Source organism: Rhodococcus sp. DT1 (assembly GCF_049844875.1).
Taxonomy (GTDB): domain Bacteria; phylum Actinomycetota; class Actinomycetes; order Mycobacteriales; family Mycobacteriaceae; genus Rhodococcus.
This window is the reverse complement of sequence record NZ_JBNCLW010000001.1, coordinates 388,242-434,404: the sequence shown is the minus strand read 5'-3', so window position 1 is coordinate 434,404 and position 46,163 is coordinate 388,242. Positions and strand designations below refer to the sequence as shown.

Sequence of the window (46,163 nt, the reverse complement as noted above, 5' to 3'; positions counted from 1 at the left end):
GCGCGATTAGCTCAGCGGGAGAGCGCTTCCCTGACACGGAAGAGGTCACTGGTTCAATCCCAGTATCGCGCACCAGGTTCGACCAGCACGTGGGTCGAATCGATGTAGAGTCAACGTGCATGCGGATGTAGCGCAGCTGGTAGCGCATCACCTTGCCAAGGTGAGGGTCGCGGGTTCGAATCCCGTCATCCGCTCCAAATCTGGACCCCACAATCCCGCGCGATTAGCTCAGCGGGAGAGCGCTTCCCTGACACGGAAGAGGTCACTGGTTCAATCCCAGTATCGCGCACCAGGAACGACGAAGGCCCCCTTCCTCAGGAAGGGGGCCTTCGTCGTATCCGTCCGGTGGACGCGGCCCTCGATCAGGAACGCGACCGGCGTCGCACCCGAGTCGAGGGCCCGCGGACTACCGGCCCGCCGCCGCCGTGTGGGTCCGGTTGATTCCGGCGATCATCGCGCGAAGAGTCGATTCCACGCCGCTCTCCCCCATGCCCATCACCCACGTGCGACGTGCGCCGGACCCGCAGAGCAGGAACGTCACGTGCAGGTCGCCGAGATCGTGCCGGTGGAACGAGTGGATCTCGATGCCGAAACCGAGGTCGTAGAGCATCGCCGTCATCCCCGCGACGGGACCACACGCGAGCGCGGACGCGGAGTGGATCGTATCGCCCACCGCGATCGTCGCTTCGAACGCCGATCGGCCCGCCGGCAACGTGGTGGCCGACCAGTCACCCAATCGAAGGGGACCGCGCTCGGAGGTGTACACCGCGAGGAACTCCGGCCACGACATTCCGGCGGCTTCGGCACGCAGCGGGAGCGGAAGCGGGCGGCCGTACCGCGCAGCGAAAGGATCGAGGGGCGTAGCACTGCCGGGCGCGCACGCCGGTGCGGCACGCAGAGCGGTTCGACGAGAATCCGACGGACGCGCAAAGGCAGCATCGAAATCGGAGGAGATGAAAGAAGTGAAGGCGTTCATTTCGGGAGGTCTTCCGCGAGAAGGAAGGACCGACGCACAGCTCAACGACCCGCAGCGAGGGGTCGGTCCGAATCAGACCCCGCTACGGCGGTGAACTACGAGTACGCGCTTCATAGGTGCCGACCTTAAAGGGTTTGTGAACGTTCCGCAACAATGAGTTGTGCACGATGTGACGGAAACGTGACCGCAGCAGGTGGAACTCCCCGAAAACACTCGGGTAGCGTGGAACGTGCCATCCCCCCCGATGGTATTGGACCCCAGCCATGACCCCCCATCCAAGGCTGGGGTTCAGCCATTTCCGGGCCCGGAACTTCCCGCCCCGACCACTCGGTGCTTCACTGGATCCATGCCCACGTCGTCGTCACTCGAAGAGTCCGTCTCCGTCGGTCCGGCAGGCATCTGGGATGCCGAGACCATCGCCGGAGTCGCCGCCACCACGTTTCCGCTCGCGTGCCCTCCAGGGGCCGGGTCCGAGGACATCGCGGCGTTCGTCGAGGAAACCCTCAGCGCAGAGAACTTCAGCGAGTACCTGACCGACCCTCGCCGCATCGTGCTGAAAGCCTGCGTCGACGACGAGATCGTCGGCTATCTGATGGCCGTAGATCCGGCGAGTGAGACCACGGTGGACCCCGCGAGTGAGAACTCGGTGGACCCCGCGAGTCAGAACTCGGTGGACCCCGCGAGTGAGAACTCGGCCGCGTACGCCGTACCCGACGTGGTCACCGCACGACCCGCCATCGAGATCAGCAAGCTGTACGTACTTCCGGGACATCACGGCGCCGGAGTATCCGCCGCGCTGATGGACGCGATCGTCGAGCGCGCCGCCGAGCGCAGGCGTGCCGGGCTGTGGCTGGGTGTGAACCAGGAGAACACGCGTGCCCGTCGCTTCTACCAGAAGCACGGCTTCGAGGTCGTCGGTACGCGAACCTTCGTTGTCGGTTCACAGACACACGACGATTTCCTCATGCAACGCGTGCTGTGACCGCCCCGCCGGTCAGCCGGCGGCAACCTCGAAACGGGACAAGGCGAGCAGACGCGACGTGGCACGCAGGTACTTCTTGCGGTACCCGCCCGACAGCATCTCGGGCGTGAAGATCTCGTCGAGCCGTGCGCCGGCGACCGTCACCGGAATGCTCGCGTCGTAGAGGCGATCCGCAAAGACCACGAGACGCAAAGCGACCGACTGATCGCGCGCGGGGTGCACCCCGTTGATGAAGACCGCGGGCACTCCTTCGACGAGCTTGCCGTACCGGGACGGGTGCAGGGTGCTCAGGTGATCGCACAATTCGTCGAAGTCGTCGAGCGTCGCGCCGGAAACCTGGTCCGCACGCTCGATGAGCTCCTCCGACTCGATGGGATCGGGGGCCGGCGGCAGGTCGCGGTGGCGATAGTCGGGTCCGTCCACGCGGATCGTCTCGAAGATCGAGGCGAGCTTCTTGATCTCGCGCAGGAAGTCCTGGGCCGCGAAGCGACCCTCGCCGAGCTGGCCCGGCAGTGTGTTCGACGTGGCCACGATCGACACTCCGCGTGCCGACAATTCGGTGAGCAGCCGGGAGATGAGCATGGTGTCGCCCGGATCGTCGAGTTCGAACTCGTCGATGCACAGGACGCTGTGACTCGACAGTTCCTCGACGGCCTTGTTGAACCCCAGCGCTCCGACGACGTGGGTGAGCTCGACGAAGGTGCCGAAGGCTTTCGGGGACGGTGCGCTGTGGAAGATCGAGGCGAGCAGGTGGGTCTTGCCCACGCCGAAACCGCCGTCGAGGTACAGCCCCGCTCCCTGGGCCGGGGCCTTACGGCCGAACAGGCCGCGCTTGCCGCCCCGGATCTTCTCGACCTTGCCGACGAACTCCTCGGCGGCCTTGACCGCCGCGGCCTGGCTCGGCTCGGCAGGATCGGGGATGTACGACGCGAAACTCACCTCGTCGAACATCGCGGGCGGCACCAGCTGGGCCACCAACTGATCTGCGGGCACCACCGGGTTGCGGTCGACGAGGCGTTCGTGCATTCATCCAGCGTAAGGCCGCAGAGTGAGTGGGTAGCACCGCCCAAGCGGAATGCGACCTACTTCACAGAACGTTCACCATGTGTTCACGAGTCGCGAGGACAATCCACTGCCCCGCGAGGCGGCGCCGATTTCACTCTTACCGGGATCATGTCCGGGCCTCGGGACGGCCGCTCACGTCGACACCTGTGCACTCCCCGATCGGTGACACCTGGCAGGCTGTCCCCATGCGCAGAACCGGTGTGCTCGCGGTGGGATGGATCGCGGTGGCCGCAGTGGCCGCCGCGTGCGGAGCGGGACCATCGGTCCGGCCCGACGTCGCCGTGGTGCGCGAAGGAGTCGATAGCAGCGAACCGACCGTCCAGGAAGACGAGGACGCGGCGCCCGAACTGCCCGTTCCCCAAACGGACCTCACGTGGCGCGACTGCACTTCCGACACCGTGGCGTCCTACTCGCTCCCGTCGGGGCCGACAGGTCTGTCGCTCGAATGCGCCGAAGTGCCGACGCCGATCGACCCCTCCGGTGCTGTTCCCGGCACCTTCCCGCTTGCCGTGCTCCGGGCGCAACTCCCGGACACCCCGGACGATGTCGCACCACTGGTCCTCACGACCGGCAGCGACATGCCGTCGACGCGCGCCCTCGCCGCACTCGCAACCGGCCCGCTCTCGGGCGTGCTGACGACGCGTCCGGTGGTCGCGGTGGATCGTCGTGGCATCGGGATGTCGCTGGCCATCGACTGTGTGTTCGGCGCCGACCGTCGCGCCCTCGCCGATCTGGGACAGTTCGGTCGCAGCGGGTCCGCGCCGGAGCGAGTGGCCGAACTCGGCCGCCAGGCCACCATCTCCTGCACCGACTATCTTCAGCCCCAGGAGTTGATGTTCAGCGCGTCCCACGCGGCCGGCGACATCGACCGGCTGCGGCAGGCATGGAACGTCGAGCGCGTGGGCCTCCTCGGCATCGGAAACGGCGCGGCGGTGGGTCTCGCATATGCCGCGGCCTACCCGGGTGCCGTGGGACGGCTCGTGCTGGACTCCCCCGTCGCCGCATCGGGCGACGCAGAACAGATCGCGGAGTCGCGCGCCCGCGGCGCCGAGTCCGCGGTGGACGCGTTCTCGCGGCAGTGCGCAGCGCTCGACTGTTCGCTCGGTGACGACCCCCGGCAGGCTCTCGAAGACCTCCACGCACAGGCCTCGAGCGGCGCTCTGGCACCGGTGTCCTCCAATGCCTTGCTGACGGTGATCAGCGCGTATCTCGGCACACCGCGCGGAGATCTTCCCAGCCGGATCCGCGAACTGTCCGACACGCTGGCTTCCGCGCGGGACGGCGATGTGGTGCCACTGCTCGATCTGGTGGGCACCGCCGAACAGATTCTCGCCTCCGACGGCCAGTTCGTCTCGCGGTGCAGCGACGGCCAGCGATGGCCGACGCCGACCCGCGCGGCCGATCTCCAGCGCAACTGGGCGACGCTCTATCCCCTGTTCGGTGCGGACACGGCCGCGGCTACCACCGCATGCGCGGCCTGGCCCACCCTGCCCGCTCCACCCCTGCCCGCAGCCCTCGACACCCCTGTACTCGTCACCGGCGGCGCTGCGGATCCCATTGTCGGCAGCGTGGGAGTCGAATCGGTGACCGGCGCGCTCACCGCCGGCGCGATCGCATGGTCGACCGTGTCCTGGCAGGGTGCCGGTTATTCCGCCTCGTTGCATTCGACGTGCATTCAGGGCCGCATCGAGCGGTACCTGAGTACGGGAGAGCTGCCGCCGAACGGAAGTCTCTGCCCGGCGTGAGACGCGACGCGCCGTTCCCCTGCGTGCCGGGGGACGTGCGCGGTCCCGATCCCGGACGGGGTACCGTGCCGTAGTGTTCCTCAGCAGTCTCGAACCCCGGACGGCACGAACCACCGCAGACGTGGTCAAGGCCGTGGTGTGGCCATTGGCGGTCCTGACCGTTCTTCACCGGGTGGTGATCAAAGCAGTCAACGGTTTCCGGACCGATGATTTCACCCCGGTCTACAACGCGGCGCTCGCGTTCCTCAACCGGCTTCCGGTCTATACCGCGAACTTCCAATGGGTCGACCCGCACTACCTCTATCCCCCGTCCGGGACGCTGCTGATCTCGCCGATCGCCGTGATCGACCCCGAACGATCCCGGTGGCTGTTCATCATTGCGAACGCCGTCGCCATCCTGATCGCGCTGTACCTGCTGCTGCGCATGTTCGGCTTGCGGCTCGACTCGCCCATCGCTCCCATCCTCGTGCTGGGTGCGTTCGCGTCCGAGACGGTGACCAACACGCTGGTCTTCACCAACATCAACGGACTGGTGCTGCTGGGAGAAGTCGCGTTCCTGGTGCTCCTGCTCAAACGCCGAGACCTCTGGGCGGGCGTGATGCTGGGACTCACGTTCGCGGTCAAACCGATCCTCGCGCCTCTGCTGTTCCTTCCACTCGTACGCGGCCAGTGGAAGGTGTTCCTCACCGCCGCCGGGGTGCCCATCGCACTGAACATCATCGCGTGGCCACTGTCGGTCGACGCGTGGGATTTCGTCGAACTCACGGTGCCGTACCTGCTCGAGTCCCGCGACTACTTCAACAGCGCGATCGTCGGCAACGGGATGTACTACGGGCTGCCCGGCTGGCTGGTCCTGGGCCTGCGCGGTGTGCTCGCCGTGCTCGTGGCGGTGTCGCTCTGGCTGCTCTACCGCTACTGCCGCAACGACGAGGTCTTCTTCGTGTGCACCGCCACCGGTGTGCTCCTGAGTGCGTCGTTCCTGCTGGGATCGCTCGGCCAGATGTACTACTCGATGATGCTGTTCCCGCTGCTCATGACCGTGCTGCTGCCCAATTCCGTGATGCGGAACTGGCCGGCGTGGCTGGCGGTGTACGGATTCATGAGCTACGACTCCTGGTTGTCCGGGCGCTGGGTGGAGGCGGGCCGCGCGGCGGAGTACATGAAGACGACGCTCGGGTGGTCGCTGCTCATCATCGTGATCTTCGCGGTGCTCCTCGACCGTTACCTCGCGGCGCGCCGCGAAGGGCGGCTCGACGACGGTATCGAGCCGTCACACCTGCTCCCCGCCGCGGAGCACACCGATGAGGTCGCCGCACGGGCCTGAGACGTACCGGGCACGGCAGGACGGGACGGGGTGCGTCGTGGCGGCGGTCTCGGAGCGCGACTAGCGTGGGGACATGACTTCCACTCCCCGATCCGAACCCGCTCCCAAGGTTGTGCTGAGCGAGGACGAGTGGCGCGACAAGCTCACTCCCGCCGAGTATGCGGTGCTGCGTCAGGCCGGCACGGAACGGCCCTTCACCGGTGAATACACCGACACCGAGTCCGAGGGTGTCTACGAATGCCGGGCATGTGGCGCCGAACTGTTCCGCAGCAGCGAGAAGTTCCCGTCGCACTGCGGCTGGCCGTCGTTCTTCGATCCCGCCGACTCCGACGCCGTGATCCTGCGGACCGACGATTCGCTGGGGATGCGCCGCGTGGAAGTGCTGTGCGCCTCGTGCCACAGTCACCTCGGCCATGTCTTCGAGGGCGAGGGCTACCCGACCCCCACCGACCAGCGCTACTGCATCAATTCGATTTCCTTGCGCCTGGTTCCGACAACGTAACCCCCGCGTCCTTCAAGGCGCTCCACAGCCCGTCGGGCCGCTCCGTCGTCGGGAGTGGCTCGACGAGGCGGAACGCGCACCCGATCTCTGTAGCGGCGCCGTCCGCTTCCACACTGTCGCCGATCATCAGGGTGCGTTCGGGTTCGACCCCGAGCGCTTCGACGGCATAACGGAAGATCTCGGGCTCCGGTTTGACCGCACCGATCTCGAAGGACAGCGCGAACACGGAGACCAGGTCGTCGATGCCGAGTGCGGCGAAGGCAGGCCGGATGTCGAATGCGATGTTGCTCAGGACCCCCACCGCGATGCCGTCGCCCGCGAGTGCTTCGATCACGGGCACGGTATCCGGGTACACCGTCCAGCTCGTCGGATCGACCACCTTTCCGTACAGCGTCTGAGCCTGCTGCGGGTCCTCGACACCGGATCTGCAGAGCACGGTCAGATACGCCTCCCGATGCCGGCGCGGGTCACGGTCGCGATTGATCCAGGCGTGATGCTCCTCCGCGTCCATCTCCACAGGCTGTCCGGTAGGAGCGGTCAGCCGCCGCATCAGTTCGGCCTGCCGGCTCACGTCGAAGGCCCCACCTCGTGCATCGGTGATGCCGGCCATCCAGCTCTCGTCCTCTTCGAGCCGGAACAGCGTGCCGGAAAAGTCGAACAGAACAGCATCGAACGGTCGCGCGCTCATGGTCCGAGGCTATCGACTCACCGACTGCCCCGCTGTGCGACGCGAACCCGCCGGGTGGCGCCGTCGTGGCTATGGGGCCATGATCGGACCATGGCGACAACGCGCAGCGGGCCCCGGATCGGCACAGCGAAGGTGTCCATCGTCGGCGTCGGCAGCGTCGGAGCGGCGGTGGCATACGCGTGCCTGCTCCGCGGCACCGCGAACACGATTGCGTTGTTCGACACCAACGCGGCTCGGGTGCGCGCCGAGGTTCTCGACCTCAATCACGGCACCCAGTTCACTCCGGCCTGCCGCATCGAAGGCAGCGACGATATTTCCGTGACCGCAAATTCCGACCTCGTTGTCGTGACCGCGGGCGCGAAACAGAAGCCCGGTCAGTCCCGGCTCGATCTCGCAGCGGCCAACGTCGCGATCACACAGTCGGTCACGCCCCGGTTGCTGGCGGAGTCTCCCGACGCGGTGATTCTGTTCGTCAGCAATCCCGTCGATATCGTCACGGCAGCGGCCATCGCGGTGACCGGCGTCGACGACGGCAGGATCTTCGGGTCCGGCACGGTTCTCGACTCGGGTCGTCTGCGCTATCTCATCGCCGAGCGTGCCGGGGTGGCGATCGAGAACACCCACGCGTTCGTCGTCGGCGAGCACGGCGATTCCGAACTCGCGCTGTGGTCGGGAGCGTCCGTCGGTGGCATTCCCATCGACTCGTACACGGTCGACGATCGCGTCGTGTTCGATGCCCGGACCCGCGCAGACATCTTCCACGAAGTGGTGCGCAGCGCCTACGAGATCATCCAGGGCAAGGGTGCGACGAACCTCGCGATCGGGCTGTCGACGGCCCGGATCGTCGAGGCAGTGCTGCGCGACCAGCGGCGCGTGCTGCCCGTGTCCTCGTTGCAGACCGGGATCCACGGCATGCGCGACGTGTGCCTGTCGCTGCCGACCATCGTCGACGCGGGCGGCGCGGACAGAGTTCTGGAGGTGCCGCTCTCGGAAGACGAAGCGGCCGGACTGGCCGAATCCGCCGCGACCCTGCACAACGTGCAGAAATCACTCGGGTTGTAGAAATCGCTCGGGTTGTAGACCGCGCGTTTCCTCACGTCACGGTCGGCGGGGCCTGATCGTCGGCGGGTCGTACGCGCGGATGGGCGGCAACTCCCCCTCGAACCGTTCGATCTCGACGAGCACGTGCTGACCCGTGCATCCCTGCGCCAGCGACGACGTGCCCGTGTCGGGAGTGAGAACATTCGGGTTGCCGTGCACGCACATGGACTCCGGATCGGCAGGGTCGAGCGGGTCGTACCACGCTCCCGTCGCGAGTTGGACGACCCCGCGGCGCAGTCCTTCGTCGAGCAGCGCACCGGCCAGGCACGCACCCCGGTCGTTGTACACGCGCACCACGTCGCCGGGGGTGATTCCGCGCTCCGCCGCGTCCTGCGGATGGATCCGGATCGGTTCGCGGCCGTGGACCTTGCTCTTCTGACTGGTCGCACCATGGTCGAGCTGGCTGTGCAATCTGCTCTTGGGCTGGTTCGCGATCAAGTGCAGTGGGAACGTCTGTGCCCGCTCACCGCCGAGCCACTCCTCCGGTTCGTACCACGTCGGGTGGCCCGCGCAGTCGTCGTATCCGAAGCCGTCGATGTCCGCCGAGAAGATCTCGATGCGCCCGCTCGGTGTGCGGAGCGGATTGTGCTCCGGGTCGGCCCGGAACTCCTCGAACAGCGTGAGGTCGTCCTCGGTGCGCATGCGGACGTGGCCGCGACGCCAGAATTCCGCGAACGGTGGCGGGTCCTCGAGCCGGCGCTCGTCGGCGAGGACGTAGCCGCGCCACTGCCCGTACAGGTGCTCGAGCCACTGCGCCGACGTGCGCCCCTCCGTGAACCGCTCCCCGAATCCCAGTCGGTGCGCGAGGGCGGAGAAGGTGTCGTAGTCGTCGCGGGCGTCGGCGAAACGGGGTGCGGCCGCCTGCATTGCGACGAGCAGCGGATCGTTGCGCGTGCACGACAGATCGTCGCGTTCGAGCGCGGTGGTGGACGGCACGACGATGTCCGCGTGCTTGGCCATCTGCGTCCAGTACGGGTCGTGGACGACGATCGTGTCCGGCCGCGTCAATGCGCGGCGCAGGCGGGCGAGATGCTGATGGTGATGGAACGGATTGCCGCCCGCCCAGTAGACGAGACGGGTATCCGGAAATGTCAGCCGTCGGCCGTCGTAGTCGAACTGCTCCCCCGGATGCAGCAGAAGATCGGAGATCGCGGCGACGGGGATGAAGTCCTCGACGTCGTTGTTGCCCTGGAACAGGGTGGGCAGCGGGTAGGGCACGGGCGCACGGCCGGGTTCGTTCATCGATCCGTACCCGTGGCCGAATCCCCCACCGGGAACACCGATCTGACCCAGCATGGCCGCCAGAGTGATACCGGCCCACGGTGCCTGCTCACCGTGTCGTACCCGCTGCAGCGACCACGTCACCGAGATCAGCGTCCGGCCGGAGGCCATCCGGCGAGCGAGATCGACGAGAGTGGAGGCCGGCAGACCCGACAGTTCCGCAGCCCATTCCGGTGTCTTGGGAACACCGTCGGTGCGGCCGAGCAGGTACGCCTCGAACCGGTCGTATCCGGTGCAGTAGCGGTCCAGGAACTTGCGATCGGCCAGACCTTCGGACGCGAGGACGTAGGCGAGCGCCAGCATGATCGCGACATCGGTGCCCGGGCGGGGGGCCAGCCATTCGTGCTCGCCGTGGACGTCGTCGCGCAGCGGGGTGATGGACACGATGCGTCCTCCGCGGGCGCGCATCCGGTCGAGGGCGCCGCGCGTCGGATGGTCGCTGGTGCCGCCGTCGTTGACGCCGGTGTTCTTCAGCGGCACACCACCGAAGCACACGAGCAGGTCGGTCTCACGCGCGATGACGTCCCAGTTGGTGGAGCGCGCGAACAGTTTCCAATGGGCCCCGACGACTCGCGGCATGATCACGCCGGTCGCGCCCAGCGAGTAGCTGTGCACCGAGCGGGTGTATCCACCGAACATCTTCAGGAAACGGTGCACCTGGCTCTGTGCGTGATGGAAACGTCCGGGCGACGACCATCCGTACGATCCACCGAAGATCGCGCGGTTGCCGTGACGCTCCGCTACTCGCGTCAGTTCCGCGGCGAGCAACTCGGTGAGTTCGTCCCAGGAGACGGCGACGAATTCGTCGCTGCCGCGGTCGGTGCTCGGTCCCGGCCCGTGTTCGAGCCATCCCCGCCGGATCGCGGGACCCGTGATCCGGGAGCGGTGCCGCACCGATCCCGGAATGTTCTGCAGGATCGGCGACGGATCGGCGTCCCCCGCGTAGGGGTGCGCGGCGACGACTTCGCCGTCACGCACCTCCGCGGAGTACATACCCCAGTGCGCCATCTGGGAGAAGCGTGCTCCGGGCAGCGCGGAGCCGTCCGTACCGATCGGGCCGGTCGGGCCGGTCGGGCCGGTCACGGTCAGGGCAGCGACTCGATGAGCGCTTCGACCTCGACGCGCGGACCGGTGAAGAAGGGTGTTTCCTCGCGCACGTGCATCCGGGCTTCGGTCGCACGCAGGTCGCGCATCAGATCGACGATCCGGTCGAGTTCGGGTGCCTCGAAGGCGAGGATCCACTCGTAGTCGCCGAGTGCGAACGAGGGCACGGTGTTCGCGCGGACGTCGGGGTAGCCGCGTCCTGCCTTGCCGTGATCGGCGAGCATGGTCCGGCGCTCGGCGTCGGGCAGCAGGTACCACTCGTAGGAGCGGACGAACGGGTAGACGCAGACGTATGCGCCCGGCTCCTCACCGGCGATGAACGCCGGCACGTGGCTCTTGTTGAACTCTGCGGGGCGGTGCAGCGCGACATTCGACCACACCGGCGCGCTGGCCCGGCCCAGGTCCGTGGTGCGCCGGAAATCGGCGTAGAGCTTCTGGAGGTCTTCGAGCCGCTCGGCGTGCGACCAGATCATGAAGTCGGCATCCGCGCGGGTGCCGGCGACGTTGTAGATGCCGCGGACCGTGACATCGGTGTCGTCGAACTGGGCGAAGAACTCCTTCGCGTTCTTGATCGCCGCTGCGCGGTCGTCGTCGAGAACGCCCGGCTGCACCTGGAAGACGGACCACATGGTGTAGCGGAGGGTGGAATTGAGTTTGTCGTAATCGAGACGTGCCATACCGTTCATCCTGCCATTCGTGCGGCGAGTCGTGCCGCCGCGGTGGTTCCCGACGCGACGCATGCGGGGACGCCGACACCGTGCAGCATCGCGCCGGCGATTTCGAGTCCGTCGACTTCCGCGACTGCGGCGTCGAGCGCGCCGACGACATCGTTGTGCCCGGACCGATACTGCGGAAGCCCCCCGTGCCAGCGCTGCACGTAGGAGGCCACCGGCTCGTCCTCGACTCCGGTCACGGCGGCGAGGTCGGCGCGGGCGAGGGTGACGAGTTGCTCGTCGGAGGCGGAGAGCAGCGCGTCGTCGCCGTAGCGCCCGAACGACGCCCGGGCGAGCGCGACGTCACGCTGCGCGAGATGTGGCCACTTCCGGCTCGACAGGGTGAACGCCTTCGCGGCGAGTTCTTCTCCGGTCGCCACCAGAATCCCGGAGTTCTGCGGCAACGCCGAACCGCCGGGGAGAGCGAGAGCGACGACGACCGACGACGCGAGGGGTATCTCTGCCGCAAGGTCCGCGGCCGTCGGCACCGCCTCGGCCAGAAGCGCGGCGACCTCGGTGGCGGGTACCGCCAGCACAACTCCGTCGACCTCGCCGACGGGGTCGAGCGACCATCGTCCGTTGCTGCGGCGCAGCCCGCCCGCGGTGGTCTCCAGGTGGATCTCGGGCGCGGCCGCACGCTCGAGCGCTGCGAGCAGCACCCCGTAGCCGTCGCGCAGAGTGCCGAAGACGGGGGTGTGCGACGGTGCCGGAAGTGCCGCCGCGACCGCGGCGGTCAGGCTCGTCGCACCGGCGTCGAGTGCCGCGGCGAGCGCCGGGACGGTGGCGCGGACACCGGCGGTGTCGGACAGTCCCGAGTAGACCCCGCCCAGGAGCGGATCGACACTGCGGCGGACGACCTGCTCGCCGAAACGCGAGCCGACGAGCGCGGCAACCGACATGTCGCCGGTCCGATCCCAGTTGAGCGGCACGCCCGGTTCGTCGCTGATGCGCTGCAGCGTCTCGTCGTCGACGAGTCCTTCGACGGAACGGGCGTCGGCGGGGATACCCATGAGCGTCCCGGCGGGCAGCGGCCGAAGCCGGCCCCCGGCATAGAGCAGTGGCCGCGCGCCCGACGGATGGACGATCTGGTCGCTCAGGCCCAGTTCGTCGAGCAGGGCGGGAACCTCGGGCCGACGTGCGATGAAGGCTTCGGCGCCCACGTCGACGGGCCCGTTCGCGAGGTCCACGGTGTGCAGTTTGCCGCCGAGTCGCGGGGACCGTTCGAGTACGACGATCCGGGCATCGGGGCCGAGTGCGCCGCGCAAGCGGTAGGCGGCGACGAGGCCGCTGATGCCACCACCGACGACGGCGACGACAGGGTCGGTCACAACGAATGCACCAGCTCGACGACGCGGGTGAGCATGTCGGGATCGGTGTCGGGCAGCACACCGTGGCCGAGGTTGAAGATGTGGCCTGTCGCACCGGCCGCGAGTGCGCGGTCCGCTTCGGCGACCACGCGCCGGACCTCGCGTTCGATGACGTCCCAGCCGGCGAACAGGATGGCGGGATCGAGGTTGCCCTGCAGCGCCTTACCCGGCCCGACCCGCTGCGCCGCCACATCGAGCGGGATGCGCCAGTCGACTCCGACGACGTCGGCTCCGGCCTCGCCCATCGCGCCGAGCAATTCGCCTGTGCCCACACCGAAATGGATCCGCGGTACCTGGGCGGCAGCGAGTTCTGCGAACACGCGCTCGGAGTGCGGGAGCACGTATTCGCGGTAGTCGGACAACGGGAGCGCCCCGGCCCACGAGTCGAACAGCTGGATCGCGTCGACGCCGGCTGCCAGCTGGGCGCGCAGGAAAGTGATGGCCATGTCGGTCAGACGCCCGAGCAGCGAGTGCCAGGTTGCCGGATCGGAGTGCATGAGCGCCTTGGTGCGCTCGTGGTTGCGGCTCGGGCCACCTTCGACCAGGTAGGACGCGAGCGTGAAGGGGGCTCCCGCGAAACCGATCAGCGGAGTGGTGCCCAGTTCCTTGGTCAGCAACGTCACGGCGCGAGCGACCGCGCCCACTTCCTCGGCTTCGAGGTGCGGAAGGGCGGCGACATCGGCAGCGGTGCGCACCGGGTCGGCGACGACCGGCCCGGTTCCGGCGACGATGTCGAGATCGATTCCCGCAGCCTTGAGCGGAACCACGATGTCGGAGAACAGAATTGCGGCATCGACCTTGTGCCGGCGTACCGGCTGCATCGTGATCTCGCAGACGAGTTCGGGGTCGAAGCACGATTCGAGCATGCCGACGCCCGCGCGGATCTCCCGGTATTCCGGCAGCGAACGCCCCGCCTGACGCATGAACCACACCGGGCGGTGCGACGGCTGCTTCCCCCGGGCCGCAGCCAGCAACGGAGCCTCCGGCAACGCTCTGCGCGACGGGTACTCCGCGGGCACCGCGGAAGCGACGTTCGTGTTTTCCAAGCCGGTCATCGATCCTCGTTCTTCGGTCTCGTCGGGTTCGGTCGGACCCCGGTTCGAAGCCCATGCTGCCACGCTCCCCCGCCCCGCCGGAACCGGCGCGCCTCCCGCGTGCACTGCGTCACCGGCGCTAACGTCCGCTGTCGTGACCACCTCACCCGAGCCGGCCCGCTTCCGCGCGGCCGTCGAATCGATGAAGGCGGCCACCGTCCGCAGCGAGATCGAAGTGGCACCGATCAGACCACCGCAGCGACTGGCACCGCACAGTTTCGCGCTGGGCGCCGAGGTCCTGCACGACGAGTCCGACGGTGTCCCCGAGGAATCCGAAGGCGATGCCTTCGGCCGCCTCATCCTCCTGTACGACCCGAACGGTGACGAAGCCTGGCACGGCACCACTCGGCTCGTCGCGTACATCCAGGCCGACGTCGACGCCTCACTCGCCGCCGACTCGCTGCTTCCGGATGTGGCCTGGAGCTGGCTGGTCGATGCCCTCGAAGCGCACGGCGAGCCGTTGACCGCGCTCGGCGGAACCGTGACGGCGACGAGTTCGGTGCGGTTCGGCGACATCGCCGGCCCTCCGCGAGCGCATCAACTCGAGCTTCGCGCGTCGTGGACTCCTCGCTCCGACGTGCTCGCCCCGCACGTCGAAGCCTTCTGCGATGTCCTCGCATACGCCGCGGGTCTTCCGCCTACCGGCGTAGCGCAACTGCGGTCCTGACGGATACGCCCGATTCGGGCCTTCGGGAGACGGTCGAGTTCTAGCCTGAGGGGCATGCAGCGCCTCAGTGGTCTCGACGCCGGCTTCCTCTACCTCGAAACCCCCAGCCAGCACCTGCACATCTGCGGGTTGCTCGTCCTCGATCCCTCCACGGTGCCGGACGGATACGACTACCGGGCCGTCCGCCGGGAGTTGGACGCACGCCTCGACGCGGTCCCCGCCTTCCGCATGAAGCTCGCCGACAGCCGCTTCAATCTCGACCATCCGGTCTGGGTCGACGACAAGGACTTCGACCTCGACCGTCACCTGCATCATGTCGCGGTACCGTCTCCGGGCTCGCGGACCGAACTCGCCGACCTGTGCGGCCACATCGCCGCGCAGCCGCTCGACCGTGCGAAGCCCCTGTGGGAGATGTGGGTGGTCGAAGGACTCGACGACGGTTCGATCGCGGTGATCCTCAAGATGCACCACGCAGGCGTGGACGGGGTGTCGGGTGCGGCGATGATCGCTCAGCTGTGCAGCCTCGACCCGGCGGCACCGCGCCCCGACACGATCGCCCCCGGCGTCGGCGGCGGAAACGAGATCTACATGGCGGTCGCCGGCGCGGTGAACGTCGCCCTGCGTCCCCTGCACCTGGCCCGGATACTTCCGTCCGCCGTGACCTCGGTGGCGTCCTGGGTGGCACGAGCGCGCCGTGGAGACGCCATGCCGGCCCCCTTCACCGCGCCGCGGACCCCGTTCAACTCGACGATCACCGGCCACCGGGCCGTGGCGTTCGCCCAACTCGACCTCGCGGATGTCAAAGCCGTGAAGAACGCGTTCGGCGTCAAGGTCAACGACGTGGTGATGACCCTCGTGGCGAGTGCGCTGCGCAGTTACCTCGCAGGCCGGGGCGAACTCCCCGACAGTCCGCTCGTCGGGATGGTGCCGGTCTCGGTCCACGAGGAGTCCGACCGGCCGGGACGTAACCAGGTGTCGGCGATGTTCGCGGGCCTGCACACCCACATCGAAGATCCGGTCGAGCGCCTGCGCGCACTCGCCGACGCGAACGAGGTGGCCAAGGACCACAACGCCGAGCTGGGCGCGAACATGCTGCAGGACTGGTCGCAGTTCATGGGAGCTGCGGTGTTCGGCGCAGCCATGCGCACGTACGCCGCATTGCGGCTCGCCGACAAACACCCCGCGATCCACAACCTGGTCATCTCCAACGTGCCCGGTCCCCCGCAGGCGCTCTACTTCCTCGGAGCGCACGTGACCGCGCTGTACCCGTTCGGCCCGCTCTTCCACGGAGCCGGACTCAACATCACGGTGATCTCGCTCGAAGACAAACTCGACGTCGGCCTCATCACCTGCCCGGAACTGGTCCCGGACCTGTGGGTACTGACCGACTGTCTGGCGCCGGCGCTCGACGAGTTGCTGGCCGCCGCGGAGCAGGCCCGGTCATCGGACGACGAGGACTCGAGCATCGACGGCGTGAGCCGATGAGCGCCCGTTCTGCGCGCGGCACAATCTCGCTTTCCCAGGACAGCCGCTAGAGTCACGCCCATGTCTGCAGGCCAGGACCACGAGACGGTAGTGCCCGAGCACAGCTCTCCCACTGGCGGTGATTCCCCGAACGAGCACCCGCCCGCGGCGACGGTGCCGCTCCTCGAGCCGCGGGAGGGCGTACCCGAGGTGGTCACCACCGCCGCGGGTGTCGCCGAGGCGGCTGCGCTGCTCGCCCGCGGGCACGGACCGCTGGCCGTCGACGCGGAACGGGCCTCCGGCTACCGCTACTCCGCCCGGGCCTATCTCGTCCAGTTGCGGCGCAACGGCGCCGGCACCGTGCTTCTCGACCCGATCCCCACGGCAGCCGACCTCGCGCCGCTCGCGGAAGTGATCAACGACCTCGAGTGGGTGCTGCATTCGGCCGACCAGGATCTTCCGGGCCTGGCAGAACTGGGCCTGCACCCCGCTGTGCTGTACGACACCGAACTGGCGGGCCGGCTCGCCGGGTTCCCGCGGGTCGGGCTCGCTGCGATCGTCGCCGACACGCTGGGGTTCGAACTGAGGAAGGGGCACGGGGCCGCGGACTGGTCGACGCGTCCGCTGCCCGACTCCTGGCTGAACTACGCGGCGCTCGACGTGGAAATCCTCGTCGAACTCCGCGACGCGATGGCCGAGGAACTCGAACGGCAGAACAAGACGGAGTGGGCCGCGCAGGAGTTCGAACACATCCGGCTGGCCGGACCACCCGCACCGAAGCCCGAACGTTGGCGGCGAACGTCGAAGATCCACACGCTCAAAGACCCGCGCCGTCTCGCGATCGTGCGCGAGTTGTGGATCACCCGGGACGAGATCGCCGCGAACCGGGATATCGCGCCGGGCCGCATCCTTCCGGATTCGGCGATCATTGCGGCGGCGGAGGCCGCGCCGGCCACCCTCACCGACCTGCGCGCCCTCCCGGTCTTCGGTGGACCTCGTCAGCGGCGGTCGTCGCGGCTGTGGTTGTCGGCGATCGATCGTGCCCGCGCCCTGCCCACGTCGGAACTGCCTCCGGTCACCCCGCCGTTCACCGGTCCTCCGCCCGTGGGCCGGTGGGCCCGGCACCATCCCGAGGCTGCCGCACGACTGACGGCCGCGCGCGCCGAACTCGCAGCGCTGAGCGAGGAGGTGTCGGTTCCCGTCGAGAATCTGGTGAGCCCCGAACTCGTTCGGCGCCTGTGCTGGGACTGGGACGTCACGCCCGGGTCGGATGCCGAGGCCTACATCGAGGAGAAGTTCGCGGCCGGAGGTGCCCGGCCGTGGCAGCGGGCGCTGACGGCACCGCGGCTCGCGAAAGCTCTCGCGCCGGCGGAGTAGCGACCGGTCAGGACGGATCTGCTCCTCGTGCGAGAGCGTCGCGCACGAAGTGTCCGAGGTGCCGGGCCGCAGCGGCCGCCTCGGGGACGAGCGGGTGGAATGCGTGCCACACGTGTACCTGTCCGGGCCAGATCTGCAGTTCGTGGGGCACTCCCGCCGCGGCGAGAGCCTCCTCGAGGGCCTGCGTGTCGCCGGTGATCGCTTCGGTTTCCCCGCCCTGGACGAAAAACGGCGGCCAATGCGGCCCGGGAGTCGCGGCGAGCAGATCGAGGCGAGGATCGGCCGGGTCGCCGTCCGGGACGTGGGCGCGCCGCGCACGGTCTGCGAACTTCACCGACAGGAACGGATCACGCCGGGCCGCTTCACGTTCCCAGCCGGTGCGGAGCCACAGGTCCAGCCACGGAGAGACGAGTGCGACCCCGGCGGGCAGATCTGCGCCTTCCCGGTCGAGTTCGACGACGAGTCCGTAGGCGAGGTGGCCGCCGGCGGAATCTCCGGCGATCACGATGTCGCGGGCAGCGTAGCCACGTATCCGGAGGTGGTCGAACCCGGCGCGGACGTCGTCGGGCGCTGCCGGGAACGGTGCTTCCGGTGCGCGACGGTAATCGGGCAGGAATGCGGGGACTCCTGCGGCACGGGCGATTCGGGCGGCGACGCCGATGTGCGACGCGGACGACCCCATCACGAAGCCTCCCCCGTGCAGGTAGTAGAGAACGTGCGGCGAGTCGCCGGTCCCGGGCGGGACCACCCATCGGCCGGGGACCGGTCCGGTGCGGTCGCGCGCGACGCGTGTGCCCCGCGCGAGGTCGAGGCGACCGGCGCCCGACAATCCGAGACGCAGACCGCCGAGCGGCACCGGGCCGAGCGGGACGACGTCCGCGAGGATCCGGGCGCTCACGGCGAGGACCGCCGCGAGGGCCCGGCTACGGCGGCTCCCGCGCCCGGGAGGCACTACGGCGACGGTGGCGTGCCCCTCGTCGCCACGGCCGCTTACCGGTCCGACGGGCACACGGCTCACGCCGGCGCCCCGTCCGTCGTGGCCGAACGTGCCCCGAACCGGCGACGCGCGTCATGCAGGACGAGCGACGCGGGAAGGTGGCGCACCCGGAGCGGAAGTGCCCGGTACAGCGGCGCGGCGACCCGCATGGCGCGGTCGAACCTGCGCTGCTGAGGGTCCGTCCAGAGGAGGCCGTAGGCGTCGCGGATGCGGGCATCGAGAAGACCGACGGTGAGGAAGCGGGCGGGTGACATACCCGCGCGGATGTACCACGGCGCGTGCCCGCCGCGTAGCAGTGCGTGCGCGTAGGCACGGACGGTGTCGTCGACGACGAGATCTGCGACGACGCTGTCCCAGTAGTCCTCGAATGCCGCGAGGTCGGCCGGCCACAACTCCGCCGGAACCTGAAGCGCGGTGCCGTAGACCGCGAACTCCCGGTACATCCGCTCGGCCTCCGACCGGTCGAGAGGCCCGAAGAAGCGTTCGTAGATGTCGCGGCCACCGTGGAACATGACCGCCGCGATCCACAACTGCAACTTCGGGTCGAAGGCGTTGTATCCCTCTGCCCGGACGGGCGCATGAGCACGGTTGACGAACCGGACCACCGCGCGCCGCTCCTCGTCGCTGCCGAACGCCACAAGAAAGATGTACGCGCTCGTGTTCCGGAAACGAGCAATCGGGTCCGTGAGGGCCTTGCTGTGCTCGGCTACTCCGCGCCCGACCGGGGCAAGTGCAATCTCCGTGAGGAAGCGTCGAGGGGAACTGAGCAGGAACACTGCCTCACCTACCACGCCCTGCACCGTGGGGTCGGGCCGACGTCGCATCATGGAGTGCAATGTATCCGCAGATCAAGCAGTGTCAAGAGGAACGAGCCCGATGGCGATGCCCGTGCGCCGTGTCGCCGCTTGGTGGGAATGCTCGTTAACTTGCCGAGGGGTGACGCGTGCATCCGGCGTCACCATGTCAGTCGGCGCCTACGGGCACCGCGGGGAGCGAGAACACACTGCTCACAGGCGTGCGCCGGGGTGACCCGCATACCGGCGCCAAATCGCAGGTATTAAGTTACTCACCGGTAATGACAATGTAGGCTTGTCCGCGAGGCCGGTCGCCGTCTGGCGATCGAGCACTCCTCGCCACGGCACGTGTCGGCGAGTAATCGCTCCATCAGGAGGAATCCGCGTGGCTCCCACCACCTCAACACAACGCAACGTCGTCTTCGTCGACGGAATCCGGACTCCGTTCGGTAAGGCCGGCCCCAAGGGCATGTACGCCGAGACCCGTGCCGACGACCTCGTCGTGAAGGCGATCCGTGAACTGCTGCGCCGCAATCCGCAGCTCGACCCCTCCCGTGTCGACGAGGTCGCAGTCGCGGCCACCACACAGACCGGCGACCAGGGCCTGACCATCGGCCGGACATCCGCGATTCTCGCGGGCCTGCCGGAAACCGTGCCCGGCTTCGCCATCGACCGCATGTGCGCAGGCGCCATGACGGCCGTGACCACCACGGCATCCGGGATCGGCTTCGGTCAGTACGACGTCGTCATCGCCGGTGGTGTCGAGCACATGGGCCGCCACCCGATGGGTGAGGGCGCGGACCCCAACCCGCGTTTCCTCGCCGACAAGCTGGTCGATCCGAGCGCGCTCGTCATGGGCAACACCGCCGAGAACCTGCACGACCGGTTCCCGAGCATCACCAAGGACCGCACCGACGCCTACGCGGTCAACAGCCAGAACAAGTACGACGCCGCCAAGAAGGCCGGCTGGATCGCCGACACGCTGGTTCCCGTCGCGACTCGCTCCGCCACCGGCTGGGGCCTCGCCACCGAGGACGAGCCGCCCCGCCCGGGCACCACGATCGAAGATCTCGCAAAGCTCAAGACGCCGTTCCGCCCCGCCGGCCGTATCACCGCGGGCAACGCAGCGGGTCTCAACGACGGCGCGACGGCCGCGATTCTCGCGGGCGAGGACACCGCACGTGAGCTCGGTCTGCCCGTCGGCATGCGCATGGTCGGCTTCTCCTTCCAGGGCGTCGATCCCGCGGTCATGGGCATCGGCCCCGTCCCCGCGACCGAGAAGCTGCTCGCCCGCACCGGCCTGAGCATCGAGGACATCGGTCTGTTCGAGATCAACGAGGCGTTCGCCGTGCAGGTGCTCGCGTTCCTCGAGCACTTCGGCATCGACGACGACGACCCGCGCGTCAACCAGTGGGGCGGTGCGATCGCGTGCGGCCACCCGCTCGCCTCGTCGGGCGTCCGCCTGATGACCCAGCTGTCGCACCAGTTCGCGCAGCATCCCGAGGTCCGCTACGGCCTGACGACCATGTGCATCGGTCTCGGCATGGGCGGCACCGTGATCTGGGAGAACCCGAACCACGCCGATTACGAATCCGGAGCCGCATAACCATGACATCGGACACCGCACACGGGGCGACCGACGCGACGGGGATCGCGTCCGCGTTCGCCGACGAGGTCGTCACCCACGCGTACACCAAGCTGCTTTCCGTCCCCGGCATCGAGGGACCGGTAGCCCTGATCACGCTGGACAACGGCTTCGACCACACCAAGCCGAACTCGTTCGGTCCCGCGGGACTGCTCGCCTTCGACAAGGCGCTGGACGAGGCGTTCGCCGCCAACCCGGCCGCGATCGCCGTCACCGGCAAGCCGTTCATCTTCGCAGCGGGCGCCGATCTCAAGGGCGTTCCCGCCGTCACGCGCCGTGAACAGGGCGTGGAGCTCGGAACCCTGGGACACAACGTGTTCCGCCGTCTGCGCGACACGACGATCCCGACCTTCGCCTTCGTCAACGGTCTGGCGCTCGGCGGCGGACTCGAGGTCGGACTGCACACGCACTACCGCACGGTCGCCGACAACGTTCCGGCGCTCGGCCTGCCCGAGACGATGCTCGGCCTGGTCCCCGGTTGGGGTGGCACACAGCTTCTCCCGAACATCGTCGGCCCCGACAACGCCGTCACCCTGATTCTCGAGAATCCGCTGAACAACGGCCGCACCATCAAGGCCAAGCAGGCCGAGGCGCTCGGTTACGCCGACGTCGTGCTGGCATCGGCCGATTTCCTCGAGCAGTCGCTCGCGTGGGCGTCGAAGGTGCTCGCGGGCGAGATCGTGCCGGCGCGTCCGGAGATCGACCGCGGGGCCGGCTGGGATGCCGCCATGGCACGCGCCAAGGCCCTCGTCGCCGGAAAGACCCGCGGCTTCTCCCCCGCCGCCGAGCGTGCGATCGAGCTCCTCGAACTCGCCCGCACCACCGACATCTCCGATCCCGAGTCGCTGAGCAAGGGCTTCGACGCCGAGACCGAGGCGCTCGCCGACCTGCTGATGTCCGACGAACTGCGTGCGGGTCTGTACGCATTCGATCTGGTCAACAAGCGCGCCAAGCGCCCCGCCGGCGCTCCGGACAAGTCCCTCGCCCGCAAGATCAGCGGCGTCGGCATCGTGGGCGCGGGCCTGATGGCCAGCCAGCTCGCGTTGCTGTTCGTCCGTCAGCTCAAGGTGCCGGTGATCCTGACCGACATCGACCAGGATCGCATCGACAAGGGTGTCGGCTACGTCCACACCGAGATCGACAAGCTGCAGGGCAAGGGCCGGTTGTCGCCCGACGCCGCGAACCGCCTCAAGGCGCTCGTCACCGGTTCGCTCGACAAGGCCGCGTTCGCGAAGACCGACTTCGTGATCGAAGCCGTGTTCGAGAACATGGACGTCAAGAAGCAGGTGTTCAGCGAGCTCGAGCAGCACGTCACGCCCGAGACGATCCTCGCCACGAACACCTCGTCGCTGTCGATCACCGAGATGGCGTCGGGCCTGCAGCATCCCGAGCGGGTCGTGGGATTCCACTTCTTCAACCCGGTCGCCGTGCTGCCGCTGCTCGAGGTCATCCGGGGCGAGAAGACCGACGACGCCACGCTGGCAACGGCATTCGCGACGGCCAAGTCGCTGAAGAAGTCCGCCGTGCTGTGTGGCGACAAGCCCGGCTTCGTCTTCAACCGCCTGGTCACCCGCACCCTCGGTGAGGTCATGACCGCTGTGGACGAAGGCACCCCGTTCGAGGTGGCGGACAACGCCGTCGGCGCGCTCGGCATGCCGATGTCGCCGTTCACGTTGCTCGCGCTGGTCGGGCCCGCCGTCGCCCTGCACACCGGGGAGACCCTGCAGGCCGCGTACCCCGACCGCTTCGTGTCGTCGCCCGGTCTCGAGGCGCTGGTGGAAGCCCGTAAGCCCGGCGTGTGGTCGTACGCCGACGGGCAGCAGGTCGTCGATCCCGAGGTCGCCGCACTGTGGCCGCAGGGTGACTCCCCGTCCACCGCGGAGGAGGTGCTCGAGCGCACCCGCCGGGCATTCGCAGAGGAGATCGCGATCATGCTCGACGAAGGTGTCGTCGCAGCACCCGAGGACATCGACCTGTGCCTGATCCTCGGCGGCGGCTTCGCGTTCTGGAACGGCGGCATCACGCCGTACCTGGATCGCACCGGAACGTCGGAGGCCGTCAACGGCAAGCGTTTCCTGGCCCCGGGCGTCGCCGACGTCGCGTAGCACCGGTTGCGCTCGGCGCACCTGAAAAGAAGGCGTGTCGCCCCCTGGGGCGGCACGCCTTTCTTCGTGTGAAGATCGTCCCCCGCAACCTGTCGCGGCGTAGTGTCCCCGATGAGCAATTGCCGTAGCTTTCCGACCGAGCAGCGCCCCCGGGTGGTGCACGACGTCAGCAGGAGCTTTCATGACGCAACCGTCGTCCGCACACGCTGCCAAGGTCATCGCGGTTACCGTCGCCGCTGCAGTGGGCGGATTCCTGTTCGGGTTCGACAGCTCCGTCATCAACGGCGCTGTGGACTCGATCGAGCAGAATTTCGCGCTCAGTTCGTTCGTCACCGGGTTCGCGGTCGCGATCGCGCTGCTCGGCTGCGCGGTAGGTGCCTGGTTCGCGGGCAGGCTCGCCGATCGCTGGGGCCGCAAGCGAGTCATGGTGCTCGGCTCGATCCTGTTCCTGGTCTCGTCGACCGGTTCCGGCCTCGCGTTCAGCGTCCCCGACCTCATGCTCTGGCGGGTTCTGGGCGGACTGGGCATCGGCATCGCGTCGGTCATCGCGCCGACCTACATCTCCGAGATCGCACCGGCCCGGTACCGCGGCGGTCTCGCCTCGCTGCAGCAACTCGCCATCACCCTCGGCATCTTCGCGGCCCTGCTGTCCGACGCGGTGTTGCAGAACGCCGCAGGCGGTGCGTCGAACGACCTGTGGTGGGGACTCGAGGCCTGGCGGTGGATGTTCCTCGTCGGAGTCGTCCCCGCTGCGGTCTACGGCATACTCGCGGTGCTGATCCCCGAGTCGCCGCGATACCTGGTGGGGCAGGATCTCGACGAGGAAGCCGCCGAGGTCCTCGCCAACGTGACCGGTGAACTGGAACCGGAAGAACGGGTACGCGAGATCCGGCTGACACTGCGGCGCGATACGAAGGCGTCGTTCGGAGATATCCGGGGCCCGGTCTTCGGGTTGCAATCGATCGTCTGGGTCGGCATCACGATGGCGATCTTCCAGCAGTTCGTCGGCATCAACGCGATCTTCTACTACTCGACGACACTGTGGCAGTCGGTGGGGTTCACCGAGAACGAGTCGTTCACGACCTCGGTGATCACCGCCCTGATCAACGTGGTGATGACCTTCGTGGCGATCCTGTTCGTGGACAAGATCGGCCGGCGACCGCTGCTGATGACCGGTTCCCTCGGGATGTTCGTCAGCCTGTTGCTGGCCGCGATCGCGTTCTCCCAAGCCGAGGGCGGAGGCGACGACGTGTCGCTGCCGGCACCGTGGGGTGCCGTGGCACTCGTCGGCGCGAACGCGTTCGTCATCTTCTTCGCCGCCACCTGGGGACCCATCATGTGGGTCATGCTGGGCGAGATGTTCCCGAACCGAATGCGGGCTGTCGCGCTCGGTATCAGTACGGCCGCGAACTGGATCGCGAATTTCACCGTGACCCTGGCCTTCCCGCCGTTGACATCAGCTGTGGGCCTGTGGTTCCTCTACGGATTGTTCGCGTTCTTCGCGTTGCTGTCGTTCTTCTTCGTCAAGTCGAAGATTCGGGAGACCAAGGGAATGGAACTCGAGGACATGCAGACCTGATCCCCGGGGGGATCAGCCGACCTCCCGCTCGAGTTCCGCTTCCGTGCCCTTCTTCGGGGCAACACCGTTGCCGTTTCCGGCCGACGCAGTGCCGTGTGCGGCCGCCTTGGGAGACGCGACGGTGTGCGGGGTGGCAGCCCATCCCGTCACACGGCGCACGACGTCCTCGACGGTGAGCCCGAGTTCCTGATGGATCTCGGAGCGCGACGCGTGATCGAGGAACCGCTGCGGCACCCCGAGGGCGCGCAGGGGTACGTCGATGTCGCGGTCGCGGAGCGCAGCGGCCACCGCCGACCCCACACCGCCGTGTGTACCGCTGTCCTCGATCGTCACGACGAGCCGGAATGCGCGCGCCAGTTCGGTGATCGATTCGGGGACGGGGAGCACCCACCGCGGATCGACGACCGCGACGCTGATCCCCTGCTCCGCGAGAACCTCGGCGGCGTCGAGTGCGAGTCGCACGAATGCACCCACCGCGACGACGAGCACGTCGCCGGAGCGTTCCTCGGGCATCCGCAGCACGTCGACGATTCCGTCGATGCGTTCGACGGCCGGGATGTCTTTCCCGACCGAGCCTTTCGGAAAGCGCAGCACGGTGGGGCCGTCGGAGACGTCGAGTGCTTCGGCAAGCTCTTCTCTCAAGGTCGCCGCGTCGCGCGGCGCAGCCACGCGAATGCCGGGGACGATGCCCAGGAGGGAGAAGTCCCACATGCCGTTGTGGCTCGCGCCGTCCGATCCGGTCACGCCCGCTCGGTCGAGCACCATCGTGACGGGCTGCTTCAGCAACGCGACATCCATCAGCAACTGGTCGAAGGCGCGGTTGAGGAACGTCGAATACACCGCGACGACGGGATGCAGGCCACCGAGCGCGAGGCCGGCGGCGGACGTCACGGCGTGTTGCTCGGCGATACCGACGTCGAAGGTGCGGTCGGGGAACCGCTCGGCGAATTTCGAGAGTCCGGTCGGGCCGGGCATCGCCGCGGTGATGGCGACGACCTCGTTGCGTCCTTCCGCCTGGGCGATCAGTTCCTCGGAGAACACCGACGTCCAGTCGGGTGAGGACGACGACGATGTGGCCACACCGGTGCGCGGGTCCATGATTCCGGTCGCGTGCATCAGATCGGCCAGATGATTCTCGGCCGGTGCGTACCCGGCGCCCTTACGGGTCACGGCATGGACGATCACGGGGCCGCCGTAGGCCTTGGCGCGACGCAGAGCCGCCTCCATGGCCGGCTCGTCGTGGCCGTCGACCGGTCCGAGGTACTTGATCCCGAGATCGGTGAACAGCACCTGCGGGCTGACCGCGTCTTTGACGCCGGCCTTCATGCCGTGGAGCACCGAGTACGCCGTGGGACCGACCACCGGAAGCCGCTTGACGATCCGGCGGCTGTTGTCGAGGGCACGTTCGTATCCGGGCTTGAGGCGCAGCACCGCGAGATGGTCGGCGAGTCCGCCGATCGTCGGTGCGTAGGAACGGCCGTTGTCGTTGACGACGATCACCAGTGATCGGTCGGCGCCGGCGGCGATGTTGTTCAGCGCTTCCCAGCACATTCCGCCGGTGAGCGCTCCGTCGCCGACGACCGCGACGACCGTGCGGTCGGGTTCCTCGGTCAGCGCGAAAGCTTTGGCGAGGCCGTCGGCGTACGACAGCGCCGCCGACGCATGCGACGACTCGATCCAGTCGTGCTCGCTCTCGGACCGGGACGGGTAGCCGGACAACCCCCCGCGCTGGCGCAGGGTGTCGAACCGATCTCTGCGTCCGGTGAGGATCTTGTGGACGTAGGCCTGGTGGCCCGTGTCGAAGAGGATCGGGTCGCGCGGCGAGTCGAAGACCCGATGCAACGCGATGGTCAGTTCCACGACGCCGAGATTGGGCCCGAGGTGTCCCCCGGTCGCAGCCACCTTCTCGACCAGAAAATTGCGGATTTCCCCGGCGAGCTGCGTGATCTCGGTGGGGGTCAACCGACGAAGATCGTCGGGGGACTGTATGCGGGACAAGACACCCACCTGGAGAAGCTCCCTCCGGCTCGGGATTCGCGCGTGGCCGCGCGAGCAAGTGATCACCAGTCTACGGAGCGATTGCAACAAGGGGGTGAGCGCACTCCGCAGAGACGGGGCCCGATGTCGTGATGCACACGACATCGGGCCCCGTCCGCAACGTGCGTCACACGTCGGTCGTGTCCTTGGTGCGCTCGTCACCGGTCGGCTCCTCGACGAGGTCGATGGTGGTGCGCAGTTCCCGGTTGGGGATGACAGCGACTGCGAGCAACGTGATCACTGCGAAGCCTGCGGCCACGAGGAAGAGCGTGCCGGTAGCGTCACCGTAGGCGTGCTGCACGATCTCGACGACGGGCGCGGGCAGCACACTCAGGTCGAGGCTGCCTCCGCCGCCGGCCCCGGCATCGATGCCGAGCTTCGCGAATCCTTCGGCCGAGATCGTGGCGACTCGCGACGCCAGGATCGAGCCCAGGACGGAGACGCCGATCGCGCCACCGAAGGTGCGGAAGAACGCGACGGAGCTACTGGCCGCCCCGATGTTGCGCACGCTGACGGTGTTCTGGACGGCGAGCACGAGGTTCTGCATCAGCATGCCGGTGCCGAGACCCACGATCGCAATGTATCCGCTGATGGCGAGCAGCGACGTGGTGTGGTCGATGGTCCCGAGCAGCGCGAAGCCGACGAGTTGCAGGACCGCACCCCCGATGAGGAAGCCCTTCCACTTACCGAAACGCGTGATGAGCTGACCGGACAGCATCGAGGAGACCAGGGTTCCCGCCACCATCGGAATGGTGAGCAGACCCGCCTCGGTGGGGCTGTATCCGCGAGCGGTCTGGAAGTACTGGCCGAGGAACGTAGTGGCACCGAACAGGCCGACACCGACGGCGATGGACGCGATGATCGCGAGCGCCGTGGTGCGCTCGGAGACGATCTTCGGCGGGATGATCGGGTCGGCAACCTTCGTCTCGACGATGATCGTCGCGATGAGCAGCGCCAATCCCACGCCGACGTAGAGCGCCGATTCGGCGGAGATCCACTCGTAGTAGCCGGCCTTCCCGGCGAAGGACACCCAGACGAGCAGGACGCTCACCGCAGCGGTGATGAGGGTCGCGCCGAGCCAGTCGATGTTGACGTTCTGCTTGCGCACGGTCTCGATGTGCAGGGTGCGCTGGAGCAGGACGAGGGCCACGACGGCGATCGGTACACAGACGTAGAAGCACCAGCGCCAGCCGAGGGTGTCGACGATGACGCCGCCGAGGACGGGACCGCCCGACATCGCGACGGCCATGACCGCGCCCATGTATCCGGAGTAGCGACCGCGCTCGCGGGGCGGGATGATGCTGCCGATGATCGCCACCACGAGGGCGGTCAGACCACCCATGCCGATGCCCTGCACCACACGAGCAGCCAGCAGGATCGGCACGTTGTGCGCGACGCCGGCGAGCACCGACCCGACCACGAAGACCAGGATCGACAGCTGTACCAGGAGTTTCTTGTTGAACAGATCGGCGAACTTGCCCCAGATCGGGGTGGATGCCGCGTTCGCGAGCAGGGCGGTGGTGATCACCCAGGCGTACTGAGTCTGGGTCCCGTTCAGGTCGGCGATGATCGTGGGCAGCGCCGTCGACACGATCGTGCTGCTCAGCAGCGCGGTGAAGAGCGCGGCGAGCAGACCGGAGAGAACGACGAGGATCTCGCGGTGCGTCATCGGCGCATCGGCCTCTGCCTCAGGACCTGGCGGAAAAGCGCCGTGCCTGGAGTCGGTGGTGGTCATGAAGAAGTCCTTTGGGCGGTGGCGGTAGCTATCGGAAGCAATGAAGCGTTGAGCCGGCGGAGAACTGCGATCGCGTCGTCGACCTGCTGCTGATCCCAGTCGGCGAGTTCGGCGGACAATCGCTCGGTGCGCAGTTCGCGGACCGACTCGAGAACGTCCAGTCCCTTCCGCGTACATCGGAGGGTGTGTGCTCGCCGGTCACCGGGGTCCGGGCGTCTTTCGACGAGCCCCCGTTCGACGAGTTCACCGATCTGCCGGCTGAGCGAGGACTGACTGACGCACATCTCCGCGGCGAGTTCGCTGGGTCGGCACTCCCCCGCTCTCGCGAGGAGGATCAGCACCCCGACGAGCGTGTTGGGAAGCACTGCGGTCTCGTTGTGCGCGAGCGCCGAGCGCATCGTTCTACCCAGCAGAAAGATGGCGTCCACGAGTTCGTGCGCCGTCTCGGTCCGAACCGGCACGAAAACCTCCGAAGACAAGTATTTGGTTACGACATGCAACTATAACATATAGTTGCTTGCTGTAACCAAATACTTCGCCAAACGGACGAACCTCCCAGCGGCGTCAGCGGCCGCTCAGGAGACCCCGCTCACCGGGTGAACAGCGCGAGGCACTCCACGTGATGAGTCGACGGGAACGCCGCGAACGCGCGGACTTCGGCGAGCTCGAAACCCTGTGCGCGGTACAGGCCCACGTCACGGCCGAATGCCGCGGGGTCGCATCCGAGGTGGATGACCCGGCGGGGCCCCGCCTCCGCGATGGCACTCACGACCTCCTTGCCCGCACCGGCGCGCGGCGGGTCGAGCACGACGACCTCCGGAGCCGGAAGCTCGCCGACGAGGCGCTCCACGCGTCCGTGCCGGAACGAGATCTGGTCCAGGTCCGCCAGCGCAGCCGTACCGTCCTCCACAGCGGTCCGCGACGACTCCACGGAGATCACACTCCCCCGGCTTCCCACCTGTCCGGCTAGCGAGGCGGCGAAGACACCGACTCCGCCGTACAGGTCCCAGACGGTGCTTCCCTCCGACGCCTGCGCCCACTCCGCGACGACCCCCGAGTACGTGGTCGGCGCCCCTCGATGGGCCTGCCAGAAACCGGTTGCCGCGACGGTCCACTCGCGATCGCCGACCCGTTCGACGGGTCGTCCCGACCCCTCGACGACCTTCTCCGCGCGAGGCGCACTCGTCGCAGCCCGGCGCGCGGCGGCGCCGCGGCGGCCGGGGCTCTTGTGACCGGTACCCGAAATCACGGGAGGCGCGATCTCGACGATGTGCCGGTCGCCGTTCGCATCCAGCACCACCTGCAGTTCGGCGCCGGGACGCCACACCTGGTCCGGCAAACCCCGGTAGGCGGCGGCGTCTATCTGTGGGCACGCAAGCTCGGGAACGACGTCGTTGCTGTGGTACCGCCGGTACCCGGGGCTGCCCGCGGCGTCGACCGCGAGCCGGACACGGGTCCGCCACAAGGTGCCGTTCGGCGACCCGCCCGGGATTTCCTCGACGGTGATGTCGCGCTCGACACCGCCGAGTCTCCGCAGCTGTTCGCTCACCACCGCGGCGGCAAAGCGCCGCTGCGCGGGCACGGAAGCGTGTGACATGTCGCAGCAGCCCGCACCGCCCGGCCCGGACACCGGGCACAGCGGATCGACCCGATCCTCGGAGGCTTCCAGGATCTCCACCGCGTCGGCGAAACAGAACGAGCCGCCGCGGTCCTCGGTGATCGACGCGAACACCCGCTCCCCCGGAAGGCCGTGGCGGACGAAGATCACCCGGCCTTCGAACCGGGCGACGCAGAAACCGCCGTGCGCGGGGTTGCCCAAGATCACCTCTACCCGGCGTCCGGACCAATCCGTGCGCGTGCCCTGTCGTTCCTGCCGACTCACTGCTGTTCCTCCTTGTCGAGACCCCGGCGCACCGCTCCGGGCGCCGAATCGATCCGTTCTCGTCCCACCGCTGCCGACGAGCGCAGCTGCCAGGGCACGCTCGTGACCATCACCCCGGGTTGGAAGAGGAGACGGCTCTTGAGACGTAGCGCACTCTGGTTGTGCAGGATCTGCTCCCACCAGTGACCCACCACGTACTCCGGGATGAACACCGTCACGACGTCACGCGGCGAGTCACGCCGGACACGCCGGACGTAGTCGAGCACGGGCCTGGTGATCTCACGATACGGCGACTCGACGACCTTCAGCGGAATGGTGAGGTCGCTGCGCTCCCATTCCCGGACCAGCTTGCGGGTGTCCTCCTCGTCGACGTTCACGGTAATCGCTTCGAGAGTGTCGGGCCGGGTCGCCCGCGCGTACGCCAGGGCGCGCAATGTCGGCAGGTGGAGCGTCGACACAAGCACGATCGAGTGGGTGCGACTGGGCAGAACCCCGTCCCACTCCGCACCTTCGAGTTCGGCCGAGATGGTGTCGTAATGACGACGTATCGCCTTCATCACACCGAAGATCGCCACCATCGTCGCGACCGCGATCCACGCACCCGCGGTGAACTTCGTGACGAGCACGATCAGCAGCACGGCCGTGGTCGCCACGAACCCGATCACGTTGACCGACCGTGAACGCTGCATCCGGCCACGGCTCGCCGGGTCCGTCTCGGTGGCAAGGAATCGGGTCCAGTGCCGGACCATTCCGGCCTGTCCGAGACTGAAGGCGACGAACACGCCGACGATGTAGAGCTGGATGAGCTTGGTCACTTCGGCGTCGAAGACCCACACGAACACGATGGCCAGACCCGACAGGAACACAATGCCGTTGCTGAACGCGAGGCGATCGCCGCGGGTGTGCAGCTGCCGCGGGAGGTACCGGTTCTGGGCGAGCACCGAGGCGAGCACGGGGAACCCGTTGTAGGCGGTGTTCGCGGCGAGCACGAGGATCACCGCCGTCACCACCGCCATCAGGAAGAACGCCACCGGAACGTCGCTGAAGATCGTCTGGGCCAGCTGCGCGACGAGCGTTTTCTGCTCGTACCCCTCGGGGGCACCCCGGAGCTGGGTCGCCGGATTCTCCGCCACCACCACGCCCAGACGCTGGGCGAGGAACACCACCCCGAGGAAGAGCGTCACGGCGATCGCTCCGAGCATGAGCAGTGTGGTCGCCGCGTTCCGTGCCCTGGGCTTGCGGAAGGCCGGAACCCCGGTGCTGATCGCCTCGACACCCGTGAGCGCCGCACAGCCCGACGAGAAGGCCCGTGCGAGAAGGAAGATGAAGGCGATCGCGGTGAGGTCGGTCTGCTCGGCGACGAGCTCGAACTCCGCCGATTCCGCTCGCAGGTCCTCCCCCAGGACGAAGATCTGGAACAGCCCCCACCCGAGCATCGCGAGCATGCAGGCCACGAACGCGTACGTCGGGAAGGCAATGGCCTTGCCCGCCTCCCGGAGCCCACGCAGGTTCACCGCGGCGAGTATCGCGATGGCGGCGATGGCGAAGAGCACCTTGTGCTGCGCGACGAAGGGCACCGCCGAACCGATGTTCGCCGCTGCCGACGACAACGAGACCGCGACGGTGAGCACGTAGTCGACCATGAGGGCGCTGCCGACCGTCAGACCGGCGGTGGCCCCGAGGTTCTTCGTCGCGATCTCGTAATCGCCGCCGCCCGACGGGTAGGCGCGCACATTCTGCCGGTAACTCGCCACGACGATCACGAGGACGGCGGCGACTGCGAGGCCGATCCACGGCGAGAACGCGTATGCGGACAAGCCGGCGATGGACAGGACGAGGAAGATCTCCTCCGGCGCGTATGCCACCGAGGACAATGCGTCGGAGGCGAATACGGGCAGGGCTATCCGCTTGGGCAGCAGATCGTGCCCGAGAGTATCGCTGCGGAACGGGCGACCCAGCAGGAGCCGTTTCGTGGCGGTGGAAAGCTTGGACACCTGCAAAGCCTAAGCCGTCCGCCTGGTGGAACACTGCATCGGACGCCGGTGTCCGTTTCCGCACGCCACCGACGCTTCGCCGAGTCCGACCGCGCGCCCGACCGCCGGGCGGTACGGTTCCGTTCGGCGACCACCGACCGTGGTCGCCTCCTCGACGATCGACGAAACGGAGTGTCCACGGTGTACGTGGTGGTGATGGGGTGTGGCCGGGTGGGTTCGTCCGTGGCCACCGCGCTCGCGCGACTCGGCAACGAGGTGGCGGTCGTCGACCGGGACCCGAGCGCATTCCTGCGGCTGGGACCGGATTTTCCCGGCCACACGGTCGTGGGGATGGGATTCGATCGGGACGTGCTGATCCGTGCCGGCATCGAGCAGGCCGACGCGTTCGCCGCGGTGTCGTCGGGTGACAACTCGAACATCATCTCGGCGCGTGTGGCCCGCGAGATCTTCGGGGTCGAGCGGGTGGTCGCGCGGATCTACGACGCGAAGCGCGCGGCCGCCTACGAGCGCCTCGGCATCCCCACCGTCGCCACCGTGCCGTGGACCACGGACCGGTTCCTGCACGCGCTCACCCACGACAGCGAGGCGACGCGGTGGCGGGATCCGACCGGCTCGGTCGCAGTGGCCGGCGTCGACGTCCACGAAGGCTGGGTAGGACGGCGCGTGACCGAACTCGAGGAAGCAACCGGTTCCCGCGTCGCGTTCCTCATCAGGTTCGGCACCGGCCTGCTGCCGGATCGCAGGACCGTGATCCAGGCAGACGATCTGGTCTACATCGCTGCCGTTTCCGGTTCCGCGGCCGAGGCGATCACACTGGCCGAGAACCCTCCGGCGGAGGACAACTGAGCACGATGACCCCGTCAACCGAGAGGATCCGTCGATGAAGGTCGCCATCGCAGGCGCGGGAGCCGTGGGACGGTCGATCGCCCGCGAACTCGTGCGCAACAACCACGAGGTCATGCTGCTCGAGCGCAAACTCGACCACGTCGAACCCGCTGCCGTGCCGGAGGCCGAGTGGGTGCACGCCGACGCGTGCGAGCTCAGTCTGCTCGAGGCTGCCGGTCTCGAAAACTACGATGTGGTGATCGCAGCGACCGGCGACGACAAGGTCAACCTCGTGCTGAGCCTTCTCGCCACCACCGAGTTCGGGGTGCCGCGCGTCGTGGCCCGCGTCAACGACCCCCGCAACGAATGGCTGTTCGACGAGTCGTGGGGGGTCGACGTGGCGGTGTCGACCCCTCGCATGCTCGCGGCGCTGGTCGAGGAGGCCGTCACCGTGGGCGATCTGGTGCGATTGATGAAATTGCGAAGGGGTGCGAACCTCGTCGAAATCACCTTGCCCGACACCACCGCGCTCGCGGGCAAGCCGGTGCGCAAATTGCAGTTGCCGCGGGACGTCGCGCTGGTGACGATTCTTCGCGGTGAACGAGTCATCGTGCCGCAACCCGACGACCCCCTCGAGGGGGGAGACGAACTGCTGTTCGTCGCTGCGCAGGATGTCGAAGACGAGTTGCGCGCGGCCGTCGGCGTCTAGTCTCCCACTCCGCCGGGACCTCGGGACGATTCCCGTGCCGGGTCCCGGTTCCGGCCCTCACCCGACCGGCGCTGCACGGCTCACCTCGGTACGCTGTGCCGACCATGCCGCCGAGGCGTGACCGAGGGACTTCGGAGGTGACCGAACCATGACCGTGTATCGGCAGCAGATCGCCGGTGTCACATACGAATTCCAGGGTCTCGTGGATCTCCTGGCGAAAGCGTCGCCGCGGCGGTCGGGAGACGAACTCGCCGGGTGCGCCGCGCATTCCGACGCCGAGCGTGCGGCGGCTCAGTGGGCGCTCGCGGACGTGCCGCTGTCGGCCTTTCTCACCGAGGCGATCGTTCCGTACGACACCGACGAGGTAACCCGTCTGATCATCGACTCCCACGACGCCGACGCGTGTGCGCCCGTCGCGCATCTGACGGTCGGCGGCTTCCGCGACCACCTGCTCACCGTCGCGGCGCAGCCGGACCCTGCCCCCGCGCTGCGGGCACTCGCGCCGGGGCTGACCCCGGAGATGGTCGCGGCGGTCAGCAAGATCATGCGCAACCAGGATCTGATCGCGGTCTCGCGGGCAGCGACCGTCACGAGTGCCTTCCGCACCACCATCGGCCTCCCGGGCCGATTGTCGACCCGGTTGCAACCGAACCATCCGCTCGACGACCCGCACGGTGTCGCGGCGGCGGTGCTCGACGGCCTCCTGATGGGATGCGGCGACGCGGTGGTCGGCATCAACCCCGCGAGCGACTCCCCGCACGCGGTGGCCGACCTCCTGCGGTTGCTCGACGACATCCGGCAGCGGTTCTCCATCCCGGTCCAGTCGTGTGTACTCACCCACATCACGACGACCATCGACCTGGTGGCGCAGGGCGCGCCGGTCGATCTGGTCTTCCAGTCGGTCGCGGGCACCGAAGGCGCCAACCGCGGATTCGGAGTCGATCTCGCCCTCCTGCGTGAAGGCAACGAGGCGGCGCGGGCGCTGCGCCGCGGAACGGTCGGCGAGAACGTGATGTATCTGGAGACCGGTCAGGGCTCGGCGCTCTCGTCGGGCACACACCTGGGCGCCGGTGGACGCCCAGTGGATCAGCAGACCTTGGAGGCCCGCGCGTACGCGGTGGCGCGTGAGCTCGATCCTCTCCTGGTCAACACCGTCGTCGGTTTCATCGGACCCGAGTACCTCTACGACGGCAAACAGATCATCAGGGCAGGGCTCGAGGACCAGTTCTGCGGCAAGCTCCTCGGCCTGCCCATGGGAGTCGACGTCTGCTACACCAATCACGCCGAGGCGGACCAGGACGACATGGACACCCTGCTCACGTTGCTGGGCGTCGCGGGCACCGCGTTCGTCATCACGGTGCCGGGAGCGGATGACGTCATGCTCGGTTACCAGTCGCTCTCGTTCCACGACGCGCTGTATGCGCGGGAGGTCATGGGTCTGCGGCCCAGCCCCGAATTCGAGGAATGGCTGCGGGCACAGGGCTTGGCCGACGATTCCGGGCGCATCCTGCCCGTCGATATGGCGGCCTCGCCGCTGCGAGCACTCGGAGGGGCGCTGTGACGGACGCGTGGGAGGCACTCCGGCGCCACACGCAGGCCCGCATCGGACTGGGACGGGCCGGCAACGGCTTGCCCACGCGGCGGCACCTCGAGTTCGTCGCGGCGCATGCGGCGGCCCGCGATGCCGTTCATGCACCTCTCGACGTGGAGTCCCTCGCACAGCAGCTGGAGGCGCTCGAATTCGATGATCTGCCCGGACGCCCGCGTCTCGGTGCGCCTCTGACGGTGCGCAGCGCGGCCGCCACCCGGGACGTCTATCTCCGCCGCCCCGACCTGGGACGCCGGCCGGAGGACGGGACCGCACTTCCCCACAGCGGTGCCGACGTGGGGATCGCTCTGTGCGACGGCCTGTCGTCGACCGCGCTCCTGGCCCACGGCCCCGCGCTCGTCGCAGCGATCGTGCGTGCGCTTCCCGGGTCGACTTTCGCGCCGCCGGTCATCGCCACGCAGGCGCGGGTCGCACTTGGCGACCACATCGGCGCACAGCTCGGCGTCACGACCATGCTGGTGCTCATCGGTGAGCGCCCCGGACTGTCGAGCGCCGACAGTATCGGCGTCTACCTCACGCATCACCCCGAGCCGGGGCGCCGCGACTCCGAGCGGAACTGTGTGTCGAACATCCATCCGCCCGGCGGGATGACATGTGAGGGGGCCGCGCGGGTGATTGCTGCACTCGTGGACGGTGCGCGGCGGCTCGGCGCCTCGGGCGTCATGCTCAAGGACGGTTCCCGCGGTCCGGCGTTGCCCGACGGAGAACACCGCGCGTTGTAGCGCTGTCTCGTCCGGGCGACGTCACACCTCGCGGTGGCGGCCCGAGGGAGGAATCGGGGTCTCCCCCGGTTCCTCGGCTTCGGGAGCCGGCTCGACGAGACGGTCGGCTTTGCGTACCGCCCACAAGGTCACCAGCAACACCAGGCCGGTGAGCGGCCAGCCCATTCCGATGCGGGCCACGGCCAGCCAGCCGGTTTCGTCGGCGTCGTAGAGGTGGTTCTGGACCAGATAGCGCGCCAGGAACACCAGTGCCCATGCGACGGTCGCGATGTCGTACGCACGGACGGCGTCCTTGTGCGACCGCCACCGTGAGCCCTGCCCGTTCAGCATCCCCCAGACCACGCCCACGAGTGGCCTGCGGACCAGCACCGATACGACGAATGCTCCGCCGTAGATCAGGCTGGCGTAGATCCCGAAGAGGAAGTACCCCTTGGCATCACCGGTGCGATACGCGATGAACGCGCACACCGCGACGCCGATGAAACCCGAGATCGCGGGCTGAATAGGGGTGCCTCGAATCAGCCGCCACGCCAGGACACCGCAGGCGACAGCCACGGCCGCCCAGATCGCGGCCGTCAGGCCCCACCAACTGTTCACCGGCACGAACACCAGGACGGGCAGCGTCGAATACACCAACCCGCTGATGCCACCGAGTTGTTCCAGCATCGTCTGCTGCCTGATGTCGCTCACTCCTACGAGAGTGCCATATTCCCGGGGCTACCCCGGTCGCGGACGTGCGGAGCCCCTTCGCGCCTCACGGTCCGCGCCCGGTCAGGCCGGGCCGCGCAATTCGTAGTAGGGGTTGTAGATCACCCGTCGCCCGTCGCGTTCACCGACTCGTCCCCGTACGAGCAGGGTCTTGCCGGTTTCTATACCCGGGATACGGCGGCGTCCGATCCAGACCAGAAGGATGGAGTCGGTGCCGTCGAACAACTCCGCCTGCACTGTCGGGGCGGCTGCTTTCGAGCAGGACTCCACGCTGCGGAGCCGGCCGAACATGGTCACTTCCTGGCCGCGGGTGCACTTGACGACAGGAAGCGCGCCGGTCGAATGAGACGACTCGGCCATCTCTTCTGCGTCGAGTTCCTCGAGATCCTCGGTCAACCGACGAGTGAGCCGGCGTAGGTAACCGGCCGCGGCGGGTGGCATGGCGCGCTCCTGTACACGGTGGGCACATGTGCGTGCCCGAAGTTGTCGTTCGACCGCCACTGTAGACCGATTCCGGGCAAGCACAAGCACACCGAGTTGTGGTCCGGTTTCGAGCATTCGGCAGGATTGTGACATGCCCCGCACTGTGCCCTCCACCCTCGATCTCAGCACTGTCACCGTCGCCGTCGTTCTGCCCGGCACCGGCTCGGATGCGAACTTCGTCGGCCGCGTCTTCCGGGGCGCGCTGCGTTCCCGGGGAATCGACGTCGTGGCGGTCGATCCCGACCCTCGGGGAGTCGTGCGCAGCTACGTCCGCGCCATGGATGCTGCCGCGCGCAGCGGCCCGATCCTGGTCGGTGGAGTGTCGATCGGGGCCGCGGTCGCCCTGCAGTGGGCGGCGGAGCATCCGGATCTCGCTGCGGGAGTGCTCGCGGCCCTGCCTGCGTGGACCGGCGATCCTGCCGCGGCGCCTGCCGCGGCGAGCGCGCGATGGACTGCGTCGGAACTCCGTGCTCACGGTTTGGACGCGGTGACGGCCGCGATGGCGGCGTCGAGTCCTTCCTGGCTTGCCATAGAGCTGACCCGATCCTGGAAGGCTCAGTGGCCCGACCTGCCGTCGGCGCTCGAGGAAGCCGCCGGTGTGCACGCCCTCGACGTGGACAGGCTGCGCGCTCTCGAGGTGCCGGTCGGGATCGCTGCGGCCGTCGACGATGCGGTGCATCCGGTCGAGACGGCGGAGCAATGGGCGCGGGAGATTCCGCGTGCCGCGCTGGGGAGCCTCCGACTGGCCGACATCGGCGCGGATCCGGGCCGGCTCGGCACGATGTGCCTGACGGCGCTCGACCAGGCGTGCGCCGGCCCGGCCCCGCGTGAGGACCGGACCGGCGGTACGGGCTAGAAGCCCAGCTGCTGCATAGCGGAGCCGGACTCGCCGCGGCGAGGCGGCTGCGGCTGCCGCGTGCTCGGCGGCGGCGGGTTCGTTCCTGCGCGCGCCTGCGGTGCGGGTCCACCCTGACGCGGCGCCGGAGGCGCAGCCGGGGCGCCTTGCGGACCGCGTTGCTGCTGTGGGGCGGCTCCCTGCTGAGCGGGTTGCTGCTGAGCGGGTTGCTGTCGTGCCGCGGCTTGTTGCTGCGCTGCCGCAGCGAGCTGCTGCGCGAGTGCTTCGGGAAGGACGACGGGCAACGGCGTGCGCACCGGATACGGCTCTGCTCCTCGTCGCACCACAGTCCCCGCGACGACGGATCGCGCGAGTGCTACCAGTTCCGAATCCCCGCCGGCGTTTCCGGCCGGACCGGCGACAACACACCGAATCATCCAGCGAGGGCCGTCCACACCGATGAACCGGAGGTCCGCGTTCGGCGTCACACCGTGCAGTTCCCTGCCCCACGGACCGGATTCCATACTCACGGTCGCGTTGTCGTTGCGCAGGGTCTCGGACAGTTCCGCAGCGACCTCGCGCCACTGACCCGGCGACTTCGGCGCCGCGTACGCCGAGACGGTGATCCGCCCGTACCGGGTGACGAGGTGAACGTTCTGCGGCGCACCGTTCTGCGCCATCTCGACCTGGATCTGGCTTCCCTGCGGGAGGGGCACCAGCACGGAGCCGAGATCGAGACGGGAACCGGTGAGGTCCTCTTCGTCGATCTCGGTGATGTCGAAGGGCCCTTCGTCGCCGGCGGCACCGGTCGCGTGGTCGTATCCCGCCTCGTCGTACGCGCCAGTGCCGTAACCGCCCTCGTCGTAACCGGCCTCGTGGTAACCGGCCTCGTCGTACCCGGCATCATCGAAGCTGCCGTCGTCCGCGTAGGACTGCTCAGCGCGATCGGCACCGGTATCCGGTCCACGATTCTTGCGACGTCCGAACATGTCAGGAACCTTCCTTCACGAGACCGGCGTGTCCGCCGCTCGATCCGTATCCGCCGCTTCCGCGTGCGGTGTCGTCGAGTTCGTCGACCTCCACGAACTCGGCGAGTTCGACGCGTTGGACCAGCAACTGGGCGATCCGGTCACCGCGGCGCAGCTCGACGGCGTTTTCGGTGTCGTGGTTGATCAGGCACACCTTGATCTCTCCACGGTATCCGGCGTCGACCGTCCCGGGGGTGTTCACCACCGACAGACCGAACTTCGCTGCGAGTCCGGACCGCGGATGGATGAGCCCGACGGTACCGATCGGCAGGGCAACAGAGATGCCGGTCCCCACGAGAGCTCGCTGGCCCGGTTGGAGAGTCAGGTCGGCGGTCGTGCACAGGTCGACACCTGCGTCACCGGGGTGAGCACGGGTGGGCACAGGGATCCCGGGGTCGAGGCGACGCAGCGGGATGCGCGGAAGGTCGGTCACGTGGACCGAGGTTACTCTGCGGATGCCTGTCCCCCGCTGCGGGCGCGAGGCCGTCCGATACGGGCGACTATCCTGGGCCTGTGTCTCGATCCTCTCGCTCCGGAGCGACCCCCGGCCGGACCACCGGCACCCCGACCTTCTCCGAACAGATGTGGGTGCCGTGGTGGTGGTGGCCCATCGGGCTCGGCATCGCTGCGTTGCTCGCGGCGGAACTCCATATGGGAGCGCCGGGCCTCTACGCGTGGCTGCCGTACGTGCTGCTGCTGCCCTTCCCGATCTGGGCTCTGATCTGGCTCTCTCGCAGCAAGGTCGAAGTGGTCGACGGGGAGCTGGTCGTGGGACGCGCACATCTACCGGTGGAGGTCATCTCACGCGGTGTGGTGGTTCCGGCGTCGGCGAAGAGCGCTGCGCTCGGCCGCCAGCTCGATCCGGCCGCATTCGTCCAGCACCGGCCGTGGGTCGGGACGATGGCGATGGTTGTACTCGACGATCCCGACGACCCGACGCCCTACTGGCTGATCAGTACCCGGCGTCCCGCCGAGTTGCTCGAAGCGTTGGGCTGCGACGTTTCCACAGGAAAGTAGCCACAGGGAGCACCCGCGGGAAGCAACCATCAGGTCGCAACCACCCGGTCGCCGCAGCGCCCTGAGGTCGTCACACGGAGCGGCCGCGCGGCATGGTCATGCCGAGCGGCCGCGGGGCGACCTCAGGCTGCGCAGTCGCGGGGCGATCTCAGGCTGCGCAGTCGCGGGGCGATCTCATGCTGCGCAGTCGCGGCAGATCAGGACGCCGTTCTCCTCGGTTGCCAGTCGGCTGCGGTGGTGCACCAGGAAGCAGCTCGAGCACGTGAACTCGTCGGCCTGCTTGGGCACGACGCGCACCGACAGCTCTTCGCCGGACAGATCGGCACCGGGCAACTCGAAAGACTCGGCGGTATCCGATTCGTCGACGTCCACCACAGCGGACTGCGCTTCGTTGCGCCGCGCCTTCAGTTCCTCCAGTGAATCCTCCGACACCTCGTCACTTTCGGTCCGCCGCGGTGCGTCGTAGTCAGTCGCCATGTCCTCTTACCTTCTAATCTTCGTGCGGGCGCTCAGCAGAAGCACCGAAGGTGCTCCCGGCCAAGGCAACGCTCGACGGTGTCATGAAGTTCCCTGGGATAAGTCCGGAACACCGGACATACCCGAATACGTGCATTCGAACCCGCGTCGTGCAACTCCTACGACTCGGGCCGCCGAACAATAGCCGACGCGGACCCGAAATATGCAATCAATTTCGCCGCCCGCCCGGAATTGTCGAGCAATTGTCACCAACACCACAGAAACCCGTGGCATTCCCTCCCCGCGAAGGCAGACACCTCCGGAGGCCTCCACCTTCCGAAGGCGCCGCCCTCTAGAGTGAGTGCGCACCATCACCGGCACGAACACGAGAGGCAGGGCGGCGTGGTTTCCCTGATCACCCAAGGCACCGCTACCGACAAGCGCGGCCGGCCGTTCCGTCACCGCCGGACACTCCCGGCAGCGATCGCCGCGGCGGTCCTTGCGGTCGCGACCATCGTCGTCTGGACCTCGGTGTTCAGTTCGGTCGAACCGGTGACCACCACCGTCGCATGCAACGCTCCGGCCCTCGGCGCATCAGGTCCGGACGGCGCCGAGCCCGCCCCGCTCGGAGACGTCGTCGATCGGTCCACTCTGCTCGACGTCGAGCCCGCGCCCCTCGCTGCCACCCGTGTTCGCGTGTTCAACGCCAACGGCGAGCGTGGCCAGGCGACACACGTCGCTGCGCAGCTGAGCGACTACGGCTTCGCCAGCGCGCCTGATGTTCAGGCCGGCAACGACCCCGTGTACCTGGATCAGAACATGCAGTGCCAGGGACAGATCCGGTTCGGCGAGTCCGGTAAGGCCGCCGCGAGCGCAGTCTGGCTGCTCGCACCGTGCGCCGAGCTGGTCCTGGACGAGCGCGGGGACGACACCGTCGACTTCGCCCTCGGGACGTACTTCAAGGACCTCTCCCCCTCGGCGGACGCGGAAGAGGTCCTGCGGACCCTCCGCGAGGTCCCGGCCGGAGAGGGTTCGGCGCCCCTCGACATCGACCTTCTCACCGCCGCGCGCGACGCCCGTTGCTGATTACTTTTTCACTTCGAGTGCAAAAGGGGACGCCGCTCACTATTTCGACGTGACGCGACACAAAGCATATTCGGGTGAACCGGGCGGAATACTCAATTCGGCGCGGCGTCATTTGCGCCTAATTCGGCGAGTAACTCGTTGAAAGCGACCGCAATACCCGGCGCCGCCGCGACGGTGATCTCTCCGGCGTCGCCGAAACCCCCGGGCACCCGTACCGTCGCGCCCGCCTCGGCCGCGACGAGCGCACCCGCCGCCCAGTCCCACGGATTGAGGCCGTGCTCGTAGTGCGCGTCCACGCGACCCGCGGCCACCATGCATAGGTCGAGCGCTGCGGCGCCGATCCGCCGGATGTCGCGGACCCGCGGCAGGAGCGCTGCGACTATCGCGCCCTGATGAGCGCGCCGGCCCGGAGTGTAGGAGAAGCCCGTCGCCACGAGCGACATCCCCAGGTCGGTCACCGGGTTGCATCGCAGCGGCGTCTCCGTGCCGCGCGCGTCCGTGAGGGTCGCGCCCGCGCCCAGGGCAGCCGAGTACGTGTCGCCGGACGTGATGTCGACGACCGCCCCCGCGATCGATCGGCCGTCCACCTGCGCGGCGACCGAGACGGCGGACGCCGGGATGCCGTAGACGAAGTTGACGGTGCCGTCGATCGGATCGACCACCCAGCACACTCCGGTCTCCCCCGTGCCGGTCGCCTCGCTGCTCCCGCTCTCCTCGCCGAGAAACGCGTCCCCGGGTCGCAGCTCGCGCAAGCGGGCACGGATCAGGTCCTCGCTCTCGGTGTCCGCCACGGTGACGGGATCGGTATGCGTGGATTTCGTGCGGACCGAATCGGTGCCGTCGGATCCGGGCGGGCCGAAGAGTTCACCACGACGGGCGCGGACATGGTCGGCGGCCTCTCGGGCAACTGTGACGGCCACCTCGCGCAGGGCGGACAATTCCGATGGGCTGGGATTTCGCTCGGCAGGCATCTCCTCATCCGAACACACCCGCACGCAGGACACCAGCGCACCACTCGCGGCCCCGCAGAAACGGAGATGCACCGGTTCGCGACCCCGCGCCGCGACGGACCACACTATCGTTGCGACACAGGCGCAGTCCGGATTCCCCCGGGCCGATCCGAGCGAGAGGAACACGTAATGACCCAGGACACCCCGACGATTTCGTCGAAATCGGTGCAGTCGTCGAATCTGGGGTTCGGGGTCGACGTCGGAGGCAGTGGCATCAAGGGTGCGGTGGTGGACCTCGACACCGGGGAACTCGTCGGTGAACGCATCAAGATCCTCACTCCGCAGCCGTCGACACCGGATTCGGTCGCCGCGACGGTTGCCGAAATCGCGGACCAGGCCGGATGGTCCGGTCCGGTGGGTGTCACCCTGCCGTCGGTCCTGATGGGGGGAGTCGTGCGCACCGCCGCCAACATCGACTCGTCCTGGATCGGCACCGATGCGCACGAACTGTTCACGGGCGCACTCGGACGGCAGGACGTGTCCATCCTCAACGACGCCGATGCTGCCGGGATCGCCGAAGATCGCTTCGGCGCGGCGAAGGACACCGACGGAGTGGTCATCCTGCTCACCTTCGGTACGGGCATCGGCTCGGCCGTGCTGCACAACGGCGTCCTTCTCCCCAACACCGAATTCGGCCACATGGAGATCGGCGGGCGCGAGGCCGAACACATCGCGGCGTCCTCGGTCAAGGACAAGCTCGGTCTGTCGTACAAGCAGTGGGCCAAGGAAGTCTCCCGCGTTCTCGAGCACTACGAAGCGCTGCTGTGGCCGGACCTGTTCATCGCGGGAGGCGGGATCAGCCGTAAACATCACAAGTGGATCCCGCTCCTGACCAACCGAACTCCGGTCGTTCCCGCCGAACTGCGCAACGCGGCGGGGATCGTCGGAGCCGCATACGCAGCGAAAACCGGCGTAACACCCTGAGTCGCGCTCATCCTCCCCGGACGGAATCGTTACAATGGTCCTCAGCCGGCCGGAACCGGCCTGATCCCGACAGACCTCTCCGCCGGAACACCTCTGGCGCGACGCCGCACTACCTCGTCACGAAAGGGCGTACGTGGCAGCCACCGACATCCACACCGCTGATTCAGAGAACGAATCCGCACCCGTTGCAGGCGCCTCGGGCGCCGCCGCCGACGCTGACGGCACCGCCGCGGATACCGCGCCGAGCGCCAAGTCGCCAGCGAAGAAGGCCGCAGCAAAGAAGGCTCCCGCCAAGAAGGCCGCAGCGAAGAAAGCTCCTGCCAAGAAGGCCGCAGCCAAAAAGGCTCCCGCCAAGAAGGCCGCAGCGAAGAAGGCCGCCGGAGCGGCCGGCGAGGAAGAGTTCGACGCGACCAGCGTTGCCGATCTCGCCGACCTCGAGATCTCCGAGGGAGAACTCGCCACCACCGAGGATGTCGTGGTGGAAGAGGAAGAGCCCACCGAGAAGGACAAGGCGTCCGGTGACTTCGTCTGGGACGAAGAGGAGTCCGAGGCGCTTCGTCAGGCCCGTAAGGATGCCGAACTCACCGCTTCTGCCGACTCGGTGCGCGCGTACCTGAAGCAGATCGGCAAGGTCGCCCTGCTCAACGCCGAGGAAGAAGTCGAGCTCGCCAAGCGGATCGAGGCAGGCCTCTACGCCGTCTACCGTCTGCAACAGCTCGCCGAGAAGGGCGAGAAGCTGCCCGTCGCGCAGCGGCGCGACATGAACTGGATCTGCCGCGACGGCAACCGCGCGAAGAACCACCTCCTCGAGGCGAACCTGCGACTCGTGGTCTCGCTCGCCAAGCGCTACACCGGCCGCGGAATGGCGTTCCTGGACCTGATCCAGGAAGGCAACCTCGGTCTCATCCGCGCGGTCGAGAAGTTCGACTACACCAAGGGTTACAAGTTCTCCACGTACGCCACGTGGTGGATCCGGCAGGCGATCACGCGTGCGATGGCCGACCAGGCCCGCACCATCCGTATCCCGGTGCACATGGTCGAGGTCATCAACAAGCTCGGCCGCATCCAGCGCGAACTCCTCCAGGATCTGGGACGCGAACCCACGCCGGAAGAGCTGGCGAAGGAAATGGACATCACGCCCGAGAAGGTGCTGGAGATCCAGCAGTACGCGCGTGAGCCCATTTCGCTCGACCAGACGATCGGCGACGAGGGCGACAGCCAGCTCGGCGACTTCATCGAGGACTCCGAAGCGGTCGTCGCCGTCGACGCGGTGTCGTTCACGCTGCTTCAGGACCAGCTGCAGTCTGTCCTCGAGACCCTCTCCGAGCGCGAGGCCGGCGTCGTCCGGCTGCGCTTCGGCCTCACGGACGGGCAGCCGCGCACGCTCGACGAGATCGGGCAGGTGTACGGCGTGACCCGCGAGCGTATCCGCCAGATCGAGTCGAAGACGATGTCGAAGCTGCGGCATCCGTCCCGGTCGCAGGTACTGCGCGACTACCTCGACTGACAGAACAACGAGAACGAGGGCCACCCCGCGGGGTGGCCCTCGTTCTCGTTGTTCACTCCGGCACGCCCCTCGCCGCAGTCCGATGACGACGCCGGACCCTCACAGTCGCGCGAACCGGCCGTCGGCGCCGGGCAGGTATTCGGTGACGGCGACGACCGCACCGACCGGCAGCGGGCCGTACAGGTGCGGGAACCGCATCGACTCGGGGTCTTCGGGCACACCCGGCTCGTAGCGCACCGGGTCGGTGAGCGCCGAGGGGTCCACGTGCAACAGCAGCAGGTCGGTCCGGCCGGCGAACAACCGGTTGGCGGGCAGATGCACCTGCGCGGGCGTCGACAGGTGCACGAATCCGGTCTCGCTCAGCGACAGCGGCGTCAGGGCGCCTGCGTCCCGAGCCCGGTCCCACTCGTCGCGTGGGCAGAGGTGGAGGAGAGTGTCGGTCATCGGCTCATTGTCCTCGTAGCGGTGTCGAATCTCTCCCCGCAGCCCAGCGCTGCCGGGACTCGCTGGTTCGACGCTGCGCTGTCAGCGAACACACCCTGGGACAAAGCTCCACGTCGGGGCCTTTTCGCTGGTCCATGCGTGAACCGCGCCACCATTGGGCACCCCGGGGAACAACGCATCGAAACGAAACGTCTGTCAGAGTAGATCCACCGCGCTACCCCCGGCGCGGCGGACCAGACCCCAGGCACCCGATTTCAGCGGTAGCCAGTTTGGAGGAGTCATGCCCGGTACGTTGACCAGCCCGAAGTTGACCGCTGCAGATCGCTGCGATCGGTGTAATGCTGCCGCTCGCGTGCGCGCCGTCCTTCCGACCGGTGGTGAATTGCTGTTCTGTGGCCACCACGCCAGCGAGCACACCGATCGTCTCCGTGAACTCGGAGCGACGATTGCCACCGAAGAGGAATCCGACGCGACCGTCTGATCCGCCGTCGAGAGCCACACGGCTCCGACATCCGACCCGAAGCGGGGGGCCCCCCCCCCGGTGGGGGCCCCCGGGCGGGGCGGTGGGGTTTTAAAAAAGAA

Annotated in this window: 41 protein-coding genes, 3 tRNA genes and 1 pseudogene; 24 read left to right on the top strand and 21 right to left on the bottom strand. The window is 68.0% G+C overall.

The window, feature by feature from the left end; translation table 11 throughout:
- The 3 genes from ACLQ3J_RS01995 (at position 1) to ACLQ3J_RS01985 (ending at position 292) form a co-directional block, all read left to right on the top strand.
- Positions 1-75 (top strand) — tRNA-Val (locus ACLQ3J_RS01995).
- Positions 76-121: 46 nt separating this feature from the next.
- Positions 122-197: transfer RNA gene (locus ACLQ3J_RS01990), tRNA-Gly, on the top strand.
- Positions 198-217: 20 nt separating this feature from the next.
- Positions 218-292 (top strand) — tRNA-Val (locus tag ACLQ3J_RS01985).
- 114 nt (positions 293-406) lie between these two features.
- Here ACLQ3J_RS01985 and ACLQ3J_RS01980 read toward each other — a convergent pair.
- Positions 407-976 (bottom strand): 2-isopropylmalate synthase, encoded by a 570-nt coding sequence (locus ACLQ3J_RS01980; protein ID WP_425902015.1) that lies wholly within the window; start codon positions 974-976, stop codon positions 407-409.
- Positions 977-1,322: 346 nt separating this feature from the next.
- Here ACLQ3J_RS01980 and ACLQ3J_RS01975 point away from each other — a divergent pair, with 346 nt between their 5' ends.
- Positions 1,323-1,958: a GNAT family N-acetyltransferase gene (locus tag ACLQ3J_RS01975; protein WP_378528497.1), complete on the top strand. Its 636-nt coding sequence runs from the start codon at positions 1,323-1,325 to the stop codon at positions 1,956-1,958.
- Positions 1,959-1,970: 12 nt separating this feature from the next.
- Here ACLQ3J_RS01975 and zapE read toward each other — a convergent pair whose 3' ends face one another.
- Complete coding sequence (gene zapE, locus ACLQ3J_RS01970) at positions 1,971-2,984, bottom strand: cell division protein ZapE (RefSeq protein ID WP_169652362.1); 1,014 nt, start codon at positions 2,982-2,984, stop codon at positions 1,971-1,973.
- 224 nt (positions 2,985-3,208) lie between these two features.
- Between zapE and ACLQ3J_RS01965 the strand changes: the two genes are divergently transcribed.
- From ACLQ3J_RS01965 to msrB, 3 genes are all read left to right on the top strand, one after another.
- Complete coding sequence (locus ACLQ3J_RS01965) at positions 3,209-4,768, top strand: alpha/beta hydrolase (protein ID WP_422423624.1); 1,560 nt, start codon at positions 3,209-3,211, stop codon at positions 4,766-4,768.
- A gap of 73 nt (positions 4,769-4,841) precedes the next feature.
- Positions 4,842-6,092 carry a glycosyltransferase family 87 protein gene (locus ACLQ3J_RS01960; protein ID WP_346765092.1) on the top strand — a complete coding sequence of 417 codons (1,251 nt, stop codon included), beginning with the start codon at positions 4,842-4,844 and terminating at the stop codon, positions 6,090-6,092.
- Between the two features lie 73 nt (positions 6,093-6,165).
- Complete coding sequence (gene msrB, locus ACLQ3J_RS01955) at positions 6,166-6,594, top strand: peptide-methionine (R)-S-oxide reductase MsrB (protein ID WP_169620703.1); 429 nt, start codon at positions 6,166-6,168, stop codon at positions 6,592-6,594.
- Here msrB and ACLQ3J_RS01950 read toward each other — a convergent pair.
- Positions 6,557-7,282, bottom strand: coding sequence for an HAD family hydrolase (locus ACLQ3J_RS01950; RefSeq protein ID WP_169620702.1), 726 nt, complete (start codon positions 7,280-7,282; stop codon positions 6,557-6,559). The two genes, msrB and ACLQ3J_RS01950, sit on opposite strands and share 38 nt — an antisense overlap.
- Positions 7,283-7,372: 90 nt before the next feature.
- Here ACLQ3J_RS01950 and ACLQ3J_RS01945 point away from each other — a divergent pair, with 90 nt between their 5' ends.
- Positions 7,373-8,344, top strand: a complete 972-nt coding sequence (locus ACLQ3J_RS01945) for an L-lactate dehydrogenase (protein ID WP_169620701.1) — start codon at positions 7,373-7,375, stop codon at positions 8,342-8,344.
- Between the two features lie 36 nt (positions 8,345-8,380).
- On the opposite strand, the gene ACLQ3J_RS01940 is transcribed toward ACLQ3J_RS01945, so the two are convergent.
- The 4 genes from ACLQ3J_RS01940 to hemE form a co-directional block, all read right to left on the bottom strand.
- On the bottom strand, positions 8,381-10,672 hold the full coding sequence (locus ACLQ3J_RS01940; RefSeq protein WP_296551225.1) for a molybdopterin-dependent oxidoreductase: 2,292 nt from the start codon (positions 10,670-10,672) through the stop codon (positions 8,381-8,383).
- 77 nt (positions 10,673-10,749) lie between these two features.
- On the bottom strand, positions 10,750-11,445 hold the full coding sequence (hemQ, locus tag ACLQ3J_RS01935) for a hydrogen peroxide-dependent heme synthase (RefSeq protein ID WP_169620700.1): 696 nt from the start codon (positions 11,443-11,445) through the stop codon (positions 10,750-10,752).
- A gap of 5 nt (positions 11,446-11,450) precedes the next feature.
- A complete protein-coding gene (locus ACLQ3J_RS01930; RefSeq protein ID WP_425902014.1) occupies positions 11,451-12,809 on the bottom strand; it encodes a protoporphyrinogen oxidase in 1,359 nt (452 codons plus the stop codon).
- Positions 12,806-13,903 carry a uroporphyrinogen decarboxylase gene (gene hemE, locus ACLQ3J_RS01925; protein ID WP_296551140.1) on the bottom strand — a complete coding sequence of 366 codons (1,098 nt, stop codon included), beginning with the start codon at positions 13,901-13,903 and terminating at the stop codon, positions 12,806-12,808. Before hemE ends, ACLQ3J_RS01930 begins: the two co-directional genes overlap by 4 nt.
- A 133-nt stretch (positions 13,904-14,036) precedes the next feature.
- Between hemE and ACLQ3J_RS01920 the strand changes: the two genes are divergently transcribed.
- The 3 genes from ACLQ3J_RS01920 to ACLQ3J_RS01910 are packed head-to-tail and all read left to right on the top strand — an operon-like array spanning position 14,037 to position 17,450.
- Positions 14,037-14,609: a DUF3000 domain-containing protein gene (locus ACLQ3J_RS01920; protein WP_169620697.1), complete on the top strand. Its 573-nt coding sequence runs from the start codon at positions 14,037-14,039 to the stop codon at positions 14,607-14,609.
- A gap of 54 nt (positions 14,610-14,663) precedes the next feature.
- Complete coding sequence (locus tag ACLQ3J_RS01915; protein ID WP_296551141.1) at positions 14,664-16,094, top strand: WS/DGAT/MGAT family O-acyltransferase; 1,431 nt, start codon at positions 14,664-14,666, stop codon at positions 16,092-16,094.
- Between the two features lie 60 nt (positions 16,095-16,154).
- Positions 16,155-17,450 (top strand): ribonuclease D, encoded by a 1,296-nt coding sequence (locus ACLQ3J_RS01910; RefSeq protein WP_296551142.1) that lies wholly within the window; start codon positions 16,155-16,157, stop codon positions 17,448-17,450.
- A gap of 7 nt (positions 17,451-17,457) precedes the next feature.
- Here ACLQ3J_RS01910 and ACLQ3J_RS01905 read toward each other — a convergent pair whose 3' ends face one another.
- Entirely contained in the window at positions 17,458-18,468 is a 1,011-nt protein-coding gene (locus ACLQ3J_RS01905; protein ID WP_425902013.1) for an alpha/beta hydrolase, read from the bottom strand.
- Entirely contained in the window at positions 18,465-19,274 is an 810-nt protein-coding gene (locus ACLQ3J_RS01900) for an oxygenase MpaB family protein (RefSeq protein WP_425902011.1), read from the bottom strand. The genes ACLQ3J_RS01905 and ACLQ3J_RS01900 overlap by 4 nt, the downstream gene beginning before the upstream one ends.
- Positions 19,275-19,626: 352 nt before the next feature.
- On the opposite strand from ACLQ3J_RS01900, the gene ACLQ3J_RS01895 reads away from it, so the two are divergent.
- The 3 genes from ACLQ3J_RS01895 (at position 19,627) to ACLQ3J_RS01885 (ending at position 24,570) form a co-directional block, all read left to right on the top strand.
- Positions 19,627-20,847 carry a thiolase family protein gene (locus ACLQ3J_RS01895; RefSeq protein ID WP_169620693.1) on the top strand — a complete coding sequence of 407 codons (1,221 nt, stop codon included), beginning with the start codon at positions 19,627-19,629 and terminating at the stop codon, positions 20,845-20,847.
- 2 nt (positions 20,848-20,849) lie between these two features.
- Positions 20,850-22,991 carry a 3-hydroxyacyl-CoA dehydrogenase NAD-binding domain-containing protein gene (locus ACLQ3J_RS01890; protein WP_296551147.1) on the top strand — a complete coding sequence of 714 codons (2,142 nt, stop codon included), beginning with the start codon at positions 20,850-20,852 and terminating at the stop codon, positions 22,989-22,991.
- 181 nt (positions 22,992-23,172) lie between these two features.
- Positions 23,173-24,570, top strand: a complete 1,398-nt coding sequence (locus ACLQ3J_RS01885; RefSeq protein WP_169620691.1) for a sugar porter family MFS transporter — start codon at positions 23,173-23,175, stop codon at positions 24,568-24,570.
- 132 nt (positions 24,571-24,702) lie between these two features.
- Here ACLQ3J_RS01885 and dxs read toward each other — a convergent pair.
- The 5 genes and pseudogenes from dxs to ACLQ3J_RS01860 form a co-directional block, all read right to left on the bottom strand.
- A pseudogene (gene dxs, locus ACLQ3J_RS01880) lies at positions 24,703-26,577 on the bottom strand (1-deoxy-D-xylulose-5-phosphate synthase); the annotation flags it as partial.
- 157 nt (positions 26,578-26,734) lie between these two features.
- A complete protein-coding gene (locus tag ACLQ3J_RS01875; protein ID WP_206038721.1) occupies positions 26,735-28,342 on the bottom strand; it encodes an MDR family MFS transporter in 1,608 nt (535 codons plus the stop codon).
- Positions 28,339-28,803 (bottom strand): MarR family winged helix-turn-helix transcriptional regulator, encoded by a 465-nt coding sequence (locus ACLQ3J_RS01870; RefSeq protein WP_169620689.1) that lies wholly within the window; start codon positions 28,801-28,803, stop codon positions 28,339-28,341. The genes ACLQ3J_RS01875 and ACLQ3J_RS01870 overlap by 4 nt, the downstream gene beginning before the upstream one ends.
- A 128-nt stretch (positions 28,804-28,931) precedes the next feature.
- A complete protein-coding gene (locus tag ACLQ3J_RS01865) occupies positions 28,932-30,224 on the bottom strand; it encodes a class I SAM-dependent RNA methyltransferase (RefSeq protein ID WP_296551153.1) in 1,293 nt (430 codons plus the stop codon).
- Positions 30,221-32,218, bottom strand: coding sequence for an APC family permease (locus tag ACLQ3J_RS01860; protein ID WP_169652369.1), 1,998 nt, complete (start codon positions 32,216-32,218; stop codon positions 30,221-30,223). The genes ACLQ3J_RS01865 and ACLQ3J_RS01860 overlap by 4 nt, the downstream gene beginning before the upstream one ends.
- 180 nt (positions 32,219-32,398) lie before the next feature.
- Here ACLQ3J_RS01860 and ACLQ3J_RS01855 point away from each other — a divergent pair, with 180 nt between their 5' ends.
- From ACLQ3J_RS01855 to eutC, 4 genes are all read left to right on the top strand, one after another.
- Entirely contained in the window at positions 32,399-33,064 is a 666-nt protein-coding gene (locus ACLQ3J_RS01855; RefSeq protein WP_296551227.1) for a potassium channel family protein, read from the top strand.
- A gap of 34 nt (positions 33,065-33,098) precedes the next feature.
- On the top strand, positions 33,099-33,752 hold the full coding sequence (locus tag ACLQ3J_RS01850; RefSeq protein ID WP_296551157.1) for a potassium channel family protein: 654 nt from the start codon (positions 33,099-33,101) through the stop codon (positions 33,750-33,752).
- 148 nt (positions 33,753-33,900) lie between these two features.
- Positions 33,901-35,313, top strand: coding sequence for an ethanolamine ammonia-lyase subunit EutB (locus tag ACLQ3J_RS01845; RefSeq protein WP_296551158.1), 1,413 nt, complete (start codon positions 33,901-33,903; stop codon positions 35,311-35,313).
- Complete coding sequence (eutC, locus tag ACLQ3J_RS01840) at positions 35,310-36,083, top strand: ethanolamine ammonia-lyase subunit EutC (protein ID WP_296551160.1); 774 nt, start codon at positions 35,310-35,312, stop codon at positions 36,081-36,083. Before ACLQ3J_RS01845 ends, eutC begins: the two co-directional genes overlap by 4 nt.
- Before the next feature lie 21 nt (positions 36,084-36,104).
- On the opposite strand, the gene ACLQ3J_RS01835 is transcribed toward eutC, so the two are convergent.
- The gene (locus tag ACLQ3J_RS01835; protein WP_169620684.1) at positions 36,105-36,773 is read right to left on the bottom strand and encodes a DUF3159 domain-containing protein; all 669 of its coding nucleotides are present in this window, start codon (positions 36,771-36,773) and stop codon (positions 36,105-36,107) included.
- Between the two features lie 81 nt (positions 36,774-36,854).
- Positions 36,855-37,232 (bottom strand): OB-fold nucleic acid binding domain-containing protein, encoded by a 378-nt coding sequence (locus ACLQ3J_RS01830; protein WP_169620683.1) that lies wholly within the window; start codon positions 37,230-37,232, stop codon positions 36,855-36,857.
- A gap of 133 nt (positions 37,233-37,365) precedes the next feature.
- Here ACLQ3J_RS01830 and ACLQ3J_RS01825 point away from each other — a divergent pair, with 133 nt between their 5' ends.
- Positions 37,366-38,130: an alpha/beta hydrolase gene (locus tag ACLQ3J_RS01825; protein ID WP_425902009.1), complete on the top strand. Its 765-nt coding sequence runs from the start codon at positions 37,366-37,368 to the stop codon at positions 38,128-38,130.
- Here ACLQ3J_RS01825 and ACLQ3J_RS01820 read toward each other — a convergent pair.
- Positions 38,127-39,098, bottom strand: a complete 972-nt coding sequence (locus ACLQ3J_RS01820) for a DUF3710 domain-containing protein (RefSeq protein ID WP_425902008.1) — start codon at positions 39,096-39,098, stop codon at positions 38,127-38,129. The two genes, ACLQ3J_RS01825 and ACLQ3J_RS01820, sit on opposite strands and share 4 nt — an antisense overlap.
- 1 nt (position 39,099) lies before the next feature.
- Complete coding sequence (dut, locus tag ACLQ3J_RS01815; protein WP_169620680.1) at positions 39,100-39,570, bottom strand: dUTP diphosphatase; 471 nt, start codon at positions 39,568-39,570, stop codon at positions 39,100-39,102.
- A 149-nt stretch (positions 39,571-39,719) separates the two neighbouring features.
- Between dut and ACLQ3J_RS01810 the strand changes: the two genes are divergently transcribed.
- A complete protein-coding gene (locus ACLQ3J_RS01810) occupies positions 39,720-40,154 on the top strand; it encodes a DUF3093 domain-containing protein (RefSeq protein WP_169620734.1) in 435 nt (144 codons plus the stop codon).
- 174 nt (positions 40,155-40,328) lie between these two features.
- Here ACLQ3J_RS01810 and ACLQ3J_RS01805 read toward each other — a convergent pair whose 3' ends face one another.
- Positions 40,329-40,631, bottom strand: coding sequence for a DUF4193 domain-containing protein (locus ACLQ3J_RS01805; protein ID WP_169620679.1), 303 nt, complete (start codon positions 40,629-40,631; stop codon positions 40,329-40,331).
- A 381-nt stretch (positions 40,632-41,012) separates the two neighbouring features.
- On the opposite strand from ACLQ3J_RS01805, the gene cei reads away from it, so the two are divergent.
- Positions 41,013-41,696 carry an envelope integrity protein Cei gene (gene cei, locus ACLQ3J_RS01800; protein ID WP_296551167.1) on the top strand — a complete coding sequence of 228 codons (684 nt, stop codon included), beginning with the start codon at positions 41,013-41,015 and terminating at the stop codon, positions 41,694-41,696.
- Between the two features lie 92 nt (positions 41,697-41,788).
- Here cei and ACLQ3J_RS01795 read toward each other — a convergent pair whose 3' ends face one another.
- Complete coding sequence (locus ACLQ3J_RS01795; RefSeq protein WP_296551170.1) at positions 41,789-42,667, bottom strand: inositol monophosphatase family protein; 879 nt, start codon at positions 42,665-42,667, stop codon at positions 41,789-41,791.
- A gap of 168 nt (positions 42,668-42,835) precedes the next feature.
- Here ACLQ3J_RS01795 and ppgK point away from each other — a divergent pair, with 168 nt between their 5' ends.
- Positions 42,836-43,630, top strand: coding sequence for a polyphosphate--glucose phosphotransferase (gene ppgK / locus ACLQ3J_RS01790; protein WP_296551171.1), 795 nt, complete (start codon positions 42,836-42,838; stop codon positions 43,628-43,630).
- A 133-nt stretch (positions 43,631-43,763) separates the two neighbouring features.
- Positions 43,764-45,137, top strand: a complete 1,374-nt coding sequence (locus tag ACLQ3J_RS01785) for an RNA polymerase sigma factor (RefSeq protein WP_169620675.1) — start codon at positions 43,764-43,766, stop codon at positions 45,135-45,137.
- 99 nt (positions 45,138-45,236) lie between these two features.
- On the opposite strand, the gene ACLQ3J_RS01780 is transcribed toward ACLQ3J_RS01785, so the two are convergent.
- The gene (locus ACLQ3J_RS01780; RefSeq protein WP_296551173.1) at positions 45,237-45,581 is read right to left on the bottom strand and encodes a DUF952 domain-containing protein; all 345 of its coding nucleotides are present in this window, start codon (positions 45,579-45,581) and stop codon (positions 45,237-45,239) included.
- A 280-nt stretch (positions 45,582-45,861) separates the two neighbouring features.
- Here ACLQ3J_RS01780 and ACLQ3J_RS01775 point away from each other — a divergent pair, with 280 nt between their 5' ends.
- Positions 45,862-46,062 carry a DUF7455 domain-containing protein gene (locus ACLQ3J_RS01775; RefSeq protein WP_169620673.1) on the top strand — a complete coding sequence of 67 codons (201 nt, stop codon included), beginning with the start codon at positions 45,862-45,864 and terminating at the stop codon, positions 46,060-46,062.
- Positions 46,063-46,163 lie beyond the last annotated feature (101 nt).

What these genes read in the sequence shown, in the direction of transcription:
- ACLQ3J_RS01980 (WP_425902015.1), bottom strand. Translation starts at nt 976, where the DNA reads ATGAACGCCTTCACTTCTTTCATCTCCTCCGATTTCGATGCTGCCTTT.
- ACLQ3J_RS01975 (WP_378528497.1), top strand. Translation starts at nt 1,323, where the DNA reads ATGCCCACGTCGTCGTCACTCGAAGAGTCCGTCTCCGTCGGTCCGGCA.
- zapE (WP_169652362.1), bottom strand. Translation starts at nt 2,984, where the DNA reads ATGCACGAACGCCTCGTCGACCGCAACCCGGTGGTGCCCGCAGATCAG.
- ACLQ3J_RS01965 (WP_422423624.1), top strand. Translation starts at nt 3,209, where the DNA reads ATGCGCAGAACCGGTGTGCTCGCGGTGGGATGGATCGCGGTGGCCGCA.
- msrB (WP_169620703.1), top strand. Translation starts at nt 6,166, where the DNA reads ATGACTTCCACTCCCCGATCCGAACCCGCTCCCAAGGTTGTGCTGAGC.
- ACLQ3J_RS01950 (WP_169620702.1), bottom strand. Translation starts at nt 7,282, where the DNA reads ATGAGCGCGCGACCGTTCGATGCTGTTCTGTTCGACTTTTCCGGCACG.
- ACLQ3J_RS01945 (WP_169620701.1), top strand. Translation starts at nt 7,373, where the DNA reads ATGGCGACAACGCGCAGCGGGCCCCGGATCGGCACAGCGAAGGTGTCC.
- ACLQ3J_RS01940 (WP_296551225.1), bottom strand. Translation starts at nt 10,672, where the DNA reads ATGGCGCACTGGGGTATGTACTCCGCGGAGGTGCGTGACGGCGAAGTC.
- hemQ (WP_169620700.1), bottom strand. Translation starts at nt 11,445, where the DNA reads ATGGCACGTCTCGATTACGACAAACTCAATTCCACCCTCCGCTACACC.
- hemE (WP_296551140.1), bottom strand. Translation starts at nt 13,903, where the DNA reads ATGACCGGCTTGGAAAACACGAACGTCGCTTCCGCGGTGCCCGCGGAG.
- ACLQ3J_RS01915 (WP_296551141.1), top strand. Translation starts at nt 14,664, where the DNA reads ATGCAGCGCCTCAGTGGTCTCGACGCCGGCTTCCTCTACCTCGAAACC.
- ACLQ3J_RS01910 (WP_296551142.1), top strand. Translation starts at nt 16,155, where the DNA reads ATGTCTGCAGGCCAGGACCACGAGACGGTAGTGCCCGAGCACAGCTCT.
- ACLQ3J_RS01900 (WP_425902011.1), bottom strand. Translation starts at nt 19,274, where the DNA reads ATGATGCGACGTCGGCCCGACCCCACGGTGCAGGGCGTGGTAGGTGAG.
- ACLQ3J_RS01890 (WP_296551147.1), top strand. Translation starts at nt 20,850, where the DNA reads ATGACATCGGACACCGCACACGGGGCGACCGACGCGACGGGGATCGCG.
- ACLQ3J_RS01885 (WP_169620691.1), top strand. Translation starts at nt 23,173, where the DNA reads ATGACGCAACCGTCGTCCGCACACGCTGCCAAGGTCATCGCGGTTACC.
- ACLQ3J_RS01875 (WP_206038721.1), bottom strand. Translation starts at nt 28,342, where the DNA reads ATGACCACCACCGACTCCAGGCACGGCGCTTTTCCGCCAGGTCCTGAG.
- ACLQ3J_RS01850 (WP_296551157.1), top strand. Translation starts at nt 33,099, where the DNA reads ATGAAGGTCGCCATCGCAGGCGCGGGAGCCGTGGGACGGTCGATCGCC.
- ACLQ3J_RS01845 (WP_296551158.1), top strand. Translation starts at nt 33,901, where the DNA reads ATGACCGTGTATCGGCAGCAGATCGCCGGTGTCACATACGAATTCCAG.
- ACLQ3J_RS01830 (WP_169620683.1), bottom strand. Translation starts at nt 37,232, where the DNA reads ATGCCACCCGCCGCGGCCGGTTACCTACGCCGGCTCACTCGTCGGTTG.
- ACLQ3J_RS01825 (WP_425902009.1), top strand. Translation starts at nt 37,366, where the DNA reads ATGCCCCGCACTGTGCCCTCCACCCTCGATCTCAGCACTGTCACCGTC.
- ACLQ3J_RS01820 (WP_425902008.1), bottom strand. Translation starts at nt 39,098, where the DNA reads ATGTTCGGACGTCGCAAGAATCGTGGACCGGATACCGGTGCCGATCGC.
- ACLQ3J_RS01810 (WP_169620734.1), top strand. Translation starts at nt 39,720, where the DNA reads ATGTGGGTGCCGTGGTGGTGGTGGCCCATCGGGCTCGGCATCGCTGCG.
- ACLQ3J_RS01805 (WP_169620679.1), bottom strand. Translation starts at nt 40,631, where the DNA reads ATGGCGACTGACTACGACGCACCGCGGCGGACCGAAAGTGACGAGGTG.
- ACLQ3J_RS01795 (WP_296551170.1), bottom strand. Translation starts at nt 42,667, where the DNA reads ATGCCTGCCGAGCGAAATCCCAGCCCATCGGAATTGTCCGCCCTGCGC.
- ppgK (WP_296551171.1), top strand. Translation starts at nt 42,836, where the DNA reads ATGACCCAGGACACCCCGACGATTTCGTCGAAATCGGTGCAGTCGTCG.
- ACLQ3J_RS01780 (WP_296551173.1), bottom strand. Translation starts at nt 45,581, where the DNA reads ATGACCGACACTCTCCTCCACCTCTGCCCACGCGACGAGTGGGACCGG.
- ACLQ3J_RS01775 (WP_169620673.1), top strand. Translation starts at nt 45,862, where the DNA reads ATGCCCGGTACGTTGACCAGCCCGAAGTTGACCGCTGCAGATCGCTGC.